The sequence below is a fragment of the uncultured Jannaschia sp. genome (assembly GCF_947494025.1).
GTDB lineage: Bacteria > Pseudomonadota > Alphaproteobacteria > Rhodobacterales > Rhodobacteraceae > Jannaschia.
Map to the genome: position 1 here is coordinate 1 of NZ_CANLTQ010000007.1, position 56,468 is coordinate 56,468.

Genomic DNA, 56,468 nt, shown 5'->3' on the forward strand with positions numbered 1-56,468 from the left:
GATAGTGTCCATTATCTCATAGTGGACACTATCGATGCTCAGCGGACGACGTCAGGGCAGCGAGCCCGGACGCTTACGTTCAATCTCCGTTGGCGTGGATATCGTTCGAAACGCGCGTTTGGGTTTTGGCGGGGTTCGCAGGCAGGCCATTGAAAAGTAATGCCAAAAGTGGACCGAACCGGAACGAACGAGGTTCGCCCAAACTGAGACTGAGGGCCATTCTGAGCACAGCTTCGGCTAGGCGGCGCGTCTATGAGGTTCGGTCGGTTCGCGCAAACCTCTTTGAAAACACGGAAAAATCCGTGCCCGTCAGCGTGGTGTCACCGGTTCGCAATGGGGATTCTGGCGGAGACGAAGGGATTCGAACCCTCGAGACGGTTTCCCGCCTACTCCCTTAGCAGGGGAGCGCCTTCGACCACTCGGCCACGTCTCCGCCGGCGGGTCTAGCAGGGCGCCCCGCCGGGGAACAAGGGCAAAAGCCCCTTTGCGCGACGTTCATGTCAGATCAGCGTCTTCGGATGGAGCACGACGCGCGAGTCGAGCGGCACCCGGTTGTAGAGTTCGATCATCTGGTCGTTCACCAGACGGGCGCATCCGTTCGAAACCGCGGTGCCGATCGTGCCCGGGGCGTTCGTGCCGTGAATGCGAAGGAACGTATCGCCGCGACCGGGTTCGAACAGATAAAGCGCGCGGGCGCCAAGCGGGTTGTCGGGACCGCCGGGCATCCCGTCCTCGAACTGCTTGTAGGAATCGGGGTCGCGCGCGATCATTTCCTGCGTCGGTGTCCAGCTCGGCCATTCCTTCTTGGCGCCGACATAGAACACGCCCGATTCGTAGAGGCCGGGACGCCCGATCCCGCACATGTAGCGCATCGCCCGACCGCCGGGCATGGTCCAGTAGAGCATGAACGTGTCCGGCACGACATGCAGCTCGTTCGGGGGAACGTCGTCGCGGATGCGAACCTCGACAGGCAGGAAGTCGGGACGGATCGACTGGGCCACCGCCCCGCGACCGAACAAGGCAAGCGCGGCGCTGCCCGCGAGCAGATGACGTCTGTGCATGAATGACTCCTTGGCAAACCTCGGCTGGCCCCGTTCCCCCCCGGGGCCGGCACCTTCGAAAATGGGCATAGATGGCGTGTCCTAACAAGGACACAATGGCGTGTTTTCGCGCGCGGGGGGGGGCGGCCGGCAGTCGATCAGGTGTTGAAGAGGAAGTGCAGCACGTCGCCGTCCTTGACGACGTAGCCCTTGCCTTCCGCGCGCATCTTGCCGGCCTCCTTGGCCGCCTGTTCGCCGCCGAGCGCGACGAAGTCGTCGTAGGCGATCGTCTCGGCCCGGATGAATCCCTTCTCGAAATCACCGTGGATCACGCCGGCCGCGCGAGGCGCATTGGTCCCCCGACGGATCGTCCAGGCGCGTGCCTCCTTCGGTCCGACGGTGAAATAGGTCTCGAGCGCGAGGAGGTCGTAGCCCGCGCGGATCAGCCGGTCGAGACCGGGCTCCGTCAGCCCCATCTCGGACAGGAACTCTGCGGCTTCCTCGTCGGAAAGCTGCGCGATCTCCTCCTCGATCTGCGCGGAGATGACGACATGCGCCGCGCCCTGCCGCGCGGCCATCTCGGCCACGGCGACCGAATGGGCATTGCCCTCCGCTGCCGATCCCTCGTCGACGTTGCAGACGTAGAGGATCGGCTTCGTGGTCAGCAGCTGCAGCCCCGCCCAGGCGCGGGCGTCGTCCTCGGACACCTCCACGGTGCGGGCGGGCCGGCCGTCCTCCAGCGCGGCGAGCGCGGCCCCCAGCAGGCGCTCCTGCTGAACCGCCTCCTTGTCGCCGCCACGCACCTTCCGGCTCAACCCCTGCAGGCGCTTCTCGATCGATTCCATGTCCGCGATCATCAGCTCGGTCTCAATGACCTCGGCGTCCTCGACCGGGTTCACGCGCCCATCGACATGGGTGACGTCGCCATCCTCGAAGCAGCGCAGAACATGCGCGATGGCATCCGTCTCGCGGATGTTGGCGAGGAACTGGTTGCCGAGGCCTTCGCCCTTGGACGCGCCCTTCACGAGGCCCGCGATGTCGACGAAGGTCATCCGCGTCGGGATCACCTGCTTCGACTGCGCGATCGCGGCGAGCCGGTCGAGCCGTGCGTCGGGCACGGCGACCTCGCCCACGTTCGGCTCGATCGTGCAGAACGGAAAGTTCGCCGCCTGCGCGGCCGCGGTCCGGGTCAGCGCGTTGAAGAGTGTGGACTTGCCCACGTTCGGCAGTCCGACGATGCCCATCCTGAAGCCCATGATCTCATCCTTCGCTGGAACCGGGGCGTCCCATACGCGCAGGCCGGCGAACCGGCAAGGTCAGGCCCGGCGGTTGCGACCCTCGAAGATCACGAACCATGCAAGCAGGATGAACATCGGATGCGTCAGCCCGCCCGAGAAGAACAGGGCCGGAAGCCAGATCACGAAGGTCACGATGCTGAGGATCGGGCGCCCGGCGAGCAGGATCGACAGCGGCGGAAGGAGGATGGCGAGAATGTAATTCATGGATCGCAAATGGGGTCACCAGGTCGCCGCTTCCAGTCCCGCGCTGCGGGATCGGGCACGGGCGGCGAACGGCGCGACGATTGACCCCGCCGCGCAAGTGTCGCAAGCCGTGCCGCGAACAGGGCGGGGGGCCGACATGACGCGCATCGACGACACTTTCGCCCGTCTCCGGGCGGCGAACCGCAAGGCTTTCGTCACCTACATCATGGCCGGCGACCCCGATGCGGAGACGACGAAGCGCATCGCCCGGGGGCTGGGCGCGGCCGGCGTCGACGTGATCGAGCTGGGCCTGCCCTTCACCGACCCGATGGCCGACGGGCCCACGATCCAGCTCGCCGGCCAGCGCGCGCTCGACGGCGGCATGACGCTGGAAGGGACGCTCGACATCGTGCGCGACCTGCGGGCGCATGACGACGCGACGCCGGTGGTCCTGATGGGCTATTACAATCCGATCTATTCCCGGGGCGTCGATCGTTTCCTGGAGGAGGCGCGCGAGGCCGGGGTGGACGGGCTGATCGTCGTGGACCTGCCGCCGGAGGAGGACGACGAGCTCTGCATCCCGGCGCAGCGGGCGGGGCTGAACTTCATCCGGCTTGCCACGCCGACGACGGACGATCGCCGCCTGCCCAAGGTCCTCCAGAACACGTCGGGCTTCGTCTACTACGTGTCGATCACCGGCATTACCGGCGCGGGCTCGGCCAGCGTCGAAAAGGTCGCGCCCGAGGTCGCGCGGATCAAGGCGGCGACCGACCTGCCGGTGATCGTGGGATTCGGCATCAAGACGCCCGAGGCCGCGCGCGACATCGCCGCCGTCGCGGACGGCTGCGTCGTGGGCTCCGCCATCGTGGACCGGATCGGCAAGGGCGACGACGTGGACGCGGTCCTCGACTACGTCCGGGCGCTCGCCGACGGGGCGCATTCGGGCTAGGGCGCCTCGGGCAGCGTCAGCACGTGGTCCACGCTCCAGCCGTGGACGGTGTCATGCGCGCGCAGGATCACGCGCTCCGTCCCGTCCGGGATCGCCACGCCGGAAAGCGACCGGGTGAACGGCTGCTCGTCGTCGTGGGGGTGGAGGAGCTCGCGATGCGCGAGCGGCCCGCCCGTCTCCGTCAGGATCGTCCAGCCGTCGGCGTAGTGATCCCATCCGGCATCGGCGTGCCGGACGGTCACGTCGAAGCGCCACCCGGTCCCGAGACGGACCGCCTCCGCACGTTCGATCACGGGCACGTCGCCAAAGGCCGGACCGGCGAGCAGGACGAGGGGAAGCCACGGGCGCATGGCTCAATCCTCCATCAGGACGCCGCGCGATGTCGAGGCGAATTCGCGCGACAGCACCGTCCAGCCGATCGCGGCCACGGCGAGGAGGAGGGGCAGGGGACCGAGGATCCAGGCGAGCGCCGCGAACGCAAAGTAAACGGAACGGAGCCCGCGATTGAAGTTCACCGCCGCGCGGATGTTGAGCTCCGCCGCCTTCGCGGCCCGCGACAGCGCGTGCGGATCGGTCACGTCGTTCGGAACCGACGCCATCACCACCGCGCAATAGCCGAACAGGCGGTTCGACCAGATGAACTTGAACACCGCGTGAGTGAGAATGAGGGCGACGGCGGCGAGCTTGGTCTGCCAGAACGCGACCGGATGCCCCGTCGCCCCGATCCCCATCACCGTGTCGTCCAGGCGTTCGGCGTTGCCCGCGAGCGCCAGCACGCCCCCGACCGCGATCATCGCGCCCGATGCAAGGAACGTCGTGCCCTGTCTGAGCGAGCCGAGGATGGCGGCGTCGAAGATGCGTGGCTGCCGCGTCAGCATCTCCACCATCCAGGCCCGCCGATAGCCGTTCATCAGGCGGCTGACCGAGACGCGGCGCTCGGGCGGATTCTCGATCACCCAGCCGGCGAGCCCCCACGTGCCGACGAGGACGAGGACGGCGATCGCGTCGAGCGCGGTGAAATGACTGAGAACGTCCGGCATCGCACCGATTCCTAGCAGCGCCGCAGGCGCTTTGCCTCCGGTAATTTTGACGATACCTTGTGTCGGACCGCCGGAGGAGACGCATCATGGAAATGCCGAAGATCGATCCCTTCACGCTTGCCCGTAAGGACGAGCTCGTCCGCGCGCTGCGCACGGTCCTGCCCGAGGACGCGGTGGTGCATGCGGAGACGGAGTTGCGCGCCTACGAATGCGACGCATTGACCGCCTACAAGTGCCCGCCGCTCGCCGTCGTCCTGCCGCGCAGCACGGAGGAGGTCTCGAAGGTCCTGCGCATCTGCCATGACATGAACATACCCGTCGTCCCGCGCGGGGCCGGCACCTCCCTCGCGGGCGGCTCGCTGCCCACCGCCGATTCCGTGATCCTGGGTGTCGCCCGCCTGACCGAGGTGCTGGAGGTCAATTACGACGACCGCTTCGTGCGGGTGCAGACCGGCCGCACGAATCTGTCCGTCACCGGCGCGGTGGAGGCGGACGGGTTCTTCTACGCCCCCGATCCGTCGTCGCAGCTCGCCTGCGCCATCGCGGGCAACATCGCGATGAATTCGGGCGGGGCGCATTGCCTGAAATACGGCGTGACGACCAACAACCTCTTGGGAGTGACGCTGGTGCAGATGGACGGCACCGTGGTGGAGATCGGCGGCGCGCATATGGATGCGGGCGGACTCGACCTTCTCGGCGTGGTCTGCGGATCCGAGGGGCAGCTCGGCGTGGTGACCGAGGCCACGCTCCGGGTTCTCCCCAAGCCCGAGGGCGCGCGCCCCGTGTTGATCGCCTTCGACGACAACGAGACGGCGGGCGCCTGCGTGGCCGACATCATCAAGGCGGGCGTCCTGCCGGTCGCGATCGAGTTCATGGACCGCCCGGTGATCCGCGCGACGGAGGCCTTCGCCGGAGCGGGCTACCCGGATGTCGAGGCGCTCCTGATCGTGGAGGTCGAAGGCTCCGAGGCGGAAATCGACGAGCAGCTCGGCCTGATCGAGGAGATCGCGCGCCGGCACGGCCCCGTCGAGCTGCGCCGGTCCACCTCCGACGACGAGAGCGCGCGGATCTGGCTCGGCCGCAAGTCGGCCTTCGGCGCGATGGGGCAGATCAACGATTACATGTGCCTCGACGGCACGATCCCGGTGAGCGAGCTGCCCCGTGTGCTGCGCGGCATCTCCGACCTGTCGGAGCGCTACGGCCTGAAGGTCGGCAACGTCTTCCACGCCGGCGACGGCAACATGCATCCGCTGATCCTGTTCGACGCCAACAAGCCCGGCGACCTCGAGCTCTGCGAGGAGATGGGCGCGGAGATCCTGAAGCTCTGCGTCGAGGTGGGCGGCTGCCTGACCGGCGAGCACGGCGTGGGCGTCGAGAAGCGCGACCTGATGGGCCACCAGTTCACGGCGGACGACATGGAGGCGCAGATGCGGGTGAAGGACGTGTTCGACCCGAAATGGCTGCTGAACCCGGCCAAGGTCTTCCCCCTCGCCACCACCGCGGAGCGTCGCGCCTGATGCGTAGGACGGAGCCTCCGGCGGGGATATTCGGGACGCAAAGACGGATGGACCGGTGCTGAAACCCGAAAGCGAGGCCGATCTGGCCGAGATCGTGCGCGGCGCGAACGGGCCGCTGGCCGTTCGCGGCGGGGCCACACGCCACGTGCCGGCCTTGGGCGAGGCGCTGACGACGACCGGGCTGTCGGGGATCACGCTCTACGAGCCGGGCGCGCTGACGCTTGTCGCCCGCGCCGGGACGCCGGTGGCGGAGGTCGAGGCGGCGCTGGAGGCGGAGGGGCAGCGCCTGCCGTTCGAGCCGATGGACCATCGCGGACTTCTCGGGACCGGGGGGACGCCGACCGTCGGCGGGGCGGTGGCGCTCAACGTATCGGGCCCGCGGCGGGTGACTGTCGGCGCCTGCCGGGACTCGCTGATCGGAGTGCGCTTCGTCGACGGCGAGGGCCGGGTGGTCAAGAACGGGGGGCGGGTGATGAAGAACGTGACGGGCTACGATCTGGTGAAGCTCCTCGCCGGGTCGCGCGGCCGGCTGGGCATCCTGAGCGAGGTGAGCTTCAAAGTGCTGCCGGCCGCCGCGACGCAGGCGACGCTCCGGCTCGACGGGCTGTCGGTCGTGGAGGCGGTGCGCGCGATGGCGGCGGGCCTGACGTCGCCGTTCGAGGTGAACGGCGCGGCGCACGATCCGGCCGGGGGGGCGACATGGCTGCGGATCGAGGGGCTGGAAGGCTCGGTCGATTACCGCGCGGGAGAACTCGCGCGCGTGCTTGCGGCGTTCGGGACGGCGACCCGGCTCGATCCCGAGGCATCGGCGCGGGTCTGGCGCGCGGTGCGCGACGCGACGGCGATGGCGGGGCCGGGCGATGTCTGGCGCATCCACGCGCGGCCCAGTGCCGGGCCGGGGCTCGTCGCCCGGGCCGGGGCGGAGGCAGTGCTGATCGACTGGGGCGGGGGGCTGATCTGGGTCCGTTTGCCCGAGGGAACGGATCTGCGCGCCCGGCTCGGATCGTTCGACGGGCATGCGACGCGGGTGCGCGGCGGGCTGGATTTGCCGCCCGAGACGCCGCCGGTCGCGGTGCTGACGGCCGGCCTGCGCGCGAAGTTCGACCCGAGGGGCGTTTTCGCCGGGGCGGGGGGCTGAGATGCAAACGACGTTCACGCCCGAGCAGCTCGCCGATCCGGACACGAAGCGATCCAACGAGATCCTGCGCGCCTGCGTCCATTGCGGGTTCTGCACCGCGACCTGCCCGACCTATCAGGTGCTGGGCGACGAGCTCGATTCCCCGCGCGGCCGGATCTACCTCATCAAGGACATGCTGGAGAGCGGGCGCGACGCGGATGCCAAGACGGTCAAGCATATCGACCGCTGCCTTTCCTGCCTCGCCTGCATGACGACCTGTCCTTCGGGCGTGCATTACATGCATCTCGTCGATCATGCCCGCGCGCATATCGAACGGACCTACAGGCGCCCCCCCGTGGACCGGTTGCTGCGCTGGACGCTGGCGCGGATCCTGCCCTATCCGGGGCGGTTCCGGCTGGCGCTTCTGGGGGCGAAGATCGGACGGCCGTTTGCCTGGCTGATGCCGGATGCGCGCCTCAGGGCGATGATCGCGATGGCGCCGAGGACGATCCCGCCGGTCAGCCGCAACGACGATCCGCAGACCTTTCCCGCGCGCGACAGGAAGATGCGCGTGGCGCTGATGACCGGCTGCGCCCAGAAGGCGCTCAACACCGACATCAACGACGCGACGATCCGCCTCCTGACCCGGCTCGGCGCGGAGGTCGTGGTGGCGAAGGGCGCCGGCTGCTGCGGGGCGCTCACGCACCACATGGGCAAGGCGGACGAGAGCCACGGCTTCGCCGCGCGCAACATCGAGGCCTGGAGCGCCGAGATGGCGGGGGCGGGGCTCGACGCGATCGTCGTCAACACGTCGGGCTGCGGTACCACGATCAAGGATTACGGCCACATGTTCCGCAACGATCCGCTTGCGGACAAGGCCGCGAAGGTCAGCGCGCTGGCGAAGGACGTGTCCGAAGTGCTGCTCGACCTCCTGCCGGCGGATCACCCGTTCGAGACGCCGCTCCGTCCGGCCCGCGACGGGGTCGGCGGCATCCCGACCGAGCACGTCCCCACGGCCGAGGGGCAGGGGCCGCTCCGCGTGGCCTACCACGCCGCCTGCTCGCTCCAGCACGGTCAGCAGATCAAGGCGGCGCCGAAGGAGCTTCTGAAGCGGGCCGGGTTCACCGTGGTCGAGCCGGCCGACGCGCATCTGTGCTGCGGAAGCGCCGGGACCTACAACCTGATGCAGCCCGAGATCGCGAACGAGCTGAAGCGGCGCAAGGTCGCGACGCTGGAGGCGCGCGACCCGGACGTGATCGCGGCCGGCAATATCGGCTGCATGATGCAGATCGGTGGCGGCACGCCGGTCCCGGTCGTCCACACGGTTGAGTTGCTGGATTGGGCGACGGGCGGGCCGGTCCCGCCGGTCCTTGCCGCGAAGGCGCCGCCGCGACGCGACCCGGTGCCGGACCTGACCGGCTGACCCGGGGAACGCTCCATAGCGGCGCGCGCACCCTTGTTGCCGGACTGTTTCGTGCGAAGGGTGCCCGGATCGAGGGAATCGCGGTTCGATTCCGAACGGTCGCTCGTCCCGTCCGGGGGACGCGCGCCCGCAGGTATGCCGTCGTGACCGGCCTTTCGGGACTGCTGCTGGCCGCGACGCTGCTTCTGGTCACGGCGCTTTCCGCGTCGGCCGACACGAGGCTGCGCGTGCTGGACACCACCGAGGCGCAGAGCGGCTGGGAAGCGGTCGGCCGGTTGATCTTTCGGCCGGGCGGCTTCTGCACCGGCGCGCTGATCGCGCCGGAGCTCGTCCTCACGGCGGCGCATTGCCTCTACAATCCGCGAAGCGGGCGACGTTTCGCGCCGGGGGAGATCGAGTTTCAGGCCGGCTTCCGGCATGGTCGGGCCGCCGCGTACCGGAAGGTGCGACGGGTCGTCCTGCATCCCGATTACGATTTCGCCGACAGCGACAAGCTCGACCGCGCCGGCCGGGATCTCGCGCTCCTGCAGCTCGACCGGGCCGTTCGGCTGAACAATGTCGAGCCTTTCGCGACCCGCAAGTTCGCTCAATGGGGCGAGGTCGTGCAGGTCGTCAGCTACGGCGCGCATCGGGCCGACGCGCCTTTGCTGGAGGAGGGCTGCACGATCCTGTCGCGCGTGGGCGTCATGCTGGTGCTCGACTGTTCCGTCGAGTTCGGCTCCTCCGGCGCGCCGGTCTTCGTCGATGCCGGCGGCGAGGTGCGGATCCTCGGGATCATCTCCGGAATGGCGGAATGGAAGGGACGGGAGATCTCGCTCGCCGTGTCGATGGGGGCCGACCTCGAGAAGCTACTGGCAAGGATACGCGGCTAGGGACGTGGCCCGCCCAGGTCCGTGCGGGAAGCCCGAACGCGCCCGAGCACGCTTGACGACGCCGGACACCGCGCCACCATTCCCGGACATGTCGCTTCGAACCTGTGCCGCGATCCTCTGCTGTGTCGCCAGTCCGGCGCTCGCCGCCTGTCCGCCCAACCCGGATATCGCGGAGGACATCGACCGCCTGCTCGACGCCGTGCAGGCGGCCGACGATGCGGAGGCTGCCCGGCGGATCGCCAGCGAGATGTGGACCTTCTGGGCCAAGGCGCCGGACGATCGGGCCCAGCAATTGCTCGATGACGGGATGGCACGACGGGCGGCCTTCGATCTTGCCGGCGCCGTCGCGGCGTTCGACGGCCTGATCGCCTACTGCCCGGACTACGCGGAGGGCTACAATCAGCGCGCCTTCGCGAACTTCATCCGCGAGGACTACGCGGCCGCGCTGCCCGACCTCGAACGAGCCATCACCCTGCGCCCGAGGCACGTCGCGGCGATCGCCGGCAAGGGCCTGACTCTGATCCGGATGGGTCGTATCCGCGAGGGTCAGGACACGATCCGCGCGGCCCTCGCCTTCAATCCCTGGTTGAGCGAACGGCAATATCTGCTGCTCGAGCCCAAGGGGATCGACCTCTGAGCTTGTCATCGAACCCGCGATTCGCGTAACTCCGTGGCGCGCGGACGAAGGGGCGGCGACGCGTTCCGAAGATCCGGCACCCTGTGCGCGATGCGCCGAGGCGTCGCGCGGCGGCAGGGGCGGCCGGAACTCGGGACAGCTGCCTCGCGCGCCGAGCGGGCGTGGTGGAATGGTAGACACATGGCACTTAAAATGCCTGGGCCGGAAGGCCGTGCCGGTTCGAGTCCGGCCGCCCGCACCATCGGACGCCATGCGACGGCCCCGATGGCGAAGCAGCCCGACCTGACATCGGCGCGGCCCGTGCCGTTCGATGAAAGGTCGGGCCCGGTCTGACGACGCGGCGGCCGGATCATCCAGCCGACATTTCGTGTTTGCGGGCTATACCGCAAACGCATCGGTCGACCGCGCGGAATGGCGCCGCACACGACGGGCCCGGGGAACCGCATCACGCAGGGGCCGTTCTCTCGTAGACGACACGGCGCAGGAGGCAAATTGCCCCACATCCTCTGCTTCAACGCCGGATCGTCCAGCCTGTCCTTTGTGGCCTACAGAAGACAGGGGGACACGTTCGTCCACGCATTCGACGGCGGTGTCGACCTGTCGGCCGGGGATGTCGTCCTGTTCCGCCCCGCGGACGGTCCCGAGCGTCGCCTTTCCGTGCCCGACACGTCGGACTTTCCGGCCATCGCCTGCCGCGTCCTCGACGCGGTCGAGCGGCAGTTGCAGGCACCGCCCGTGGTCGCGCATCGGATCGTCCATGGCGGCGACAGACGCGCGGCCGTGACGGAGCTGACCCAAGACGAGATGATGGCGCTCGACGCCCTCGCGCCGCTCGCGCCGATCCATCAGCCGGCGGGGCTCGGTCCGGCACGGGCGATCGCGGCGGCCCGCCCCGATCTGCCGCAGGTCGCCGTGTTCGACACCGCCTTCCACGCCACCCTGCCGGACGTCGCGCGGCGCCTGCCGCTGCCCGAAACGGATGCCACCGCCGGCCTCCGGCGCTTCGGCTTCCACGGGTTGTCCTACGCCTGGACGGCGCGCCACATGCGCGAGGTCGCCCCGGATCGGCGGCGCATCGTCGCGCTGCACCTGTCGGGCGGGGCGAGCGCCTGCGCGATCCGCGACGGGCAGAGCGTCGACACGACGATGGGCGCGACGCCGCTCGACGGGTTGATGATGGGCGCGCGGTCCGGCGCGCTCGACCCGGGGCTCATCCTCGTGTTGATGCAGGATCGCGGCCTGTCGGCGGAGGCGGTGGCGGAGATGCTTTGGCACCAAAGCGGCCTCGCCGGCGTGTCGGGGATCAGCAACGACACCCGCGATCTCCTCCCGTCCGGGGCGCCGGAGGCCGAAGCGGCGCTCGCGCTGTTCTGCCGACGCGCGGCGAAGGGCGCGGCCGGGATGGCGGTAAGCCTCGGCGGTCTCGACGCGCTCGTTTTCACCGGCGGCATGGGAGCGGAGCAGCCGGTGATCCGGGCCCGTATCTGCGCCGATCTGGAGTTTCTGGGGGTCCGGCTCGACGCAAGTTCGAATGCGCGCAACGAGGAGCGGATCTCGCCCCCGGACGCATCGGTCGAGATCCGAGCCTTCGCCGAACGGGAGGAATGGATCATGGCCCTCGAAACCTCCAAATTGCTCGGGGCCATCGCATGATCGACGAGCTGGAGCGCATCGACGCGTGGTGGCGGGCCGCGAACTATCTGTCGGCGGCGCAGATCTACCTGATGGACAACCCGTTGCTCGACCGGCCGCTTGAACCCGGAGACATCAAGCCACGCCTTCTCGGGCATTGGGGGACCTCGCCGGGGCTCAACTTCGTGCAGGCGCACCTGAACCGCGCGATCCGCGCCCGCGGCCTCGATCTCCTGTTCATCGCCGGGCCGGGCCACGGCGCGCCGGCGGTGCTGGCCAATGCCTGGCTCGACGGGAGCTATTCGGAGCTCTATCCCGAGGTGTCGCAGGACGCGGCGGGGATGCGGCGCCTGTTCCGCCAGTTCTCCTTCCCCGGCGGCGTGCCAAGCCATGCTTCGCCGCCCACGCCCGGCTCCATCCATGAGGGGGGCGAGCTGGGCTACAGCCTCGCCCATGCGACCGGCGCGGCCTTCGACAATCCCGGCCTGACCGTGGCCTGCGTGATCGGCGACGGGGAGGCGGAGACGGGCGCGCTCGCGACGAGCTGGCATTCGCACCGGTTCCTCGATCCGAGGCGCGACGGGGCCGTGCTGCCGATCCTGCACCTGAACGGCTACCGGATCGCGGCGCCGACGATCCTCGGACGGATGTCGGACGACGATCTGCACGCGATGTTCACGGGGCTGGGCTGGGCGCCGCGGATCGTGTCCGGCGACGATCCGGCGCGGATGCACGCCGCGATGGCGACGACGCTCGACGACGTGCTCGATGCGCAGGCGGCGCGCCGCGAGGCGGCCGACACGGCCCATCCCCCGATGATCCTGCTTCGCACCCCGAAGGGCTGGACCGGACCGGCGGAGGTGGACGGCGTCCCGGTCGAGGGGACCTTCCGCGCGCATCAGGTGCCCCTGAAGGGCGTGCGCGACGATCCCGAACACCGCGCGCAGCTCGAGCGCTGGCTGCGGAGCTACGACCCGGCCGCGCTGTTCCCGGACGGCGTGCCCTCGGACACGATCCGCGCGCTCGCCCCCGAGGGGAAGCGCCGGATCGGAGCGAACCCACATGCCGATGGCGGACGGCTCCTGCGGCCGCTCGATCTCCCCGATCCGGCGGATTACGCGCTGCGCTTCGATGCGCCGGGCAGCCTGACCGCCGGCGCGACCCACCGGCTCGGCGAATGGCTGGGCGAGATCATGCGTCGGAACCCGGACACCTTCCGCCTTTTCGGGCCCGACGAGACCGGGTCCAACAAGCTCGACGCCGTGTTCGACGTGACCGACCGCATGGCGAGCGGCGCGGTCCGCGACGCGGATGTCGACGTCGCGCCGGACGGCCGCGTGATGGAAGTGCTGAGCGAACATCTCTGCCAGGGCTGGCTGGAGGGTTACGTCCTGACCGGACGGCACGGGCTCTTCAACAGCTACGAGGCTTTCATCCACATCGTCTCGTCGATGGCGAACCAGCACATCAAGTGGCTGCGCGGCGCGAAGGAGACGGGCTGGCGCGCGCCGCTGGCCTCGCTGAACTACCTCTTGTCGAGCCATGTCTGGCGGCAGGACCACAACGGTTTCAGCCATCAGGATCCGGGCTTTCTCGACCATCTTGCCACCAAGGGGGCGGATCTGGTCGGCCTCTACCTGCCGCCCGACGCCAACACGCTCCTCCACGTCGCCGACAAGGTCCTGCGGAGCCGCGACAAGGTGAACGTGGTCGTCGCCGGCAAGCAGGAGGAGCCGCAATGGCTCGCCGTCGACGCCGCCCGCGATCATGTCGCGGCGGGGTTCGGCGTCTGGGACTGGGCGGCCGACGACCCCGATCCGGAGGTGGTGATGGCCGCCGCGGGCGACGTGCCCACGATCGAGATGCTGGCCGCGATCGCGCTCTTGCGCGCGCACCTGCCCGACCTGCGGCTCAGGGCCGTCAACGTGGTCGACCTGATGGCGCTCCAGCCCGCGCCGCGGAACCCGGACGGCGCGTCCGAGGCCCGGTTCGACGCCTGCTTTACTCGCGACCGCCCGGTCGTCTTCGCGTTCCACGGCTATCCCGGCCTTGTCCACGAGTTGACCTACCGCCGCGCCGGGCATGCCGGTTTCCACGTTCACGGCTACGGCGAGAAGGGCACCACCACGACGCCCTTCGACATGGCCGTGCTGAACGGCATCGACCGCTTCACGCTCGCGCGGGACGCCGCGGCGCGGAGCGGGCGCGGCGCGGACGAGACGGCTGAGCTCGAGCGGGTCTGCCGCGACCGGCTGGCGGCGCATCACGACTACATCCGCGAACACGGCGAGGACATGCCCGAAATCCGCGACTGGCGCTGGAGCACCTGACCTCTTGCCCCCATTCGACAGCACCCTGCCGCTCCGCGCCGATCCCTACCGCTTCATCCGCCGCACCTGCGACGCCGTCGGATCGGATGCGTTCGAGACGCGCCTGATGCTCGAGCGGACTCTCTGCCTGACGGGCGTGGAGGCGGCGCGGTTCTTCTACGACCGCGACATCTTCACGCGCGCGGGTGCGGCGCCACGGTTCCTGCGCCGGACCCTGTTCGGGGAGGGCGGGGTGCAGGGGCTCGACGGTGCGGTCCACGAACACCGCAAGGGGCTGTTCCTCGCGCTCATGGGACCGGGGCGCACCGACGCCCTGACCGAACGCGCGGTCGCCGGGATCGCGCGGCGGCTGGAGGAGCCGGGGGAGATCGTCCTTCAGGACGCGTTCGAGCGCATCCTGACCCGCGCGGTCTGCGACTGGGCGGGCGTGCCGCTCGGTCCGCACGAAAAGGGCGAGACGGCGCGCATGCTCTCGCGTCTCTTCGAGCATGCCGGCTCGGTGGATCTGCGCCAGGTCGTCGCGCGGATCGCGCGTCACCGCGCCGATCGCTGGGCGGCGAAACTCGTCGAAGCGGTGCGGGACGGCACCCATTCGCCACCGCGGGGCAACGCGCTCGCCGTCGTGGCGAGCTGGCGCGACACGACCGGCGCGTTGCTGCCTCCAAAGGTCGCGGCGGTGGAGCTTCTCAACATCCTGAGGCCCTTCGTCGCCATCTCGGCCTACCTGACCTTCGCGGCCCACGCGCTCGCGACGCGGCCGGAGGAGAGGGCGGCGCTCCGGTCCGACCCCGACCGCCTCTTCGGCTTCGTGCAGGAGGTGCGGCGCACCTACCCGTTCTTCCCGGCCTTGGTCGCCCGCGCCCGGGTCCGGACCGTGTGGCGTGAACACGCGATACCGGCGGGCCGCCTCGTCGCGTTCGACATCTGGGGCACGAACCGCGACCCGGCCGCGTGGGACGATCCCGACGCGTTCCGCCCCGTGCGGTTCCGCGACTGGCAGGGCGATCCCTTCACGCTGATCCCGCAGGGAGGCGGGGCGCACGCGACGAACCACCGCTGTCCGGGCGAATGGGTGACGGAGGACCTGATGCTGGCGGCCACCCGGACCCTGCTCGACCGGGTCGACTGGTCCGCCTTGCCGCCGCAGGACCTTTCGCTCGACATGCGCGACCTGCCGGGCCTGCCGCGCGACCGCCTGCGCCTTTCGACCTGACGCATCGCGGACGGGCCGCCGCACGGGGTCCGGCACGACGGACGGGCAGGGCGGCGCAATCGGGTGGAGCGCGCGCGATGGTTCGCTATGATCGCGACCGAACCGCGGACGCTTCGTTCCCCGCGCCGCCCGAGGAGACCCGACATGCCGAACCACCTCTTCGACGCGCTGTTCGCCCCGCAGGCGGGACGCGACGATCCGTTCCTGCACCTGCCGGATGGCGGCGCGCTGTCCTGCCGCGATTTCGACGCCCTTTCGGCCCGCCTCGCCAACGCGCTGATCGCGGCGGACCTCCGGCCGGGCGATCGTCTGGCCGCGCAGATCGCCAAGACGCCCGCGGCGCTCGCCCTCTACGCGGCCTGCATCCGGGCGGGGATCGTGTTCCTGCCGCTCAACACCGCCTATACCGATGCCGAACTCGCGTACTTCATCGAGAACAGCGGCGCGCGGATGGTGGTCTGCGACCCGTCGCGCCGCGACGGGATCCGGGCCGTGACGCAGGAGACGGGTCCACGGATCGAGACCGTCGACGCCGACGGGCGCGGCAGCCTTTTGGACGCGGCGGCCGGTTGTCCCGACAGGCAGGACCCCGTGGCCCGCGGCGCGGACGATCTGGCGGCGTTCCTCTATACCTCGGGCACGACGGGCCGATCCAAGGGCGCGATGCTGACCCATGCGAACCTCGTCTCCAACGCCCGCACGCTCGCCGAACACTGGCGCTTCAGCCGGGACGACGTCCTTCTGCACGCGCTGCCGATCTTTCACACCCATGGCCTCTTCGTGGCGACGAACGTCACGCTCGCGGCCGGAGGGTCGATGATCTTTCTGCCGGGCTTCGACCTCGACGCCATCGTCCGGCACCTGCCGCGAGCCACGACGATGATGGGCGTGCCGACCTTCTACACCCGCATGCTCGACGACGACCGGGTGACACGGGATCTGGTCGCGAACATGCGCCTCTTCGTGTCCGGCTCCGCGCCCCTTCTGGCCGAAACGCATGCCGCCTTCGAGGCGCGGACCGGCCACCGCATCCTCGAGCGCTACGGCATGACCGAAACCAACATGATCACCTCGAACCCTTACGAGGGCGAGCGGCGGGCCGGCACGGTCGGATTCCCGCTGCCGGGCGTCGAGATCAGGATCGCCGATCCCGAAACGGGCGCGTCCGTCCCGGAGGGGGAAATCGGACAGATCGAGGTCCGGGGGCCGAACGTGTTCGCCGGCTACTGGCAGATGCCCGAGAAGACCGCCGCCGAGCTGCGCACGGACGGCTTCTTCGTCACCGGCGATCTCGCGAGCCGGGACGCGGACGGCTACGTCTCCATCGTCGGGCGCGGCAAGGACCTCGTGATCTCGGGCGGCTACAACGTCTATCCGAAGGAGATCGAGCTCGTCCTCGACGCGCAGCCGGGCGTGCGCGAATCCGCCGTCATCGGCGTGCCGCATCCCGATCTCGGCGAGACGCCGGTGGGCGTTCTCGTGCCGCGGTGCGACACCGGACCCGACCTCGACCGGATACAGGCGGCGTTGCGGGAAACGCTGGCCGGCTACAAGCGGCCGCGAGCGTTGGTCGTGATCGACGAACTCCCCCGCAACACGATGGGCAAGGTGCAGAAGAACGCCCTCCGGGAGCGCTACCGCGACCTCTTCGCGGACGCACCGGCGCGCCCGGACTGATCGCCCGCGTCCGGATCTGTCGCGTGAAGTCTCCCCCAGGCCGGAGGCCGACGGCTGCGACCTGTCCGGCGCGGCCGTGCCCCGCATCCCCCCCGCCGCGCAACGTTCGTCAATCGGGCGTCGGCGCCTCGGGATGGATCAGGCCTTCGGAACGCAGCGCCTCCCAGAAGGCGGGCGCGACGGCGTGGGTCATCGCGGCAATGTCGTCCACCGCTTCGTCCGGCCGGCCGAGGCCCACCACGACCGCCTGCGCGACGTCGGGCGCGGCCGCGAATTGCAGCGCGGCGGCGAGCATGTCGACGCCGTGGTCAAAGGCGAGCTCCGCGATGCGCCGACGCTTCTCCATCCGGTCCTTCGAGATCACGGTGTTTCCGTCGCCGTAATGGTAGCGATGCACGCCCGCGAGGAAGCCCGCGTTCAGGGCGGAACCGACGACAAAGGCGTTGTCGCGTTCCCGCGCCTTCGGAAAGACGTGCTCGACCGCGTGATCGTGCTCGATCAGGGAATACTGGCTCGCCAGCAGATGCAGGTCGGGATCCGAATCCTCCATCGCCTTCAGGATCGGCTCCGGCCGGTTCACGCCCATGCCCCAGGCCCGGATCACGCCCTGGTCGCGAAGCTCGCAAAGCGTGACGAAGCAGCCCTCCACCGCCTCGGGCCAAAGCGCCTCCCACGGTTGCGGCAGCGCGCCGTTGTCGGGCGACAGGTCGTGGACGAAAACCACGTCGATCCGGTCGAGCCCGGTTCGCTGCAATGTGTCCTCGATGGAGCGCAGCGTGCCGTCGCGGCTGTAGTCGTAGATCTCCGCGTTGGGGGAGGGGGAGAACGGCATCATCTTCCGGTCGCGATGCTCCGGCGAGGCCTTCAGCAGCCGTCCGACCTTGGAGCTCAGCACGAAGCTGTCGCGCGGCTGCTGGTGCAGGAACCGCCCGTAGCGCCGCTCGGCGAGGCCCAGCCCGTAATGCGGCGCGACGTCGAAGTAGCGGATGCCGGCCTGCCACGCCGTCTCGAGGGTCGCCTGGGCCTGATCGTCGGTCGTCAGGCCGAACTCGTTGCCGAGCGCGACGCCCCCCATGCCGAAGGCGTGGGGCAGGGTGTATCTCTCGGTCATGTCGGTATCCGCTCCGTGTCTGCGTCGGGGACGAAACGGCCGCCGGCGGCGTCCCGTTCCGGCCGGTCCGCTCCGCGCCGCCCGCTTCGTCTGCGGGAAGGGCGCGCCGCGTCGTCGCGGCAGGCTGGACACACGGGCGGCGATCGGGGCAGGATGGCTCAAACGGCCGCTGCGGGCGGCCAAGGGCAATCGCGCCCCGCTTCACGCCGGACGACCGGGGTGGCGGGGCTTTTTTCGTTCGGGGGGACGATGACGCTCAGGCTCGGACTGATCTTCTCCACGACAGGCCCCTATGCCGCGCTCGGGCAAAGCGCGCTGGCCGGGGCGCTCGGCGCGGTCGCGACGCTGCGCGCGCAGGGCGTCGGGATCGAGCCGGTGATCCGCGACCCCGGCGGCGACGCCGCGCGCTACGAGGCCGAGACGGCGGCGCTCCTGGAGGACGGGGTGCAGCACATCCTCGGCGCGATCACCTCCTGGAGCCGCAAGGAGATGATCCCGGCGCTGGAACGCGGCGGCGGACTCCTGTGGTATCCTTGTCCCTACGAGGGGTTCGAGAGCAACGACCACGTCGTCTATCTGGGCGCCGCGCCGAACCACCACGTCCTGCCGGCCACGGACTGGATCGCCCGGCAGGGGATGCGCCGCGTCTATCTCGTTGGTTCGAACTACGTCTGGGGGTGGGAAACGCTGCGCCTGGCGCGCGAACGGCTCGAGGCGCTGGGCGTGGGGATCGTGGGGGAGCGGTTCGTGCCGCTCGGCTCCGACCGGCATGATCACGTGCTGGACGAGATCTGCGCGCAGGGCGCCGATTGCGTGATCGACAGCCTGATCGGGCCGCCCAACGCCTCCTTTCTGCGGGGCCTCGCCGCCCGCGATCCGGGGCGCGTCGGACGGGCGGGCCATGTGGTGAGCTTCAACCAGACCGAGGCCGACATCGACGCGCTCGGCCCCGCTGCCGACGGTCTCCTTTCTGCCGGCTCCCTGTTCGAGGGGGATGCGGGCGCGGCGCTGAAGGGGGCGGCGCGGCGGTTCGCGCCGAACGGGCGCGTCTCGGCTTTTCTCGCGAGCGCCTATGCCGCGGTCGAGATCCTCGTCGAAGGCTGCCGCCGCGCCGGAACGGACGCGCCCCGCGCCGTGTTCCGCGCCGCGACCGAACGGTCCGTGGCCACGGCGATGGGGGAGGTCCGGATCGACCCCGTGCTACGCCACGCCGCGATCGCCCCGCGATTGGCGCTGGCGGAGGGCGGGCGCTTCCACGTCATCGAGCGCGCCGCGACGCCCCTGCCGGCCGATCCCTATCTCACCGCGCAGCGCGCACGCGTCCCGCCGCGCCCCGATCTGAGAATCGTGCGATGAGCCCCGCACCGCTGCACAACTTCGCCGGCCGGTCGGCGCTCGTCCTGCACCGCTCGGACGGGCCGGGCCGGAACATCGTCGCGCGCTGCGACCGACTTGCCATCCGGGCGCGGATGCTGCGCGGGGACGTCTCGCCCGAGGACATGGCGGGGATCGACATGGTGATCCTCGACATCGACACCGGTGACGACGGCCAGCTTCCCTGGGGGGCGGGGCAAGCGCCCGTGCCCTTGATCGGCCTCGTCGGCTCGGAAAGTCCCGGCCGGCTGGCTTGGGCGCTTGCGCAGGAGGTGGACGCCTACCTGCCGCTTTCGGCGCTGGGCAACCTGTTCTCGGCCCTGGTGATCGCGCACGAAACCTTCGCGCGAAAGGCCGAGCGCCGCCGCCGCGAGGCGCGGGCCGCCGGGCGGGCGGCCGGGCAGCTTGACGTGATCCGCGCGGTCATGGCGCTCGCGGCGACGGGCGGGGACGAGGCGGTCGCCCTGAAGCAGCTTCGCGCGATGGCGATGGTCGAACGGATCAGCCTGGAAAATGCGGCGCGACGGATCCTCTCGGGAGGCCGCGACGCACGGGCGGGCGGGCGATGAGCGCCGCCGCCGACGCGCCCGTTCGCCGGCCGCGGGGTGTGCTGCGCCAGCTCCTCGGCCGTCCGCGCGCGGCCTTCGGGCTGGCGGTCATCGCGATCATGGTCACGGCCGCGCTTTTCGCGCCGTGGCTCATGCCGCACGACCCCTTCGCGCAGAGCTTCGACGGGCTCGACCTGATGGGCGCGCCGCTGCCGCCCGGGGGGGCCTATCCGCTCGGGACCGACCTGCTGGGCCGCGACCTCGTCTCCCGTCTGATCCTCGGCACGCGGACCTCGCTCATCATCGGCGTGGTGGCGAACGGGATCGCGGTCGTCCTGGGCGCCGGCGTGGGCATCACCGCCGGCTATTTCGGCGGCTGGACGGCGGCGATCCTGATGCGGTTCACCGATCTCATGATGGCGTTCCCGGCGCTCCTCCTCGCCATCGTGCTCGCCGCGATCTTCCAGCCGTCGCTGATGATCGTGGCGCTTGTGATCGCGATGGTGAACTGGGTGCAGATGTCCCGCGTGATCTACACCGAGACGCGCAGCCTCGCGGAGCGGGAGTTCATCCAGGTGCAACGCGCGATCGGTTCCGGCCCCCTGCGCATCCTCGGCCGGCACCTGCTGCCGCACCTGCTGTCGTCGATCATCGTCTTCGGCACGCTCGGGATCTCCACCACCGTGTTGCTCGAGGCGACGCTTTCCTATCTCGGCGTGGGGGTGCAGCCGCCGATGCCGTCCTGGGGCAACATCATCTTCGAGAACCAGACCTATTTCTCGACCGCGCCCTGGCTCGTTTTCTTTCCGGGCCTCCTGATCGTGCTCCTCGCGCTCGCCTTCAACCTCGTCGGGGACGCGCTGCGCGACGTGCTCGACCCGACGCTGAAGGGACGGCACTAATGGGCGCCTACATTCTCCGCCGCCTGTTCGAGAGCGCGCTGATCCTGCTCGGGATCACCTTCGTGACCTTCGTGCTCCTCTATCTCGTGCCCGCCGATCCGGCGCGGCAGATCGCGGGCCGTTCGGCCACGGCGGAAACGGTGGCCAACATCCGCGACCAGCTCGGGCTCAACGATCCGCTTTTCGTGCAATACGGCCGCTATCTCTGGAACCTCGCGCAGGGCGACATGGGCCGTTCCTACCTTCAACGGGCGGAGGTGGCGGACCTGATCGCCGCACGGCTTCCGGCGAGCCTCTTGCTGATGCTGTCGGCCATCGTCACCGAACTCGTCATCGGGCTCACCATCGGCGTGGTCGCGGCGCTCCGCCGCAACCGGCCGGTGGACCATTCGCTGATGATCTTTTCCTTCGTGTCGATCTCCGCCCCGCAATTCGTGATCGGCATCCTGCTTCTCTACGTCTTCGCGGTGAAGCTCGCCTGGTTTCCCATCGGCGGCTACGGCACGGCGGCGCATTTCGTGCTGCCGTCGCTGACCCTCGGCCTGCTCGGCGCGGGCTGGTACTCCCGGATGATGCGGTCCTCGATGATCGACGTGCTCGGGCAGGACTTCGTCCGCACCGCCCGCGCCAAGGGGCTGGCGAAGCTCCGCATCGTCACGCGCCACGTCATCCCGAACGCGATCCTGCCCATCATCGCGATGATCGGGATCGACATCGGCCTCTTCATGTCGGGTATCGTCGTCGTCGAGAGCGTGTTCGGATGGCCGGGGATCGGCCAGCTCGCCTGGCAGGCCATCCAGCGCATCGACATCCCCGTCATCATGGGCGTGACGATGGTGTCGGCGGCGGCGATCGTGATCGGCAACCTGCTCGCCGACCTCGCGGCGCCGCTCATCGATCCCCGCATCAAGACCAAATGACCAACAGAGGAGAGACAACATGAAACGTACCCTTCTGACCGGCATCGCGACGGCCGCGCTCACCGCCACGGGCGCGCTCGCGCAGGTGGACCAGAACGCCCCGCAGGGCGGCGAGATGGTCGTCACCTACCAGGACGACGTCGCCACGCTCGACCCCGCCATCGGCTACGACTGGCAGAACTGGTCGATGATCAAGTCGCTCTTCGACGGCCTGACGGGCTACGAGCCGGGCACGACGACGCTGCGCAACGAGCTGGCCGAAAGCCACGAGATCTCCGAGGACGGCCTGACCCACACCTTCACGCTGAAGGACGGGATCGTCTTCCATAACGGTCGCGAGATCACCGCCGAGGATGTGAAGTACTCGCTCGAGCGCGTCACCAACCCCGGGACGCGCTCCCCCGGCGCCGGTTTCTTCTCCATGATCGAGGGCTTCGACGCGTGGAACGCGGGCGAGGGCGAAGGGCTTTCGGGTGTCGAGGTGATCGACGACAAGACGGTCGAGATCACGCTGTCCCGTCCCGACGCCACGTTCGGGCACGTCATGGCGCTGAACTTCGCCTCCATCGTCCCGCGGGAAGCGGTCGAGGAATCCGGCGAGGATTTCGGCCGCGAGCCCGTCGGCTCCGGCGCCTTCCGCCTCGCCGAGTGGACGCCCGGCCAGCAGCTCGTCTTCGAGCGCTTCGAGGATTACCACCGCGAGGGCGTGCCGAAGCTCGATCAGGTGACGTTCAGCATCGGGCTGGATCCGACCGTCGCGCTGCTGCGGCTTCAAAGCGGCGAGACCGACATACCGGGCGACGGCATCCCGCCGGCGCAGTTCCTGCAGGTGATGAACGACCCGGCCCAGTCCGAGCGCGTGGTCGAGGGCGGCCAGCTCCAGACCGGCTATATCACGCTGAACACGCAGATGGCGCCGTTCGACAACGTGGAGGTGCGCAAGGCGGTCAACATGGCGATCAACAAGGATCGCATCGTGCAGATGATCAACAACCGCGCGGTTCCGGCAAACCAGCCGCTCCCGCCCTCCATGCCGGGCTATGCCGAGGATCACGAGGGCTACGCCTACGACCCCGAGGCAGCCCGGCAGATGCTGGCCGATGCGGGCTACCCGGACGGCTTCGAGACCGAGCTTTTCGTGATGAACGTCGATCCGAATCCCCGCATCGCCCAGGCCATCCAGCAGGATCTGTCGGAGATCGGCGTGACCGCCGAGATCCGCTCGCTCGCGCAGGCCAACGTGATCGCGGCCGGCGGCGAGGCGGACCAGGCGCCGATGATCTGGTCGGGCGGCATGGCCTGGATCGCGGACTTCCCGGACCCGTCGAACTTCTACGGCCCGATCCTCGGCTGCGCCGGCGCGGTGCCGGGCGGCTGGAACTGGGCGTGGTACTGCAACGAGGAGATCGACGCGCGCGCGGCCGAAGCCGACGCGATGACCGGCGAGGGGCAGCAGGACGCCCGCGAGGAGGCCTGGCGGCAGATCTACCTCGACATCATGGAGGACGCGCCCTGGGTGCCCGTCTTCAACGAGCAACGCTTCACGCTCCACTCCGAGGGCGTGGGGGGCGACGACGCCCTGTTCGTCGATCCGGTCCACATCCCGGTGAACTACGACTACGTCCATTCGACCGAGGCCCGGTAAGCCCATGTGCAAGCATTGCGACTACACGATCCACGGGCGCCATCACCACGGCTGGGACAATTCGATCCCGCCCGCCGAGACGGTGGCGCCGGGAAGCCGCATCCACTTCCGCTGCCTCGACAGCTCCGGCGGTCAGTTCACGCGGGAAAGCACGACGGCGGACGTCCCGAAGCTCGATTTCGATCTCATCAACCCGGTCACCGGTCCCGTCTTCGTCGACGGGGCCGAGCCGGGGGACGTGCTCAAGATCACGCTGGAGGCGTTCCACCCGTCGGGCTTCGGCTGGACGGCGAACATTCCGGGCTTCGGACTTCTGGCCGACCAGTTCCCCGACCCGCATCTGAAGATCTGGGACTACGACGCGGACAGCCTCGCGCCCGCGCTGTTCTCCGACATCGCGAAGGTGCCGCTCAAGCCCTTCGCGGGAACGATCGGCCTCGCCCCGGCGGAGGCTGGGCACCATTCGGTCGTCCCGCCCCGTCGGATGGGCGGCAACCTCGACATCCGCGACCTCGCCGCGGGGACCACGCTCTACCTGCCGGTGGAAGTGGCGGGCGCGCTGTTCTCCATCGGCGACACCCACGCGGCGCAGGGCGACGGCGAGGTCTGCGGCACCGCGATCGAAAGCCCGATGGACGTGGAGGTGACGCTCGACCTCATCAAGCAGGAGCGACTCGCCAATCCGCGCTTCACCACGCCGGGCCCGGTCACGCGTCATCTCGACGCGAAGGGCTACGAGGCGACGACGGGCGTCGGGCCGGACCTGATGGCGGGCGCGCGGAACGCGGTCTCGGCAATGGTCGACCTTCTGTCGAAGGAGCACGGCTTCTCGGCGGAGGACGCCTACCTGCTCTGCTCCGTCGCGGGCGACCTGCGGATCTCGGAGATCGTCGACATGCCGAACTGGATCGTGTCCTTCTACTTCCCCCGCATCGTCCTCGAATGAGCGGGGCCGACGACACCGGACGGGGCGGTCGCCGCCCCGTCCTTTCGGTCCGTGACCTTTCGGTGCAGGTCGCGACCGAGGCGGGCGCAAAGACCGTCCTCGACGGCCTGTCCTTCGACATCGCGGCGGGTGAGACACTGGCGCTCGCCGGGGAGAGCGGGTCGGGCAAGTCGATGACGGCGCTGGCGATCATGGGCCTGCTGCCGAAGCCCATGGCCCGGATCGCGGGCGGCTCCATCCGGCTGGGCAAGACGGAGCTCACCACGCTCGACGAGACCGACTACCGCCGCATCCGCTCGGCCCGGATCGCGATGATCTTTCAGGAGCCGATGACCTCGCTCAACCCGCTCATGCGCGTCGAGCGGCAGCTTTGCGAGGTCCTGCTCGAACACGGCGTCTGTTCCCGCCGGGAGGCGCCCGGCCGGGCGCTGCGATTGCTGCGGGACGTCCGACTGACCGAGCCGGAGCGGCGGTTGAGGCAATATCCGCACGAATTGTCGGGCGGCATGCGGCAGCGGGTGATGATCGCGATGGCGCTGGCCTGCGAGCCGGAGATCCTGATCGCCGACGAACCGACGACCGCGCTCGACGTGACGGTGCAGGCGGAGATCCTCGACCTCATCCGCACACTCCAGCGCGAGCACGGCACGGCGGTGCTCATGATCACCCACGACATGGGCGTGGTGGCCGAGATGGCCGACCGGGTCGTCGTCTTGCGCGCGGGGCGCGAGGAGGAGCAGGCGCCGGTCCGCGACCTCTTCGCGGCGCCGCGCACCGATTACGCCCGCACGCTCCTCGCCGCCGTGCCCCGCCTCGGCACCGCGCCCGCGCGCCCCGAGCGAGGGGAGGCGCGGCGGGTCGTGGAGGTGGACGACCTCTCTGTTCGCTTCGACCTGGCGGGTGGCCTGCTCAACCGGACGGTGGCGCGCGTCCACGCGGTGGAGGGCGTGTCCTTCCACATCCGCGCGGGCGAGACGCTGGCGCTGGTGGGTGAGTCGGGCTGCGGCAAGTCCACCATCGGCAAGGCGCTTCTGGGCCTTGTCCCGTGGGACGGGTCGATCCGCGTCGACGGGGCGGAGACGCGCGGCCGTTCGCGCGCGGCCATGCGGCCGGTGCTGCGCGACATCCAGATGGTGTTTCAGGATCCCGGCGCCTCGCTCGATGCGCGGATGCCGGTGGGCGCGCAGGTGACAGAGCCGATGCGCGTCCACGGTCTTGCCACCGGGTCCGAGCTGCGCGACCGGGCGGAATGGCTGTTCCGCAGGGTCGGCCTCTCGTCCGACATGCTGCGCCGCTACCCGCACGAATTCTCCGGGGGGCAGCGGCAGCGGATCTGCATCGCCCGCGCGTTGAGCCTTCAGCCCAAGGTCATCGTCGCCGACGAGAGCGTCTCCGCCCTCGACGTGAGCGTGCAGGCGCAGGTGCTCGACCTGCTGCGCGAACTTCAGGAGGCGGACGGGCTGTCCTATCTCTTCGTCAGCCACGACATGGCGGTGGTGGAGCAGGTGGCCGACCGGGTCATGGTCATGCGGCTGGGCCAGGTGATGGAGGAGGGGCCGCGGGACGCCGTTCTGCGCGACCCCCGCCATCCCTATACGCAGCGCCTTCTCGCCGCCGTGCCGGTGCCCGACCCGACGCGGCGCCGCGCGCCGATGCCCGACGCGTCCGGCGTCGAAGCGGCCAGCCCGATCTTTCCCGTGGGTGCCGGCCCCGCCCGCGTCGCGCTGGAGGAGGCGGGGCTCGGCCACCGCGTCGCCCGTCCGGCGTGACCCCGCTCGACGAGACGTTCCCCCGCGCGCTGGACGCCTTGCTGTCCGGGGCGACGACATTGTGGCTGTTCGAGGACGGGGCCACCCGCGCGGCGGCGGAGCGGAGCGCGGCAGAGGCCGGGCGCGCGGTCCGCATCCGCTCGGCCTACAAGACGCTGCTCCACGACGTGCTGGAGGACGGGGTGCTCGACGGGGCGCGGCGGGCGGTGATCCGGTATCCCGTCCTGCCGGGCGTGGCAGCCGACAGGTTCCGGCTGGAATGCTACCCGCTCCACGCTCTGGTGCCGGATTGCGAGATCGCGTTCGTGCCCGATCCGCAGGACGGCCCGGGCCTTCCCGTCTACACAGTGGAGACGGAGGACGCGCGCCACAGCGTGCCGGTCCCGGTGCGCCGGCGGGCGGGGGCGGACGGGCGGACGGTGCTCGGCGCCTGCGGCTGGGCCGCACGGGGCGACGAAGGCATGCCGCTCGAAACCGAATACGAGGCGATCTTCGAGCGAGCCTGCGCGGCGATGCGTGCGCTGCCGCCGGACCCGGCGGCGCCCGACGGCCCGTTCTTTCCGCGCCTCGATGTCGAGGTCACACTGCCAGTGGCGGACATGGTCCTGCCGGTCGGGCACGAGCGCATCTCGCTCGCGGAGGCGATGCACGAGGAAATCTACTTCGCCGGGCTCGAGATATTCCGTCAGCGGCTGGGCCTGCCGCCGGGCGAGCGGAGCGTGCGCTGCGGCCAGATAGTCCCCCGCGTCGTCATCGGCGACGTGCCGCGCCTGCAGATGCGCCTGAACGCGCCGGAGATCGAGCCGCCCGCGCCGGCTTGCCCAGAGCCGCCCGACCTCGGCACGGTCTCCCATTGGCTGAGCCCGGCGGAGATCGCGGGCCATCTCGACCGGATCGGCGGCGTCCCCTTCGCAGGTCGCTCGCGACAGGGCCGGGCCATCCCGGGCCGGTTCGTGAAAGGCACGGGCCGCGCCGCGCTGGCGATCTCCGGCGGGCAGCATGCCAACGAGAGCACGGGCATCGTCGGCGCCCTGCGCGCCGCACGCGACCTCGCCGCCGAGGGCCGCGCGAGCTTCACCGTCACGCCGCTCGAGAACCCCGACGGCTACGCCGTGTTCCGCGCGCTTTGCCGCGACCGGCCGCACGACATGCATCACGCCGCCCGCTACACGGCGAGCGGCGCCGATCTGGGACATGCCCGGGACTGTCCGGAACGGAACGTCCGCGACCGCGCGCGGGCGCATCTGTCGGCGGAGGTCCATCTGAATTTGCACGGCTACCCGAGTCACGAATGGACCCGCCCGCTTTCGGGCTACATCCCCGAGGGATTCGCGGGCTGGACGGTCCCGAAGGGCTTTTTCCTGATCCTGCGCCACGCGCCGGAGGCGGCGGCGCTCGGCCGATTGGTGCTCGACGCGGCGCTCGACGCGCTTGCCGCCTGCCCGGAAATCGCGGCGCAGAACCGCCGCATGTTGTCGCTCTACGACCGTTACGTCTCGGAACGTGCGTTCCGGGTCCATGCGGGCTGCGTCCCCTATGTGACCGGCGTCGAGGAAGGGGCGGACTATCCTGTGACGCTGATCACCGAGGCGCCCGACGAGACGGTCGACGGCGCGGCCTTCCGCCTCGCGCAGGCGGCCCATGCCCGGGTCGTCTCTGCCGTGGCAGCGGTGATCGGCTGAAGCGTCCGCGTGCGCTCCGACCCGGAGTTGCAGCAGGATAAAGCCGGGATCCCGCTCAAGAGGGCGGCGGGGACTGTCCGGCCCAGCGGAAAGGATGCGGGGCGGCGTATCGCGTCACGGCCGAACGCGAAGCCGGCGGCGTTGTCCGCCGGCCGGAGATATCGATCCGCGCCTGCGGTCCTCGACCTAGTCCGCGCGGGGCGGGACCAGCGGGGCGTCGCTCGCGGCCGGCGGCAGGAGATTCTCGGACGGCAACGACGGCGTCGCGTCTTCGGTCTCGGGCGGGGTCAGATCCACCACCGAGCCGCCCGTCGCGTTCGAGGCCGCGATGATCGTCAGCGCGATGGAGGTGGCAAGGAACGAGATGGCAAGCGCCCAGGTCAGCTTGGTCATCGCCGTCGCCGCCTGCCGGCCGCTCATCACGCCGCCGGAGCCGCCCATGCCGAGCCCGCCCCCTTCGGAACGCTGCAGCAGCACGATGCCGATCAGGCACACCGCGAGGATCAGGTGGATGACGAGGACGACGTTTTCCATGCGGGGGCCGGCTCCGGTCTCTGGGTCGGCGGCTACCTATTGGGTCCGCGCCCGTGCCGCAAGTCCCGGAGGCTTCCCTCGCCGGGGACGCTGCGCTAGGGGGACGCGGCTTGAACGCGCGATGCGGGGAACCTGATGGCGAATGTGGTGGTGGTCGGCGCCCAGTGGGGCGACGAGGGCAAGGGCAAGATCGTCGACTGGCTGAGCGAGCGGGCCGACGTCATCGCGCGATTCCAGGGTGGACACAATGCCGGGCACACGCTGGTCGTGGACGGCGAGGTCTACAAGCTGTCGCTCCTGCCTTCGGGCATCGTGCGGGGCGGCAAGCTCTCCGTGATCGGCAATGGCGTGGTGCTCGACCCCTGGCACCTGAAGCAGGAGATCGAGGGCCTGCGCGGGCAGGGGGTGGAGATCACGCCCGAAACGCTGATGATCGCCGAGAACACGCCGCTCATCCTGCCGATCCACGGCGAACTCGACCGCGCGCGGGAAAGCGCGAACGCGGTCGCGCGGATCGGCACCACGGGCCGCGGCATCGGGCCGGCCTACGAGGACAAGGTCGGACGCCGCGCCATCCGCGTGGCCGATCTTGCCGATGACGCGACGCTGGAGGCCCGGGTGGACCGCGCGCTCGTGCACCACGATGCGCTGCGCCGCGGGCTCGGGATGGAGCCGGTGGACCGCGACGGGCTCCTCGCCGCGCTGCGCGAGATCGCGCCGACCGTGCTGGAATACGCCGCGCCGGTCTGGAAGGTGCTCGACGGGAACCGTCGCGCCGGCAAGCGCATTCTCTTCGAGGGGGCGCAGGGCGCGCTGCTCGACATCGATTTCGGCACCTATCCCTTTGTCACCTCCTCCAACGTCATTGCGGGGCAGGCGTCCACGGGGACCGGAATCGGCCCGGGGGCGATCGACTTCGTCCTGGGCATCGTCAAGGCCTACACGACCCGGGTGGGCGAGGGGCCGTTCCCGGCCGAACTCCACGACGCGGACGGGCAGCGCCTGGGCGAGCGCGGACGCGAGTTCGGCACGGTGACGGGCCGCAAGCGCCGCTGCGGCTGGTTCGACGCGGTGCTGGTGCGCCAGACCTGCACGACCTCCGGCGTGAACGGTATCGCGCTCACCAAGCTCGACGTGCTCGACGGGTTCGAAACGCTGCGGATTTGCGTGGGCTACGAGCTGGACGGGGAGACGCTCGACCATCTGCCCTTCGCGGCCGACGCGCAGGCCCGCTGCAAGCCGATCTGGGAGGAGATGCCGGGCTGGTCGCAATCGACGGAAGGGGCGCGGAGCTGGGCGGACCTGCCGGCGGAGGCGATCAAGTACGTGCGGCGGGTGGAGGAGTTGATCCAGTGCCCCGTCGCCCTTCTTTCGACCTCGCCGGAGCGTGAGGACACGATCCTCGTCACCGACCCGTTCGAGGACTAGGTTCCCGGCATGGCTCTCGCACACCGGACCCGAAAGCGCCTGTCGCTCCTGATCCTCGTGGTGGGACTGCCGCTCTACATCTTCGTGGTCGTGGGCGTGCTCGGCCTGATCTACGACCGCTTCGGCCAGCCGCCGATCCTGCTGGAGCTGGCGATCTACGTCGTGCTGGGCGTGGCGGCGTTCCTGCCGCTCAAGCCCATCTTCCTCGGCACCAGCCGCGCGGATCCCGACGCGCCGCCGGAGGAGTGACGTCCGGGCGGCGCGGACAGGGTCTCGTCCCACGCCCGGGCGGACGTCGCACGCGCCATCGGCCGCGACGGGGACGGGGACGGGTCAGGTTTTGCTGGAAGCGGGCAAAGGCCTTTCCGGCCATTCGGCCGGCGGGCGGGTCGCGTCCGGCGCCGTCGTCCCCCGACCCGCGACGTCAATCCTCGCTGCGTCCGCGCGGGTCTGTCGCCGCGTAAAGGCCGCGCGCGACCTTGACGATGCGGCCTTCGCGCAGGAGCGATCCGAAGGCGCGCAGGCCTTCCTCCCGCCCGATCTCCCCGAAGGCTTCCGCCGCGATATGCAGGAGACGGGGGCGCGAGAAGCGGTCCTGACCCAGCATCTCCGACGCGAAGATCGCGGCGGCGGCGAGGATCTCGGGCAGCCTCGCCGCGCCGGTCTCCAGCGCGAAGCTCTCGAAGTCGAGCGGCTCGGACGGGTCCGGCCGATCCCCCTCGATCCGCTGCCCCGACGCGAGGATGAGCGGGCTCGTGCCGTCCTCGCCGCCCGCGCGCGGCCGCACGTTGGAGGCGAGGTCGGCACGGTAGGCTCCGGTCTCGTCGTCCGGGCGGGACGGTGCCGTCGTGTCCGCCCGCTTTGCGGCGACGGCGGCCCTGAGATGCGAGATGCTGGCGTGGCGGCTTCTGGCGTCGTCCTCGGTCAGGCGGCTGTCCGTCGCGGCGAACAGGCGTTCCGCCTCCGGATCCCCGAGATCGGCCTTCGCTGAGCGGGAGGTCCGGGGGGGAGCCCCGGGCCGGTCGGTCGCCGGATCCGGCGGCGCGCCGACCTCGATCGTGTCGTCGGCTTCCGCGCGTTCCTCGTCGGCCTGCCAGAAATGCCAGGCGCCCTCGTCCCAGATCTCCTCCTCCCAGGCGTGGTCCCCGGCCTCGAGCGGGCCGTAGGGCAACTTCGCGTCGGCGACCGGCCCGGCGGGCGCCGGATCGGGGATGTCGGCGTCCGACGGAGAATCCGGCTCGTCTTCGCGCGTCTCTGCTGCGGGGTCCGTCGGCGTGCCCGCGTCCGGCGGTTCGCCGTCCCCGGGAGGCGCCGGGTCCGCGACGGGCTCCGTGACGAGCCGTCCGGTCGCCCCGTGCGGCGCGGCCGGGGCCGGCGGGGACGGCGCGGCGCCGAAATGGCGGTCCTGCGCGGCGAGGTCGCGGAACTGCGCGGCGATCTCCGACAGCGCGCCGACCGGATCGTCGAAGCCCTCCAGCGTACAGGAAAAGGCCCCGTAGGACACGGTCAGCTTTTTCGTAGGCGGGGACATCTCTGCGGCCACTTCCTTCCCGGCGGGGAATCTGTGTTTCTCTCCCTTGGACATGAACCGGGGAATTCAGTCAAATGGCGTCCCCTTCGGGGCCATTTGACGATGACGAGGCCAGATTTTGACACGATCCGAGCGCGAGGGGGACATGGAGGCGGGGGCGATGACGACCTTCGTGGGCGGCGCGCCCGTCGAGGCCGCGACGCTTCGCGCCGCGCTCGCCCGGGCGCCGCGGCTCGTCGCGGTCGACGGGGGCGCGGACATGCTGCGCGCCGCGGGCCTCGTGCCCGAGGCGGTGATCGGCGATCTCGATTCGATCTCGCCCGCCGCGCGCGACCACTTCGCCGACCGGCTCCGGCACGTCGCGGAGCAGGACAGCACCGATTTCGCCAAGGCGGTACGCAGCTTTCCCGGCCCGGCCATCGCCGTCGGCTTCCTCGGTGCCCGGGTCGACCACTTCCTCGCCTGCCTGACGGAACTGGCGCGGAGCGGAACCGATTGCGTCCTGCTGGGCGAAATGGATTGCGTCTGCATCGCCCCGCCCGAGGCGGTGCTGGACCTCGCCCCCGGCACGCGCGTCTCGCTCTGGCCGCTGGAGCCGGCGACGGGGCGCAGCGCCGGGCTCGAATGGCCCATCGACGGTCTCGGCCTCGCACCGGCCGTCCGCGCGGGCACGTCGAACCGGGCTACCGGGCGCGTCACGCTGTCGCTTTCGGGCGGGCCGGTGGCGCTGATCCTGCCGGCGGAGGCGCTCGACGCGATGCTCGCGGCGCGGAAAATGGGGCCTCGCGGCGCGGCACCCCCCTCGCTATAAGGCTGTCGGACAGAACCCGGACAGACCAAGGAGCCGCGCATGCCAGCCGATCTCGATCCGTCCGACATGGCAAAGGCCGTCGCCGCGCGCCGCGCGCTCGACTACGTGCAGGACGGCATGCGGATCGGACTCGGCACCGGCTCCACGGCCAACTTCATGATTCGCGGGCTGGGCGAGATGATCCGCCGCGACGGGCTGCGGGTGACAGGCGTGCCGACCTCCGGGCGGACGGCGAAGCTCGCGGCGGAATGCGGCGTTCCGCTCGCCACGCTGGACGAGCTGCGCTGGCTCGACCTGACCATCGACGGCGCCGACGAGTTCGACGGCGACCTGCATCTTATCAAGGGCGGCGGCGGTGCGCTGCTGCAGGAAAAGATCGTGGCCACCGCGTCGGACATGATGGTCGTCATCGCCGACGCGGCCAAGAAGGTGGAGCATCTGGGCGGCTTTCCACTGCCGGTGGAGGTCATCCCGTTCGGCTGGCAGACCACGAAGGGCCTGATCGAGGAGAGCCTGATCGGCGCCGACGTGAACGGCCGGACCGTCACCCTCCGGCAGGGCGACGACGCGCCGTTCCGCACCGACGAGGGGAACCTGATCCTCGATTTGCACCTGCGGCGGATCGGCAACCCCAACCAGCTCGCGCTGGTCCTCAACCAGATCCCCGGGGTGGTGGAGAACGGCCTGTTCCTCGACATCTGCGACGTGGTCGTGATCGGTGCCGCCGACGGCACGATCGAGCTGCATGACAGCCTCGCCGGCACGATCCTGCGGGACCGCATCGACCTTGCGCAGGACGACAACATCTTCCGCGACTAGACGGCCCGTGCGCCGCCGGCCCGGGCCCCGATCCGCGAAAGGATTGCTCATGGATTTCGACTACGACCTCTTCGTCATCGGCGGCGGCTCCGGCGGGGTCCGCGCGGCCCGGCTGACGGCGCAGGACGGCCACCGCGTCGGGCTCGCCGAGTCGAGCCGGATGGGGGGCACCTGCGTGATCCGGGGCTGCGTGCCCAAGAAGCTCATGGTCTATGCCAGCGAATATCCGGAGGCGATCGCCCTGGCGCGCGAATACGGCTGGGACGCCAGCTCCGGCGCGTTCGACTGGATGCGGTTCCGCGACGGACTGCACGCGGAGCTCGATCGGCTCGAGGGGGTCTACCGCCGCAATCTCGACGCCGCCGGAGTGGAGATCTTCGACCAGCGCGCCGTGCTCGACGACCCGCATACGGTGCGGCTCGCCGACGGCACGACGAAGACCGCGCGGCACATCCTCGTCGCGACCGGCGGGCGACCCTACCGGCCGGAGATGACGAATGCCGACGCGGGTATCGTGTCTGACGACGTGTTCCATCTGGACGCGGTGCCGCAGAAGATGCTGGTCGTCGGAGCCGGCTATATCGGCTGCGAGTTCGCCTGCATTTTCCACGGGCTCGGCGCCGAGGTCAGCATGTTCGTCCGCGGCGCGCAGATCCTGCGCGGCTTCGACGAGGAGGCGCGCGGCCATGTCGCCGACGCCATGCAGCAGCGCGGCATCCGCATCCATACGGGATGCGCGCCCATGCAGGTCGAGCGGCGCGACGGCCGCATCCACGTGAAGGGGTCGAACGGGCACGAGGAGGCGTTCGATTGCCTGCTCTGGGCCACGGGCCGGCGCCCCAACACGGAAGGGATGGGGCTCGAGGCGCTCGGCGTGGGGATCGACCGCAAGGGCACGGTCGCCGTGGACGAATACGGCCAGACCGCCGTGCCCTCGATCTTCGCTCTGGGCGACGCGATCGGTCGGATGGAACTGACGCCCGTGGCGATCCGCGAGGCGGCGGCGTTCCACAGGACCGTGTTCCGCGGCGAGAAGACGGCGATGGATTACGACCTCGTCGCCACCGCCACCTTCACCCAGCCCGAGATGGGCAGCGTCGGCATGACGGAGGAGGAGGCCGAGGCGGCGGAGCCGACGCTGGTCTACGCCACATCCTTCAGGCCCATGCAGCAGGCCTTCGCGGGCGGAGAGGAGCGCGTCCTCTTCAAGCTCCTCGTCAGTCGGGATACGGACCGGATCCTCGGGGCCCATATCGTCGGGCCGCAGGCGGGCGAGATGATCCAGATCGTCGCGATCGCGCTCAAGATGGGGGCGACCAAGGCCGACTTCGACCGGACCTGCGCGGTGCACCCGACGATGGCCGAGGAGATGGTGACCATGCGCGAGCCCGTCCGCACATTGTCTTGAGGTTCTGCGGCCAGCCCGCACACTTTCTTGAATCGGGGTGGCCAAGGCCCGATCTAGCGTGGAGAAGCACCGCGGACGCGAAATACGCGGAACAACGATCTGAGAGGGACGATCCTGATGGCAGGTAGCGGAGGCCCCTGGGGCGGTGGCGGCAATTCGGGCGGAGGCGACAATCGGCCGCCGGAACGTCCGAACGGCGGGCGGAGGTCCCCGGGCCGCGGGTCGCAAGGCGTTCCCGAGATGGACCAGCTCTTGAAGAAGGGCCAGGACCAGCTCCGCGTCCTGATGGGCGGGCGCGGCAACGGGCCGAACAAATCGGGCGGGCCGGGTGGCGGCCTGCCGATCAACCGCGCGACCATCGGCATCGGGATCGCGATCCTCGTAGTGATCTGGCTGGTCCTGTCGGTCTATCGCGTCCAGCCCGATCAGCGCTCGGTCGAGCTGTTCCTGGGCGATTTCTCCGGCATCGGTGAGCCGGGCCTGAACTTCGCGCCCTGGCCCGTGGTGACGAAGGAGGTGCTTTCGGTCACGGCCGAACGCACGGTCGCCATCGGCGAGAATCGCGGCGACCGGGCCGAGCAGGGCCTGATGCTGACGGGCGACGAGAACATCGTCGACATCGACTTCGAGGTGGTCTGGAACATCAACGACCCGGCCGAATACCTCTTCAACCTTCGCGACCCCGAGCAGACGATCCGCGCGGTGAGCGAATCCGCCATGCGCGAGATCGTGGCGCAGTCGCAGCTGGCGCCGATCCTCAACCGCGACCGCGGCGTCATCGCGGACCGTCTGCGCGAGCTCATCCAGTCGACGCTCGACAGCTACAATTCCGGCGTCCAGATCCTCCGTGTGAACTTCAACCGCGCCGACCCGCCCGAGCAGGTGATCGACGCCTTCCGCGAGGTGCAGGCCGCCGAGCAGCAGCGCGAGCGGCTCCAGTCGGAGGCCGACCGCTACGCCAACCAGGTGCTTGCCGGGGCGCGCGGCGAGGCGGCACAGCTTCTCGAGGAGGCGGAGGGCTACCGCGCCCGCGTCGTCAACGAGGCCGAGGGTGAGGCGAGCCGCTTCACCGCAGTTCTGCAGGAATACGTCAACGCGCCCGAAGTGACGCGCAAGCGCCTCTATCTCGAGACGATGGAGCAGGTGCTGGGCGACGTCGACAAGATCATCGTCGACGGCGGCGTCACCGGCGGCGCCGGGGGGCAGGGCGTCGTGCCCTACCTGCCGCTCAACGAACTGCGCGGTGGCCGCACCACCCAAGGAGGAACGAACTGATGAACCGCTCTATCTGGCTTCTTCCCGTCGCGGTCGTCGTGCTCGCGCTGATCTTCTCGTCGATCTATGTGGTCGACGAGCGGCAGAAGGCGCTGGTCCTGCAGTTCGGCCGCGTGGTCGACGTCAAGACCGAGCCGGGCCTGTCGTTCAAGATCCCGCTCATCCAGGACGTGGCCTATTACGACGACCGCATCCTGTCGCGGGACTTCCCGCCGATCGAGGTCACGCCGAGCGACGACCGCCGCCTCGTCGTGGACGCCTTTGCCCGCTACCGCATCGCCGACCTGCGCCAGTTCCGGGAGGCGAACCCCGCCGCCGGGATCGAGCAGGCGGAATCACGGCTCGACGGGATCATCAGCTCGCAGCTGCGCGCCGTGCTGGGCTCGGTCTCCTCCGACGAGATTTTGTCGGAGGACCGCGCGACCCTGATGCAGGAAATCGCGCAGAACGTCCGCTCGAGGGCCGCCAATCTCGGCCTGCAGATCATCGACGTCCGGCTCAAGCGCACCGACCTGCCGTCGCAGAACCTCGACGCGACCTTTGCGCGGATGCGGGCGGAGCGCGAGCGCGAGGCCGCCGACGAGGTCGCCCGCGGCGAGGAAGCGGCACAGCGCATCCGCGCGCAGGCCGACCGCACCGTGATCGAGCTGACCTCCGAGGCGCAGCGCGAAGCCGAGATCGCCCGGGGCGAGGCCGATGCCCGCCGCAACGCGATCTTCGCGAGCGCGTTCTCGAGCGATCCCGAGTTCTTCGAGTTCTACCGTTCGCTGACCGCCTATACGCGCGCCCTGCAGGGCAGCAACTCGACGCTCGTCCTGTCGCCGGATTCGGAGTTCTTCGACTACCTGAAGACCGACCGTCGGCCTGATTCCGCGGGCACGCCCACGGCGCGGGTGCAGCCCGCGAACCCGCCGGGCAACGTGGCCGAGGGCGACGACGCGGACCTTTCACCCGAGGCGATTACCGACGACACCCCGCCGTCGGACGACGCGGGGACGCAGGACCAGCCGGACATCGAGACGCCGGCCGCGGGGAGCGTCGCCCCGGACGCCGCCGGTGACGGAAGCCAGGTCGAGGCGGAGCTCGAGACCGATGTGGAAATCGTGCCGGCTGAATGACCCGACGGGTCCGAAGGACGGTGGAACGGGCGCGCAAGCGCCCGTTTCGCGTTCGGGCTTCGCGTCTTGTGCCCCGGCCACGATGCGCGAGCGTCACACCCATGTGAAGCTTCGTGCGTTGAACCCGACCGGTGTGATATGAACATGGCGAGCACCGAACAGGCGGCGCCGGCGCCGCGAACTGGTATCTCAGGAGGATCATCTTGACGACCGACATCACCATTCCGCGGCCCGTCGGCGACGCGTTCCGCGCCCTGCAGGCCGCCGTCCTCGGCGTCGCGCTCATTGTCGCGACCCCGCTGGCCGCCACGGCGCAGACACGGCCCGACACCTTCGCCGACCTCGTGGATCAGGTCTCCGAATCCGTGGTCAACATCACCACGAACACCACGATCGCCTCCGCCGAGAGCGGACCGAACTCGGGCAACCCGCTCGAGGACTTCTTCGAGGAGTTCCGCAACCGCCGCCCCGACGGGCTCGAGCCGCCGGTCCCGCCGCGGTCGCGTCGCGGCAGCGCCCTCGGGTCCGGCTTCGTGATCTCCGAGGACGGCTACATCGTCACCAACAACCACGTCATCGAGAACGCCGACGAGATCACGATCGAGTTCTACTCGGGCGAGGAGCTCGACGCCGAGCTGATCGGCACCGACCCGAACACCGACATCGCGCTCCTCAAGGTCGAGACGCCGGAGCCGATGGAGTTCGTTCCCTTCGGCGACAGCGACGCGATGCGGACCGGCGACTGGGTCATGGCGATGGGCAACCCGCTGGGGCAGGGCTTTTCCGTCTCCGCCGGCATCGTCTCCGCCCGCGAACGTGAGCTGCAGGGCGCCTACGACGACTACATCCAGACCGACGCGGCCATCAACCGCGGCAATTCCGGCGGCCCGCTCTTCAACATGAACGGCGAGGTCATCGGGGTGAACACCGCGATCCTGTCGCCCACCGGCGGTTCCATCGGCATCGGTTTCGCCATGTCCTCGAACGTCGTGACCCGCGTGATCGAGCAGCTGCAGGAATACGGCGAGACCCGTCGCGGCTGGCTCGGCGTGCGCATCCAGGACGTCGACGAGGAGCTGGCCGACGCGCTCGGGCTCGAGACGGCGCGCGGCGCCCTCGTCACCGACGTGCCGGACGGCCCGGCCAAGGATGCCGGCATCGAGGCGCGCGACGTGATCGTGTCCTTCGACGGCACGGAAATCGACTCCACCCGCCAGCTCGTCCGCACCGTCGGCAACGCGCCGGTCGACAAGGCCGTCCGCGTCACCGTCTTCCGTGACGGCGAGACGCAAACGTTGCTTGTGACGCTTGGCCGTCGCGAGGAGGCGGAGCGCGCCGTTCCGGCGTCCATGAATCCGGACGATCCCGCGGAGACGACGACTCTGGGTCTGACGGTCTCCGCCCTGACCGACGAGGTCCGTGCCGAGCTGGGCCTCGGCGAGGACGCACAGGGAATCGTCGTGACCGACGTCGCGGAGGACAGCGCCGCCTTCGAGAAGGGGATCGCCGCCGGCGACCTGATCGAGCAGGCCGGGCAGGTCGACGTCACGACCGTCAGCGAGTTCGAGGACCGGATCGAGGAGGCGCGGGACGCCGGGCAGAAGACTTTCCTGCTGCTCGTCCGCCGGGGCGCCGACGCGCGCTTTGTCGCGATCCCGCTCGAGGATGAATGATCCGCGTCTTCTGACGTGGTGACGACACGGGAACGGGCGCCCCGCGGGCGCCCGTTTTCACATCCGTTGCCAGAGCCAGGCGCCGGCGACGATCACGGCGATCAGCGCCGGCTGGTGGACGAGGTAGATCGGAAGCGCGTGCCGCCCCGGCCAGGCCAGCGCCCGCGCCACCCGCCCGGGCCGCGCCGGGCCCCATCGGAACAGCGCCACCCCGCCCGCCTGCCCGAAGGCGAGCCCGGCGAGGAACGGCGCGAGCCACGGCACCATCGGCTCGTAATCCATCATCGGCGGCACGCCGGTTCCGAGCCCGCTCCAGAGCCAGAACGTCCCGTCGAAGGCCGGACCGCGCAGCGACGGCAGGGCGAAGAGCACCAGCAAGGCGGCCAGCGCCGTGCCCCAGGCCGGCACCCGCAGAAACGGCAGGGCCAGCACGCTTGACAGCGCGATGGAATGGAGGATGCCGAACCGCACCCAGGCCTCTGGTACGGCGATCCGTGTCGCGAGCGAGATCGCCGCCGCCGCGCCCGCCACCTGTGCCAGCCGCACGAGGTAGGAGCGGCGGCGAAACGCCCGCCCGTGCGCGAGCCAGAGCGAGAACCCCGCGAGGAACACGAAGGTCGAGGCGATGGCACGCGCCGAAAGGTTCCAAAGCTCGCCGAAGGTCGTCCCCGGCGGCACGAGGCCCAGCACCTCGAAATCGCGTCCGAAGTGAAACGCCGCCATCGCGACGATCGCCAGCGACCGCAGCCAGTCCACCGCGATCAGGCGGCCGGAGGGGGGCGCCGCGCTCACGCCCCGTCCCGCCGACGGGCCCGTCGTGTCGTCGTGTCGCACCCGACCGGGCCGGACGCGCGGGGGCGTGTCCGTATCGGCGATGGAGGGGCAGAGGATGGGATCGGCAGGGGCATGGCACCGGGTTTCGGGAGGGGGCCGCGCGGGGCCGCATCCAGCACTCCTAGCCAAGAGGCGGAGGCCGGGAAACCGTGCGTCCGCCCTCTGTTGCACGCCGGTCACCCGGCGGCTAACCCATGCCCGAACCGGTCCAGGAGTTTCCATGCCCAAGATCACCTATATCGAGCACGGCGGCAAAGAGCATGTCGTGGACGTCCCCGTTGGCCTTACCGTGATGGAAGGCGCCCGCGACAACGGCATCCCCGGCATCGAGGCCGATTGCGGCGGCGCCTGCGCCTGCTCCACCTGCCACGTCTACGTCGCGAAGGACTGGGCCGAAAAGCTGCCCCCCGTAGATCCGATGGAGGAGGACATGCTCGACTTCGCCTTCGAGCCCGATCCCGAACGCTCGCGCCTGACCTGCCAGCTCAAGGTGACGGAAGCGCTCGACGGGCTAGTGGTGCAGATGCCCGCGAAGCAGATCTGACGCCTCACCGACGTCGCCCCGCCACGTCCCACGCCACCGCGAGCGCGAGGCAGCCGCCCGCGATGGCCCAGTTCTTGACGAAGATGGTCATCTGCCACGGATCGTCGGGAAGGAAGTGGAACAGGCTGGTGACGCCGCAATAGGCCGCGAGCGACAACGCCACCGGCGTGACGAAGCGCCCCGCGACGAGGCAAAGCGCCGACGCGGCGCCGTAGGCCAGCGCCACCCAGACGAGCCAGACGGGCAGGTTTCGCCCCGCGAGGAGGCCCTCGACCGACCCGGGGTCGAGCGCCTTCTGCACAGCGCCCCCCGCGAAGAGAGCGGCGATCAGAAGGCGCGCGATCAGGAGCGCCGGCGCGTGCCAGCGGGCGCGGCGGCGACTCACAGCGCGCGCCACCCGATATCCCGCCGGCAGAACCCGTCCACCCAATCGATCCGGTCCACCGCGGCATAGGCCCGATCCCGCGCCGTCCGAAGCGTCTCGCCCCGCGCGGTGACGCCCAGCACCCGGCCGCCCGTCGCGACGAGTCGTCCGTCCTGCATCGCCGTGCCGGCATGGAACACCGTGGTCCCATCGTCGGGCGCCACCGCGTCGAGCCCGCCGATCGCGCCGCCCTTCGCGTAGGGCCCCGGATAGCCCTCCGCCGCCATCACGACGCAGAGCGCGTGATCGTCGGCCCAGCGGACGCGTGCCTCGCCCAGCCGTCCTTCCGCGCAGGCCAGCATCAGGTCGAGCGCCTGTCCGCCCAGCCGCATCATCAGGCACTGGCATTCCGGGTCGCCGAAGCGGACGTTGTATTCCACGAGGCTCGGCCGGCCCTCCGCGATCATCAGGCCGACGAACAGGACGCCCCGCATCGGCGTGCCGCGCCGCGCCATCTCCGCCATGGTCGGCCGCACGATCTCGTCGAGGGCCCGGCGCTCGACCTCCGGCGTCATCACGGGGGCGGGGGAATAGGCGCCCATCCCGCCCGTGTTCGGCCCGGTATCGCCCTCGCCGACGCGCTTGTGGTCCTGCGCCGAGCCGAGGGACAGGACATCCTCGCCATCGACGAGGCAGAAGAACGACGCTTCCTCGCCCTGGAGGAACGCCTCGATCACCACCTCTGCCGTCCCATGCGCGCCGTCGAAGATGTCGGCGAGCGCCGCCTCCGCCGCCTCCCGCGTTTCCGCCACGGTGACGCCCTTGCCGGCGGCGAGCCCGTCGGCCTTCACCACGACCGGGAGCGGATGGTCGGCCACGTAGGCCCGGGCGGCGTCGGGGTCGTCGAATCGCGCATGGGCGGCGGTCGGCGCGCCCACGGCCGCGCAGATCTCCTTGGTGAAGGCCTTCGACGCCTCGAGCCGGGCCGCGGCGACGGACGGTCCCAGGACCGTCAGCCCGGCGTCGCGGAGCGTGTCGGCCACGCCCAGGACGAGCGGTGCCTCGGGCCCCACGATCACGAAGTCGATGCTTTCCTCGCAGGCCCATTCCGCCACCGCCGCGCCGTCGAGGATGTCGAGCGCTGCGCATTCCGCGAGCTCCGCGATGCCGGCATTGCCCGGCGCCACGACCAGACGGTCGCATTTCGGGTTCTGCAGCACCGCCCAGGCCAGCGCGTGCTCCCGTCCGCCGGAGCCGAGGATGAGAATGTTCATGGCCGCCGCCTCCTGTCGTGTCGCCGGCGGTGTAGGGGGCCGGGCGGACCCGGACAAGGCTGGCCCGCGGCAGGCCCGCGCGGTAGGAGCGGGGCATGGACGATCTGATCGACGGCCCCGAGCCGCAACCCCGCCGGAACGAGGCCGAATACACCGTCTCCGAGATCTCGGGCGCGGTGAAACGGACGCTGGAGGACGCGTTCGGCCGCATCCGCGTGCGCGGCGAGATCGGGCGCATCTTCCGCGCCCGCTCGGGCCATCTCTACTACGACATCAAGGACGACCGGAACGTGCTGGCCTGCACGACATGGAAGGGCCAGATCGCGCAGCTCTCCGTCGAGCCCGAGGAGGGGATGGAGGTGATCGTCACCGGCCGGCTGTCGGGCTTCGGGGCGCAGTCGAAATACAACCTCAACGTCGACGCGATGGAAGTGGCGGGCGCCGGCGCGCTGATGGCGATGCTGGAGAAGCGGCGTCTGGCGCTGGCGGCGGAGGGTCTGTTCGACGCGTCGCGCAAGCGCGACCTGCCGCGGCTGCCGAATGTGATCGGGGTCGTCACCTCGCCGCAGGGGGCGGTGATCCGCGACATCCTGCATCGCTTGAGGGAGCGGTTCCCGCGCCATGTGCTGATCTGGCCCGTGGCGGTGCAGGGCCGCGCCTGCGCGCCGGAGGTGGCGGCGGCGATCCGCGGCTTCAACGCGCTCGCCCCCGGCGGGCCGATCCCGCGGCCGGACCTCATCATCGTCGCGCGCGGCGGCGGCTCCATCGAGGATCTGTGGGGCTTCAACGAGGAGGTCGTGGTCCGCGCCGCCGCCGGGAGCGCGATTCCACTGATTTCCGCTGTGGGGCACGAAACCGACACGACGCTGATCGACCACGCGGCCGACCGACGCGCGCCGACGCCCACGGCGGCCGCCGAGATCGCCGTGCCCGTCCGGCTTGACCTTTTGGCGACGGTGGCCGATCTGGGCGCACGACAGGCGCGCTGCGCCCGTGCCGGCGTGGAGGCAAGGCGGCAGCGCTGGCGCGACTTGTCCCGCGCCATGCCGCGGCGCGAGACGCTGCTCTCGGGCGCACGGCAGCGGCTCGACCTCGCCTCCGACCGCCTGCCCACGGCACTCCGGGGGCGGACGGCGCGCGCGCGGGTCGCGCTGTCCCGGCTGGAGGGACGCATCACGCCCGGCGCGCTCGCCGCCCGGACGGCGACCGAGCGGCGGCGGCTCGAACAACTCGTGCAGCGCCTTGACGCGGCCCTGCCTCGGGCGCGGACCCGGGCGGCGCAGGACCTCGCCCGGCAGGCCGCCCGCCTTTCGCCCGAGCCGCTCCGCCGCCGTCTCGTCGCGGAAGGCTGCCGGGCCGACAACGCCGCCGCCCGCCTTCGCCCGCTGATCCGGGGAATCGCGGGTCGGGCGGAGGAGCGATTGGCCGGGCTCGAACGGCTGCGTCTCTCGCTTGGCTACGAGCGCACGCTGGAACGCGGCTTCGCGGTTGTCTGGGCGGCCGGTTCGGTCGTGACCGATGCCCCGGAGGCACGCCGGGCCGGCCAGGTGCAGATCCAGTTCGCCGGCGGGGCACGGGTGGAGGCGATCACCGGCACCGTTCCGCCGCGCGGCAGGGACAAACCCAAGCCGCCCGATCAGGGCTCGCTCTTTTGACGTCTTTGCGTCCGAAATATCCCGGGTGAGGGCCGCAGACCCGAGGGCGGCGCCCTTGCGGCCCTTTCAGACCCCGAGATCCGGCAGCGGACAGTCGAGCGGCTCGCTCCCGATCTCCCGGGTGACGAGGTCGGAAGCGGCGGGATCGTCCGCCAGCCTCGCGCGAAACCGCCCGTCGGTCCCTTCGAGAAAGGACCAGCATTGCGGTTCCGGACTGGTGTCGTAGACGAAGCAGATCTCGCCCGCCCGGTTCGCGAACCAGATGCCGCGCTGGCACTGGCCGCTCTCGAACGCCCAGATCACGCGCTTGTCCTCGAAATACTGCTCCGCGCCGAAGGCCGACCCGTCGCGATCGAAGCGCAGGGTCTTGCCCGTCACCATCCGCGCGAATTCGTCGGCGGAGACGACGCGCTGGGCGAGGGCCGGCATGGCGGTCGCGCAGAGGAGAAACAGGCAGAGGACGGGGATCGGACGCATGGCTGGTTTCCTTCTTCGGGGCGAGTCTTTCCGCTTCCGTCGCGGCTGTCCATCCCGCCCGCCGCGACATGGTAACCGCCCGGGCCATCCACAGACCTTAGTCGCGTCCGTCTTGCATCGGCGCGCGCGGGCATCGCAATAAGCCATTGCGGGGTCGCGAACGCGCGCCGCCGCCGGACCGGCCCGCTCCGGGGCCGCGTCGAACCAGGGGAAGGGCGAGCGATGCTGGACGACAAGCAGAAGGGTGTCTGGAAGTCCGGCCGCGGCCGGGGGCGCGCCACGCCGAAAGGACGGCAATACGACGACACGGCACTGGACGAGGTGCTGGCGCTTCTGGGCGACCGTCCGCGCCGGCGCGACCTGCTGATCGAGTTCCTGCACCTTATCCAGGACGAATACGGCCATCAGAGCGCAGCCCACCTGCGGGCGCTGGCCGAGGAAATGCGCCTGTCGATGGCGGAGGTCTGGGAGGTCGCGACCTTCTACGCCCATTTCGATCCGCGACGGGAGGACGATCCGGTTCCGCCCGCGCTCACCATCCGCGTTTGCGACTCGCTGTCCTGCGAGCTCGCGGGTTCGGAGGCGCTGATCGCCGCGCTGGAAGCCGGCCACGATCCGGCGGAGGTGCGCGTCCTGCGGGCGCCCTGCATGGGCCGTTGCGACACCGCGCCGGTGCTGGAGATCGGCCACCGCCACGTCGACCATGCCACGCCGGAGGCGGCGCGGGAGGTGATCGCGGCCGGCGACTTCCATCCGGTCGTATCCGGTTACGAGGGATTCGACGCCTACCACGCGGCCGGCGGCTACGACACGCTGACCCGGCTCCGCCGGGAGGGCGACTGGGAGGCGGTCCAGGCGAAAATCGGAGAAAGCGGGTTGCGCGGCCTTGGCGGCGCGGGCTTCCCCTCCGGCAGGAAGTGGGGCTTCGTGCGCGCCAATCCGGGTCCGCGATACATGGCCGTGAACGGCGACGAGGGCGAGCCCGGCACGTTCAAGGACCGTTGGTATCTGGAGCGGACGCCACACCTGTTCCTCGAGGGCATGCTGATCGCCGCCTGGGCCGTGGAGGCGGAACAGGTCTTTCTTTACATGCGCGACGAATACCCGGCCGTTCTGCGGATCCTGCACACGGAGATCGCCGCGCTGGAGGCGGCGGGGATGGTCGCGCCGGGCTTCGTCGACCTTCGCCGCGGCGCGGGCGCCTATATCTGCGGCGAGGAATCGGCGATGATCGAGTCGATCGAGGGCAAGCGCGGCCTTCCGCGACACCGCCCGCCCTACGTCGCGCAGCACGGCGTTTTCGGGCGACCCACGCTCGTGCACAACGTCGAGACCTGCCACTGGATCGCGCGGATCTGCCGCGAGGGGCCGGAGGTTCTTTCCGCGCACGAGCGGAACGGGCGGAAGGGCTTGCGAAGCTACTCCGTCTCGGGCCGCGTCGCCGATCCGGGCGTGCACGTCCTGCCCGCGGGCTCTACCATCCGCGACGTGATCGCGGCGGCGGGCGGCATGGCCGAGGGTCACGAGTTCAAGGCCTATCAGCCGGGCGGGCCTTCCTCGGGCCTTCTGCCCGCCACGCTCGACGACGTGCCGCTCGATTTCGACACGCTGCAGCCGCACGGCTCCTTCATCGGCTCGGCGGCGGTGGTCGTCCTGTCGGACCGGGACCGTGCGCGCGATGCCGCGCTCAACATGCTGCGCTTCTTCGAGGCGGAGAGCTGCGGGCAATGCACGCCCTGCCGCGTCGGCTGCGAAAAGGCGGTGAAGTTGATGCAGGCCGACCGCTGGGACGCCGCGCTGCTCGAGGACGTCGCGCAGGCCATGGTCGACGCCTCGATCTGCGGTCTGGGGCAGGCGGCGCCGAACCCGATCCGGCTGGTGATGAAGCATTTCCCCGAGGAGGTGGGCGCCACCGGATCGGAGCCCGACCACGAGAATTACGGCACGGAACAGGCGCTCGACGGCTGACGCCTCCGCTGCACGGCGCGGGAAGGGGCGGGTTCGGCGGCGGGCACGGACGGGCCTTTCCTGTCCGCCGGTCGGCATGACGCCGCGCCGGACGTCCGGCCCCGGCCGGTCCCGACGCGTGGAAACCGCCTTCCCCCGCGGAGCACCGGTGAGGGCCGGTGTCCGGGTAGGGAAGGGGTGGGGGTTGTGAGAGTGTCCCGCCGCCTGACCCCGAGGGAGAAAGGTCGGCAGCGGGAGCACTGCACGGAGCAAACCTTGGCGCACGGGCCTAAGTCTACGTCGCCCAATTTGAGCCCCAATGGTTAAGAAGTTCCTAACAGGAGTATCATGGATTAGTTTATTCGCGGTAAACGCGGAAAACGCGGGACAATTCAGCGAACGCTGCTCCGCCGTTAACCTCTCGTTGGCCTTCGCGATGGGCGAATCGGTCCGATTCGCGCCGGGCGTGGAGCCGAAACAGGTGTCGAGGGTGGCAACGAAAGCCTCCGGGGGTGCGAGCCCCGCGCCGGACAGCCGGGGCCTCACGGTCTTTCGCCATGCCGCCGGGCATATTAGGTGAAACGGGAAAAGGGGGCCTGAATGTCGTTCTTCAAGAAGCTCAAGGATCGTCTCACCCGGTCATCGTCCAAGCTGGAAGAGGGCCTGGACGCGATCGTGGAGGAGGGTGCCGAAACGGAGGCGCCCGATCCCGAGGCCGCGTCCGGGCCCGAAGCCGCTGCGCGGGAACCCGAGCCGCAGGCCGCGCCGCGTCCGGTGCCCGTCGCTCCGGCGCTCGACATCGCGCCGCTGCCGAGCCCCGGCGCCCCGGTCCCGCCCGCGACATCCGAGCCCGAGGCCGAGCCGGCCCCCGGCGCTCCGGCGAAGCGCGGCCTCCTCGACCGTCTCATGGGCCGGACCGCGCCCGTCGCGCCGCGCCGCGTGCTCGATGACGAGATGCTCGAACAGCTCGAGGAGCTTCTGATCGCCGCCGACATGGGCGTGGACACGGCCCTGCGGGTGACCGCGAACCTTGCCGAGGGGCGGATGGGCCGACGGGTCTCCACCGAGGAGATCAAGCGCCTGCTGGCCACGGAGATCGCCCGCGTGATGGAGCCGGTCGCCACCCCGATGCCGCTTTTTCCGAAGCGGCCGCAGGTGGTGCTCGTCGTGGGCGTCAACGGCTCCGGCAAGACCACGACGATCGGCAAGCTCGCCTCGCAGTTCCGCGCCGCCGGAAAGTCCGTCGTGATCGCCGCGGGCGACACGTTCCGCGCCGCCGCCGTGGAGCAGCTGCAGGTCTGGGGCGACCGCGCCGGCGTGCCGGTGATGACCGCGCCCGAGGGCTCGGACCCGGCGTCGCTCGCCTTCGACGCGATGGGCCGCGCCGAGGCGGACGGGGCGGACCTCCTGCTTATCGACACGGCGGGACGGCTGCAGAACCGCGCCGACCTGATGGAGGAACTTTCCAAGATCGTGCGCGTGATCCGCAAGAAGGACGAGAGCGCCCCGCACAATACGCTTCTGGTGCTCGACGCGACGACGGGGCAGAACGCGCTCAATCAGGTCGAGGTGTTCCGGAAGCTCGCGCAGGTTTCGGGGCTCGTGATGACGAAGCTCGACGGGACCGCCAAGGGCGGCGTTCTGGTCGCGCTCGCCGACCGGTTCGGTCTGCCGATCCACGCGATTGGCGTGGGCGAGCAGATCGACGACCTCGACGCCTTCGACCCCGAGGAGTTCGCGGCCGCGCTGGTCGGCCTCGACGCCTGAGTGGCGACGCAGGATCGCGATTCCGGCTTTCGCCCGCGATCCCGATAGGACAGGTTCCGCCCGGTCGGAGGGGCCGCCCGACGTGACGCCGGGCGGCCGATCGGATGCCCCCGACTTCAGGTCTCGCGATCCCGGTCCTCCTCCTCCTGACGGGAATGCTTCGGCGAAAAGCACCGCTCGACCCAACCCAGGAGGACGACCACGAAGATCACGATCCCGCTCGCCATGATCGCCAGAACGGCCTGTCCCGCGCCGCAGGCCATGCCGATCGCGCCGGCGAGCCAGAGCGACGCGCCCGTGGTGATGTTGCGGACACGGCCGCGCGAGGTGAAGATGATCCCGGCCGCGAGGAACGCCACGCCGGCGGTCACCGCCTCGATCAGGCGCAGCGGATCGATCCTCAGCTCCGTCTCGCGGCCATAGTCGAGGCTCGAGAGCTCCTGCCCGATGATGATGAAGATGCAGGCCGCGACGCCGACGAGGATATGCGTGCGCAGCCCGGCGGGACGGCGCGTCATCTCGCGCTCGAACCCGACCGCACCGCACAGGATCGCGGCGAGCAGAAGCCGGGCGGCCGAAACGCCGAAGGGCACGACGGTGAAGCCGCTGTTCAGGTCCGACAGGAATGTGTCCAGCATCGCGCGGCCCTCGTTCGACGGGAAACCTCCGGGTTTTAGCGGCCTGTCGGCCCCTTGCCCAGCCCGCCCGACAGGTAGAGAGGAGGCGCGACCGGCACGACACGGACAGGGTGATGCGCGACTGGATCCATGCCATCGAGGGCACGCCGGCCGGCCACGACGCGGCGCTCCTCCTCGCGCTCGCGGCGGCGTTCCTTCATGCGCTCTTCGGTGCGCTGCAGAAGGGCGGGACCTACGATCCCTGGACCTCGCGCACGGTCATGGACGTCGCGATCTTCTGCATGGCGACCCCGGTCGCGCTGTTCGTCGTGCCCTGGCCACCGGCGGAGCTGTGGTGGGTGCTTGCCGGGATGATCGCGATCCAGACGACCTACAAGCTCCTGCAGGGCGCGACCTACGAGCGGGGGGCCTACACGGTCGTCTATCCGGTGGTGCGCGGGACCGGACCGCTCTTCACCGTGCTGGGAGCGGGCCTGATCTTCGGCGAGCATTTCACCCCGGTCCAGTGGGGCGGCGTGGGCATCCTCCTCGTGGGCCTGTTCGGCCTGTCGGCCTACAACATGGCCAAGATCACGGTGAACCGCGCGACGCTGGTGCCCGCGCTCTGGCTCGCGGTCGTGACGGGGCTGATGGTGGCGGTCTACACGACGTGGAACGCCTTCGGCATTCGCGCGATGGCCGATCCGTTCACCTTTCTCGCGTGGTTCTTCATGCTGACCTCGTGGGACTTCCCCCTGATCGCGGCGGTGCGCGGCAAGTGGCGATGGCCGGAGCCGCCGCTCGTGCGGCTCGGGGCGGTGGGCGGCGTGGTCGCGCTCGGCTCCTTCGGGTCGATCATGCTGGCCACCCGGCTCGACAACGTGGGCGAAGCGGCAATCCTGCGCGAGACCTCCACCGTCTTCGCGGCGCTTCTGGGCTGGCTCCTCCTCGGTGAAGCCGTCGGTCCCCGCCGTCTGGTCCTCATCTGCCTCATCGCTCTCGGCGCCGTGGTGGTGGAGTTCGGGTGAGGGCCGCCCGGAGATCGATCCGAGGGATCGGGTTCAGGTCCGTCCAACGCCGGCTTTTCCCCATGCCCGGTCCTCGCCGCCCGCGCCGAACGACGAGGCCGGCCGACCTCCCGACTGTCCCCGCAGATTTGCATCGGGTGCGCGACCCGCTGTCCCCGTCGCGTCCGCGTGACGCCCGCGTTCGCGCAGGCTGGACCCCGCCCCGCGCATTCCCTATTCCCGCCGCACCCGACAGGAGATCCCCATGTCCGACAGACCCGAACGCACCGTGCCCGGATGGGTCAAGACCGCGCTGGAGCTCGGCCCGGTCGTGCTGTTCTTTCTGGGATACCTTTACCTGAAGGACGAGACCTACGCGTTCGGCGGGACCGAATACGAGGGCTTCATCGTCATCACCGCGCTGTTCGTCCCGCTGGTGCTCGCCTCGACGGCGGCGCTCTGGTGGCTCACGGGCCGGCTGAGCCAGATGCAGCTCGTCACGGCGGTCCTCGTGACGGTGTTCGGCGGGCTGTCGGTCTGGCTCAACGACGAGCGGTTCTTCAAGATGAAGCCCACGCTGATCTACGCGCTCTTCGCGGCGGTGCTGTTCTTCGGCGTCTGGCGCGGGCGCAGCTATCTGGCGATGGTGCTGTCGGAGGCGCTGCCGCTCGACCATGCGGGTTGGATGATCCTGACGCGGCGGATGGCCTGGTTCTTCGTGGGCCTCGCCGTCGCCAACGAGGTGATCTGGCGCGGGATGTCGACGGAGACGTGGGTGAACTTCAAGACCTTCGGCCTGCCGCTGGCGATGTTCGCGTTCTTCTTCGCGCAGGCGCGGCTGATGAAGGCGCACGGGCTTGAAGACAAGGGCTGAGACCGGATCCGCAGTCCCGCGCGGTTGGATCCGCCCGGCGGGACGCCGGGCAACCCCCGATCGTCCCCACGGGGACCGCCGCGGAGGGCCCGACCGGGGTTCGGACCCGGTGTCCGCGCGCTCAGGACTTCCCGTCGGGCTTGTTCGTCAGCGTCTTGCCGGAAGTCCGCTTCGGCTTCGCGACGCCACGGCCGCGCTGACCGCCCTTGCGGAGGCTGATGGAGCTGTCGGCGCGCAGCCGCGCGGTCCGCTCCGCCTTGGTCTCCTTGGGGGCGTCGGTCGCGCCGGGGCGGCGGTCGGAGCGCGCCCCGGCGCCGGGCTTCGCGCCCTCCGCACCGCCGGGCTTGCCGTAGGGCTTTCCGCCGCCGGTCCGCGCGGCCCGGTCCGAGCGGGGTCCGCGCGGATCGTCGCCCTCGGTCCTGCGCGCGCCTGCGGGCTTGCTGTTGCGGGGCCGGTCCCCGCTCTCGCCTTTGCGGGGCCGGTCCCCGCTCTCGCCGTCGCGGGGCGGGCGGTCGCCGAAGGTCCGGCGGGGCTTGCCATCGTCCCGGTCGCGCCCACCGGTGCGGGGCCTGTCGGACTTGCCGGGATCGCTCCGCGAGCGGTCGGGCCCGGCCCCCTCGGCGCGGGGCTTGCCGCCGCGCGGTCCCGGTTTGCCGCGCGGCTTGTCGCCGTCCCGGCCGGGACGGTCGCCGCGCGGGCGGCTGCCTTCGCCGTCGTTGCGCGTGACCGGCGGCTTGCCGGTATGCGGTCGGTCGGGCCGGCCCGCGCGTTCGGCGCGTTTCTCCGCATCGGGTTCCGTGCCCTTGCGGTGGCCGCCCTTCGGCTTCGTCCCGCCCGGCTTGCCGCGTCCGTGATCGACCAGCCGGTCGCCCGCGCTGCGCGGCTTGCGCGGCTTTCCGCCCTTGTCGTCCTCCGCCATGGATATTCCTTTCCGGCCATCGGCCAGTTCGCCTTCGAACGTGCCCCCGAGCTGCTCGCGCAGGATGCGGGGCTTTACTTCCTCGACCGCGCCCGGCTCCAGATTGCCCAACTGGAACGGTCCGTAGCTCACCCGGATCAGGCGGTTGACGTAAAGCCCCACGGCCGCCATTGCGCGCCGCACCTCGCGGTTGCGTCCCTCGCGCAGGGCGACGGTCAGCCAGGCATTCGCACCCTGCTGCCGGTCCAGCGCGACCTGCATCGGCGCGAAGAAGTCGCCCTCGACCTCGATGCCCGCGCGCAGCCGCTCCAGCGCGGCCTCCTCCGCCGTGCCGTTCACCCGCACGCGGTAGCGTCGGAGCCAGCCGGTCGCGGGCAGCTCCAGCTTCCGCTTCAGCGCCCCGTCGTTGGTCAGCAGCAGCAGCCCCTCGGAATTGAGGTCGAGCCGCCCGACCGAGAGCACCCGGCCAAGCTCGGCGGGCAGCGTCTCGAACACCGTCTCACGGCCCTTTTCGTCGCGCTCCGAGGTCACGAGGCCGGCGGGCTTGTGATAAAGCCAGAGCCGCGCGCCCTCGGCCTGCGGCAGCGGCGCGTCGTCCACCGTCACGCGGTCGCCCGCGGTCACGTTGTGGGCGACGTTCGACACGGTGCGGCCGTTCACCTTCACGCGCAGTTCCTCGACCATGCGCTCGGCGTCGCGGCGGGAGGCGAGGCCCGCGCGGGCGATCACTTTGGCGATGCGGTCTCCGGGGCGGTCGGTCTGGTGCGGGTCATCGGTCATGATTCGGGACGTAGCGCGCGGGGCGGGCCGGGGGAAGCGGCTTGCGCGGTCGGTCCGGGACCGGCAGGAGCGGGCCCATGTTCCGGTCCTTCATGCCCCAGGCGCTCGAGGAGGCCCGCGCCGCCGCGCGGCGGGGCGAGGTGCCGGTCGGTGCGGTCGTCACGCGCGGGGCGGCGGTGCTGGCGCGCGCGGGCAACCGGACGCGGGAGTTGGCCGACCCGACGGCCCATGCGGAGATGCTGGCGATCCGCGCCGCCTGCGCCGCGCTCGGGCAGGAGCGGCTCGCGGACTGCGCGATCTGGGTGACGCTGGAGCCCTGCGCGATGTGCGCGCAGGCCATCGCCCATGCCCGGCTCGCGCGGCTGCATTTCGGCGCGGCGGACCCAAAATCGGGCGGCGTGCTGCACGGGGCGCGCGTCTTCGCGCATCCGCAGACCCATCACGTTCCGGAGGTGCAGGACGGGCTCGTGGCCGAGGAATGTGCGGCGCTGCTCCGCGATTTTTTCCTCAGCCGCCGCTGAACCGCGTGCGCCAGGCGGGGAGGGATCCGTCGCCGGCGAGATACACCCCCCGCGCGATGGCGCGGGCGAGGCAGGCGGCGGCGGCGTGTCCGAGCCGCAGCGCGTCCCAGACCGGATCGGCGAGGGGTCGCGCCCCGGTCGCGGCGGCGAAGACGAGGTCGCCGTCCATCGGCGTGTGACTCGGCACGATGGCGCGGGCCATGCCGTCATGCGCGGCCACCGCCATTCGCGTCGCCTGCGCCTGCGTGAGCGCGGCGTCGGTGGCGACGATGGCGATGGTGGTGGACTGGCCCGGCGCCCGGTCTCCGTAGGGCTCCCACCCGGGGTCGAGCGCGGCGGGACCGCGCCCGCCGAACTCGTCCGCCATTTCCCAAGGGCTCGCATGGAACCGGCCCGCGTCGTCGCAGACCCGCCCGAGCGCGTTCACCGCGACCAGCGCGCCGACTGTCACGCCGCTGTCCAGCACGCACGAGGCCGAGCCGAGCCCGCCGGCGAGGTCCATCGTGGTCGCACCGTATCCCGCACCGGCCGTGCCGAGCGCGAAGTCCTCGCCCGCCGCCTCCAGCGCCGCGCGGCCGAGCGCGCCGTAGGGATTCGCGGTCCAGCCCTTGTCGCCGCCGTTCAGCAGGTCGAACAGGATCGCCCCCGGCACGATCGGTACGCGCTGGTCGCCCACGGCGAAGCCGCGCCCCATGCCGCGCAACCCGTCCGCCACGCCCGAAGCCGCGTCGAGCCCGAAGGCCGAGCCGCCCGAAAGCACCAGCGCGTCGACCTCCTGCACCAGCTTGTCGGGGGCGAGCAGATCCGTTTCCCGCGTTCCGGGCGCGCCGCCCATGACGTGCACCGCGGCGGTGAACGGACGCGCGCCCAGAAGGACCGTCGCGCCCGAGCGCAGCCTTTCGTCCGCGGCGTTCCCCACGCGCAGGCCCGCCACGTCGGTGATGAGGTTGCGCGGCCCCGGTCTCACGACGCCCCCCTCACGACAGGGCCGCCCGCGTGACGTGACCCGGATGCCGCCCGAGATCGCGCAGCATCGGCGTTTCGGAAAATGTGCCGGTGACGAAGGCGCCGGGCAGGACGAGGATCAGCGCCTCCCCGTCGGCGGCCCGGACCAGTTCGCCCACGAGGGCGTCGTCGAAATAGGCGCGCAGCCGCTTGTGGAGCGGCCCGGCGATCACCTCCACGTGGTCGAGATCGGGCGAAAGCCCCTCCGCCTCCGCCACGTCCAGAAGATGCGCGAAGGCCAGCTGCTGCGAGGCGAAGGCCCCGGCGAGGACGTGGATATCGACCGCGATCCGCATGGCTCAGATGCAGCGCCCGCCATCCACCTCCAGCGCGACGCCGGTCACCATCGACGCCTCGTCGGAGCACAGGAAACAGGCCGCGTTGCCCAGATCCTGCGGGGTGGAGAAGCGGCCGAGCGGAATGGTCGACAGGAACTTCGCGCGCATCTCCGGCGTGTCCTCGCCCATGAAGCTTGCCAGAAGCGGCGTTTCCCCCGCGACGGGGTTCAGCGCGTTGACGCGCACACCTTCGGGGGCGAGCTCCACCGCCATCGCCTTGGTCGCCGTGATCATCCAGCCCTTGGACGCGTTGTACCAGTTGAGCCGGGGCCGGGGGGAGACGCCCGCCGTGGAGGCGACGTTCAGGATCGCCCCCGCGCGCGCGGCCTTCATCACCGGCACGACATGGCGGGCGGAAAGGTAGACCGATTTCGCGTTGACGCGCAGGACGCGGTCGAACTCCTCCTCGGTGACGTCCTCCATCGGCTTCGGCATATGGGTGATGCCCGCGTTGTTCACGAGGATGTCGATGCGGCCCCATTCGTCCATCGCGCGCGCGGTCAGCGCCGCCCAGTCGGCATCCGCCGAGACGTCGATCCGGTGGGCCATGCCCAGCACCGCCTGCGCGACCTCCTCGGCGCCGTCGGCGTTCAGGTCGGCCACCATCACCCGCGCGCCCTCCGCGGCGAACTTCTCGGCGATGCCGCGGCCGAAGCCGGAGGCCGCCCCCGTCACGATCGCCGTCTTGCCTTCGAGCCTCATGGAACTCTCCCTTTTCTTCCCCGTGAACCGCTAGCCTGTCCTGCGCGCGGCCCCAAGAGCCTACGGAAACAAGCAGCGGGCGCGACGCTCGGGCGGGGCGATCCCGCGTTTCGCGCGGCCGGCGTCGCGCCGGTCCTAGCCGTGGTAGGCCGCGACGGTCTTGAGCTGCGAAAAGCCGTAGAGCGCCTCGAATCCCTTCTCGCGGCCGTGGCCGGACTTGCCGACGCCGCCGAAGGGCAGCTCCACCCCGCCGCCCGCGCCGTAATTGTTGAGGAACACCTGACCCGCGCGCAGGTCGCGCGCCATGCGCATCTGCCGGGCGCCGTCGCGGGTCCAGACGCCGGCGACGAGGCCGTAATCGGTGCCGTTGGCGATGGTGCGCGCCTCGGCCTCGTCGACGAAGGGGATGACGACCTGGACGGGGCCGAAGATCTCCGCCTGCGCCAGACGGTGGTCGCCCGAGGCGCCGGTAAGCAGGGTCGGGGCGACGAAATGGCCGTCCGTGCCCTCGATCCGTCCCTCGGCGGCGACCGCGAGCCCGTCGGCGTCGCCGAGGAAGCCGTCCACGATCGCCTTCTGCCGCGCGGAGATGAGCGGGCCGACATCGAGATCGTCCATCGCCGCCCCGACGCGGAGCGCGCGATAGCGCTCGGCCATGCGCGCCACGACCTCGTCGTGGAGGCTCGCATGGACGAGGATGCGGGACGCGGCGGAGCAGGTCTGGCCCGCATTCTGGACGCCGGCATTGACGAGAAAGGGCAGGGCCGCGTCGAGATCGGCGTCGTCGAACACGATCTGGGGCGACTTGCCGCCGAGCTCGAGCGTCACCGGGACGACGTTCCGCGCCGCCGCCGCCTGGATCCTCGCGCCCGTCGCGACCGAGCCGGTGAAGCTGATGTGGTGGATGCCCGGATGGGCGGCGAGCGCCGCACCCGCCTCCGCGCCCAGTCCGGGCACGACGTTGAGCGCGCCGGGCGGCAGGCCCGCCTCCTCCGCCAGACGGGCGAAGGCCAGCGCGGAAAGGCAGGCCTCCTCGGCGGGCTTCAGGACGCAGGCGTTCCCCATGGCGAGCGCCGCGCCGACCGAGCGGCCGATGATCTGCATCGGGTAGTTCCACGGCACGATGTGGCCCGTCACCCCGTGCGGCTGGCGCAGGGTGTAGACGTTGTAGCCGTCGAGATAGGGGATCGTGTCCCCGTGCACCTTGTCGGCCGCGCCGCCGTAGAACTCGAGGTAGCGGGCCAGCGCCACCGCGTCGGCGCGGGCCTGACGGAGCGGCTTGCCCACGTCGAGCGCCTCGAGCACGGCGAGATCGTCCACCCGTGCCTCGACCAGCCGGCCCATCCGCGCGAGGATGCGGCCACGCTCCAGCGCGGGCATCCGGCCCCATTCGCCGGCCAGCGCCGCGTGCGCGGCGGCCACGGCGGCGTCGACCTCGCGCGACTGGCCGCGGGCGATGCGCGCGAGCGGCTCCGTCGTGGAGGGGTTCTCGAGCGTCAGGGTTTCCGAGGCGCGGAGCCAGCGTCCGCCGATCAGCATCTCCTCGGGGTCGAACCAGAGGGGGGCGGGCATGTCCTTCATGATGTCTCCTTCACCCAGGCGTCGGGTATGGCGGGGGCGGCCGCGATAAGCGTCCGGGTATAATCCGATTCCGGCGCGGTGAACACGTCGGCGACGGGGCCTTCCTCGACGAAGCGGCCGGCCTGCATGACGATCACCCGGTCGGCGATGGCGCGCACGACGCTCAGGTCGTGGCCGATGAAAAGGTAGGCGAGCCCGAGCCGCGTCTGCAGGTCGTCCAGCAGCGCCAGAACCTGCGCCCGGACGCGGACGTCGAGGGCGGAGACAGCCTCGTCGAGGACGAGCACCTCCGGCTCCGTGACGAGGGCGCGGGCGATGGCGATGCGCTGACGCTGGCCGCCGGAGAACTCGTGCGGATACTTGTCGAGGTCGCCCGCGCCGAGCCCGACCCGTTCGAGCGTGGCAGCGAGGCGGGCATCCGCATCGCGCGGACGGCCGGTCAGGTGGAAGGGCTCCGCCACGATGCGCCGGACGGTCCAGCGCGGGTCGAAGGATCCGTAGGGGTCCTGAAAGACGACGGACACCTTCGCGCGTTCCCCGCGGGTCATCGCCGTGCCGCCGGGCCGGCCCATCAGCTCGATCGCACCGCCCTGCACCGGTTCCAGCCCGAGAAGCGCGCGGGTCAGGGTGGACTTGCCGCAACCCGACTCGCCCACGAGGCCCAGGCTCTCGCCCCGGTGCAGCGTGAACGACACGCCGTCGACCGCCCGGTGCGCGCCATAGGTCCGCACCACGTCGCGGGCGGCGAGGACGGGATCGGGGGGCACCTTGCGTCGCGCGCGGGCCGGAACGCGCGAGGCGGCGAGGAGATCGCGCGTATAGGGGTCGCGATGGTGGCGG

52 protein-coding genes and 2 tRNA genes (1 of these 54 running past the window's edge) are annotated in these 56,468 nt (G+C 70.6%); 34 read left to right on the plus strand and 20 right to left on the minus strand.

Annotated elements, in window-relative coordinates:
* Positions 1-343: 343 nt before the first annotated feature.
* The 4 genes from Q1B08_RS11050 to Q1B08_RS11065 form a co-directional block, all read right to left on the minus strand.
* Positions 344-433, minus strand: a tRNA-Ser gene (locus Q1B08_RS11050).
* Positions 434-500: 67 nt separating this feature from the next.
* Entirely contained in the window at positions 501-1,061 is a 561-nt protein-coding gene (locus tag Q1B08_RS11055) for a L,D-transpeptidase (protein WP_299818344.1), read from the minus strand.
* A gap of 137 nt (positions 1,062-1,198) precedes the next feature.
* On the minus strand, positions 1,199-2,296 hold the full coding sequence (gene ychF, locus Q1B08_RS11060) for a redox-regulated ATPase YchF (RefSeq protein ID WP_299818347.1): 1,098 nt from the start codon (positions 2,294-2,296) through the stop codon (positions 1,199-1,201).
* 60 nt (positions 2,297-2,356) lie between these two features.
* Positions 2,357-2,542, minus strand: a complete 186-nt coding sequence (locus tag Q1B08_RS11065; protein ID WP_299818349.1) for a hypothetical protein — start codon at positions 2,540-2,542, stop codon at positions 2,357-2,359.
* A gap of 136 nt (positions 2,543-2,678) precedes the next feature.
* On the opposite strand from Q1B08_RS11065, the gene trpA reads away from it, so the two are divergent.
* Positions 2,679-3,470, plus strand: a complete 792-nt coding sequence (gene trpA / locus Q1B08_RS11070; RefSeq protein WP_299818352.1) for a tryptophan synthase subunit alpha — start codon at positions 2,679-2,681, stop codon at positions 3,468-3,470.
* Here trpA and Q1B08_RS11075 read toward each other — a convergent pair.
* Together Q1B08_RS11075 and Q1B08_RS11080 are read right to left on the minus strand one after the other, a co-directional pair.
* On the minus strand, positions 3,467-3,820 hold the full coding sequence (locus Q1B08_RS11075; protein WP_299818355.1) for a hypothetical protein: 354 nt from the start codon (positions 3,818-3,820) through the stop codon (positions 3,467-3,469). The genes trpA and Q1B08_RS11075 overlap by 4 nt on opposite strands.
* Before the next feature lie 3 nt (positions 3,821-3,823).
* Positions 3,824-4,510 carry a DUF599 domain-containing protein gene (locus Q1B08_RS11080; RefSeq protein WP_299818358.1) on the minus strand — a complete coding sequence of 229 codons (687 nt, stop codon included), beginning with the start codon at positions 4,508-4,510 and terminating at the stop codon, positions 3,824-3,826.
* An 86-nt stretch (positions 4,511-4,596) separates the two neighbouring features.
* Between Q1B08_RS11080 and Q1B08_RS11085 the strand changes: the two genes are divergently transcribed.
* The 10 genes from Q1B08_RS11085 to Q1B08_RS11130 all read left to right on the plus strand — a co-directional run bounded on the left by Q1B08_RS11085 (position 4,597) and on the right by Q1B08_RS11130 (position 16,928).
* Complete coding sequence (locus tag Q1B08_RS11085; RefSeq protein ID WP_299818361.1) at positions 4,597-6,027, plus strand: FAD-linked oxidase C-terminal domain-containing protein; 1,431 nt, start codon at positions 4,597-4,599, stop codon at positions 6,025-6,027.
* A gap of 58 nt (positions 6,028-6,085) precedes the next feature.
* Positions 6,086-7,165, plus strand: coding sequence for an FAD-binding protein (locus Q1B08_RS11090; protein ID WP_299818717.1), 1,080 nt, complete (start codon positions 6,086-6,088; stop codon positions 7,163-7,165).
* 1 nt (position 7,166) lies between these two features.
* On the plus strand, positions 7,167-8,567 hold the full coding sequence (glcF, locus tag Q1B08_RS11095) for a glycolate oxidase subunit GlcF (protein WP_299818364.1): 1,401 nt from the start codon (positions 7,167-7,169) through the stop codon (positions 8,565-8,567).
* Positions 8,568-8,710: 143 nt separating this feature from the next.
* Complete coding sequence (locus tag Q1B08_RS11100) at positions 8,711-9,439, plus strand: S1 family peptidase (protein ID WP_299818366.1); 729 nt, start codon at positions 8,711-8,713, stop codon at positions 9,437-9,439.
* 52 nt (positions 9,440-9,491) lie between these two features.
* Entirely contained in the window at positions 9,492-10,076 is a 585-nt protein-coding gene (locus tag Q1B08_RS11105) for a hypothetical protein (RefSeq protein ID WP_299818369.1), read from the plus strand.
* Positions 10,077-10,231: 155 nt separating this feature from the next.
* Positions 10,232-10,317, plus strand: a tRNA-Leu gene (locus Q1B08_RS11110).
* Positions 10,318-10,568: 251 nt separating this feature from the next.
* Positions 10,569-11,729, plus strand: a complete 1,161-nt coding sequence (locus Q1B08_RS11115; RefSeq protein ID WP_299818373.1) for an acetate kinase — start codon at positions 10,569-10,571, stop codon at positions 11,727-11,729.
* Positions 11,726-14,038 (plus strand): phosphoketolase family protein, encoded by a 2,313-nt coding sequence (locus Q1B08_RS11120; protein ID WP_299818376.1) that lies wholly within the window; start codon positions 11,726-11,728, stop codon positions 14,036-14,038. Before Q1B08_RS11115 ends, Q1B08_RS11120 begins: the two co-directional genes overlap by 4 nt.
* A 4-nt stretch (positions 14,039-14,042) precedes the next feature.
* Positions 14,043-15,251 (plus strand): cytochrome P450, encoded by a 1,209-nt coding sequence (locus Q1B08_RS11125; RefSeq protein WP_299818379.1) that lies wholly within the window; start codon positions 14,043-14,045, stop codon positions 15,249-15,251.
* A 144-nt stretch (positions 15,252-15,395) separates the two neighbouring features.
* Positions 15,396-16,928, plus strand: a complete 1,533-nt coding sequence (locus Q1B08_RS11130) for a malonyl-CoA synthase (protein ID WP_299818381.1) — start codon at positions 15,396-15,398, stop codon at positions 16,926-16,928.
* A 109-nt stretch (positions 16,929-17,037) separates the two neighbouring features.
* On the opposite strand, the gene Q1B08_RS11135 is transcribed toward Q1B08_RS11130, so the two are convergent.
* On the minus strand, positions 17,038-18,039 hold the full coding sequence (locus Q1B08_RS11135; RefSeq protein ID WP_299818384.1) for an aldo/keto reductase: 1,002 nt from the start codon (positions 18,037-18,039) through the stop codon (positions 17,038-17,040).
* 249 nt (positions 18,040-18,288) lie between these two features.
* Between Q1B08_RS11135 and Q1B08_RS11140 the strand changes: the two genes are divergently transcribed.
* The 8 genes from Q1B08_RS11140 to Q1B08_RS11175 are packed head-to-tail and all read left to right on the plus strand — an operon-like array spanning position 18,289 to position 27,825.
* A complete protein-coding gene (locus Q1B08_RS11140; protein WP_299818387.1) occupies positions 18,289-19,395 on the plus strand; it encodes a transporter substrate-binding protein in 1,107 nt (368 codons plus the stop codon).
* Positions 19,392-19,982 carry a hypothetical protein gene (locus Q1B08_RS11145; protein WP_299818390.1) on the plus strand — a complete coding sequence of 197 codons (591 nt, stop codon included), beginning with the start codon at positions 19,392-19,394 and terminating at the stop codon, positions 19,980-19,982. Before Q1B08_RS11140 ends, Q1B08_RS11145 begins: the two co-directional genes overlap by 4 nt.
* Positions 19,979-20,863 carry an ABC transporter permease gene (locus Q1B08_RS11150; RefSeq protein ID WP_299818393.1) on the plus strand — a complete coding sequence of 295 codons (885 nt, stop codon included), beginning with the start codon at positions 19,979-19,981 and terminating at the stop codon, positions 20,861-20,863. The genes Q1B08_RS11145 and Q1B08_RS11150 overlap by 4 nt, the downstream gene beginning before the upstream one ends.
* Positions 20,863-21,783 carry an ABC transporter permease gene (locus tag Q1B08_RS11155; protein ID WP_299818395.1) on the plus strand — a complete coding sequence of 307 codons (921 nt, stop codon included), beginning with the start codon at positions 20,863-20,865 and terminating at the stop codon, positions 21,781-21,783. Before Q1B08_RS11150 ends, Q1B08_RS11155 begins: the two co-directional genes overlap by 1 nt.
* Positions 21,784-21,802: 19 nt before the next feature.
* Entirely contained in the window at positions 21,803-23,428 is a 1,626-nt protein-coding gene (locus Q1B08_RS11160) for an ABC transporter substrate-binding protein (RefSeq protein ID WP_299818398.1), read from the plus strand.
* Between the two features lie 4 nt (positions 23,429-23,432).
* Positions 23,433-24,374, plus strand: coding sequence for an acetamidase/formamidase family protein (locus Q1B08_RS11165; protein ID WP_299818401.1), 942 nt, complete (start codon positions 23,433-23,435; stop codon positions 24,372-24,374).
* Positions 24,371-26,143, plus strand: coding sequence for an ABC transporter ATP-binding protein (locus tag Q1B08_RS11170; RefSeq protein ID WP_299818403.1), 1,773 nt, complete (start codon positions 24,371-24,373; stop codon positions 26,141-26,143). The genes Q1B08_RS11165 and Q1B08_RS11170 overlap by 4 nt, the downstream gene beginning before the upstream one ends.
* The gene (locus Q1B08_RS11175) at positions 26,140-27,825 is read left to right on the plus strand and encodes a peptidase M14 (RefSeq protein ID WP_299818406.1); all 1,686 of its coding nucleotides are present in this window, start codon (positions 26,140-26,142) and stop codon (positions 27,823-27,825) included. Before Q1B08_RS11170 ends, Q1B08_RS11175 begins: the two co-directional genes overlap by 4 nt.
* Before the next feature lie 186 nt (positions 27,826-28,011).
* On the opposite strand, the gene secG is transcribed toward Q1B08_RS11175, so the two are convergent.
* Complete coding sequence (gene secG / locus Q1B08_RS11180) at positions 28,012-28,359, minus strand: preprotein translocase subunit SecG (RefSeq protein WP_299818410.1); 348 nt, start codon at positions 28,357-28,359, stop codon at positions 28,012-28,014.
* Between the two features lie 135 nt (positions 28,360-28,494).
* Here secG and Q1B08_RS11185 point away from each other — a divergent pair, with 135 nt between their 5' ends.
* Positions 28,495-29,787, plus strand: coding sequence for an adenylosuccinate synthase (locus Q1B08_RS11185; protein ID WP_299818413.1), 1,293 nt, complete (start codon positions 28,495-28,497; stop codon positions 29,785-29,787).
* 9 nt (positions 29,788-29,796) lie between these two features.
* Positions 29,797-30,036 (plus strand): DUF2842 domain-containing protein, encoded by a 240-nt coding sequence (locus Q1B08_RS11190; protein ID WP_299818416.1) that lies wholly within the window; start codon positions 29,797-29,799, stop codon positions 30,034-30,036.
* A gap of 175 nt (positions 30,037-30,211) precedes the next feature.
* Here Q1B08_RS11190 and Q1B08_RS11195 read toward each other — a convergent pair whose 3' ends face one another.
* Positions 30,212-31,318, minus strand: a complete 1,107-nt coding sequence (locus tag Q1B08_RS11195; protein WP_299818419.1) for a hypothetical protein — start codon at positions 31,316-31,318, stop codon at positions 30,212-30,214.
* A gap of 118 nt (positions 31,319-31,436) precedes the next feature.
* Here Q1B08_RS11195 and Q1B08_RS11200 point away from each other — a divergent pair, with 118 nt between their 5' ends.
* The 6 genes from Q1B08_RS11200 to Q1B08_RS11225 all read left to right on the plus strand — a co-directional run bounded on the left by Q1B08_RS11200 (position 31,437) and on the right by Q1B08_RS11225 (position 38,422).
* A complete protein-coding gene (locus Q1B08_RS11200; protein WP_299818422.1) occupies positions 31,437-32,129 on the plus strand; it encodes a thiamine diphosphokinase in 693 nt (230 codons plus the stop codon).
* Between the two features lie 39 nt (positions 32,130-32,168).
* Complete coding sequence (rpiA, locus tag Q1B08_RS11205) at positions 32,169-32,948, plus strand: ribose-5-phosphate isomerase RpiA (RefSeq protein WP_299818425.1); 780 nt, start codon at positions 32,169-32,171, stop codon at positions 32,946-32,948.
* Positions 32,949-32,997: 49 nt separating this feature from the next.
* Positions 32,998-34,356 carry a glutathione-disulfide reductase gene (gorA, locus tag Q1B08_RS11210; RefSeq protein WP_299818428.1) on the plus strand — a complete coding sequence of 453 codons (1,359 nt, stop codon included), beginning with the start codon at positions 32,998-33,000 and terminating at the stop codon, positions 34,354-34,356.
* A gap of 117 nt (positions 34,357-34,473) precedes the next feature.
* Positions 34,474-35,631, plus strand: coding sequence for an FtsH protease activity modulator HflK (hflK, locus tag Q1B08_RS11215; RefSeq protein ID WP_299818431.1), 1,158 nt, complete (start codon positions 34,474-34,476; stop codon positions 35,629-35,631).
* On the plus strand, positions 35,631-36,749 hold the full coding sequence (locus Q1B08_RS11220; protein WP_299818434.1) for a protease modulator HflC: 1,119 nt from the start codon (positions 35,631-35,633) through the stop codon (positions 36,747-36,749). Before hflK ends, Q1B08_RS11220 begins: the two co-directional genes overlap by 1 nt.
* A 203-nt stretch (positions 36,750-36,952) precedes the next feature.
* The gene (locus tag Q1B08_RS11225; protein WP_299818437.1) at positions 36,953-38,422 is read left to right on the plus strand and encodes a Do family serine endopeptidase; all 1,470 of its coding nucleotides are present in this window, start codon (positions 36,953-36,955) and stop codon (positions 38,420-38,422) included.
* Positions 38,423-38,479: 57 nt separating this feature from the next.
* On the opposite strand, the gene Q1B08_RS11230 is transcribed toward Q1B08_RS11225, so the two are convergent.
* Positions 38,480-39,214, minus strand: a complete 735-nt coding sequence (locus Q1B08_RS11230) for a heparan-alpha-glucosaminide N-acetyltransferase (RefSeq protein WP_299818440.1) — start codon at positions 39,212-39,214, stop codon at positions 38,480-38,482.
* 262 nt (positions 39,215-39,476) lie between these two features.
* Here Q1B08_RS11230 and Q1B08_RS11235 point away from each other — a divergent pair, with 262 nt between their 5' ends.
* Positions 39,477-39,800, plus strand: coding sequence for a 2Fe-2S iron-sulfur cluster-binding protein (locus Q1B08_RS11235; RefSeq protein WP_299818443.1), 324 nt, complete (start codon positions 39,477-39,479; stop codon positions 39,798-39,800).
* Positions 39,801-39,804: 4 nt separating this feature from the next.
* On the opposite strand, the gene Q1B08_RS11240 is transcribed toward Q1B08_RS11235, so the two are convergent.
* Together Q1B08_RS11240 and purD are read right to left on the minus strand one after the other, a co-directional pair.
* Positions 39,805-40,185, minus strand: a complete 381-nt coding sequence (locus Q1B08_RS11240; protein WP_299818446.1) for a DoxX family protein — start codon at positions 40,183-40,185, stop codon at positions 39,805-39,807.
* Entirely contained in the window at positions 40,182-41,438 is a 1,257-nt protein-coding gene (purD, locus tag Q1B08_RS11245) for a phosphoribosylamine--glycine ligase (RefSeq protein ID WP_299818448.1), read from the minus strand. Before purD ends, Q1B08_RS11240 begins: the two co-directional genes overlap by 4 nt.
* A 95-nt stretch (positions 41,439-41,533) precedes the next feature.
* Between purD and xseA the strand changes: the two genes are divergently transcribed.
* Positions 41,534-43,093: an exodeoxyribonuclease VII large subunit gene (gene xseA / locus Q1B08_RS11250; RefSeq protein WP_299818451.1), complete on the plus strand. Its 1,560-nt coding sequence runs from the start codon at positions 41,534-41,536 to the stop codon at positions 43,091-43,093.
* Between the two features lie 66 nt (positions 43,094-43,159).
* Here the strand turns inward: xseA and Q1B08_RS11255 are convergent, their stop codons facing one another.
* Positions 43,160-43,570 (minus strand): hypothetical protein, encoded by a 411-nt coding sequence (locus Q1B08_RS11255; protein ID WP_299818454.1) that lies wholly within the window; start codon positions 43,568-43,570, stop codon positions 43,160-43,162.
* Positions 43,571-43,792: 222 nt separating this feature from the next.
* Between Q1B08_RS11255 and Q1B08_RS11260 the strand changes: the two genes are divergently transcribed.
* Together Q1B08_RS11260 and ftsY are read left to right on the plus strand one after the other, a co-directional pair.
* Entirely contained in the window at positions 43,793-45,538 is a 1,746-nt protein-coding gene (locus Q1B08_RS11260) for an NAD(P)H-dependent oxidoreductase subunit E (RefSeq protein ID WP_299818457.1), read from the plus strand.
* Positions 45,539-46,117: 579 nt separating this feature from the next.
* A complete protein-coding gene (ftsY, locus tag Q1B08_RS11265) occupies positions 46,118-47,284 on the plus strand; it encodes a signal recognition particle-docking protein FtsY (protein ID WP_299818461.1) in 1,167 nt (388 codons plus the stop codon).
* Between the two features lie 116 nt (positions 47,285-47,400).
* Here ftsY and Q1B08_RS11270 read toward each other — a convergent pair whose 3' ends face one another.
* Positions 47,401-47,922: an MgtC/SapB family protein gene (locus Q1B08_RS11270; protein WP_299818464.1), complete on the minus strand. Its 522-nt coding sequence runs from the start codon at positions 47,920-47,922 to the stop codon at positions 47,401-47,403.
* A gap of 113 nt (positions 47,923-48,035) precedes the next feature.
* On the opposite strand from Q1B08_RS11270, the gene Q1B08_RS11275 reads away from it, so the two are divergent.
* Together Q1B08_RS11275 and Q1B08_RS11280 are read left to right on the plus strand one after the other, a co-directional pair.
* Positions 48,036-48,929 (plus strand): EamA family transporter, encoded by an 894-nt coding sequence (locus tag Q1B08_RS11275; protein ID WP_299818467.1) that lies wholly within the window; start codon positions 48,036-48,038, stop codon positions 48,927-48,929.
* A 244-nt stretch (positions 48,930-49,173) separates the two neighbouring features.
* Complete coding sequence (locus tag Q1B08_RS11280; protein ID WP_299818470.1) at positions 49,174-49,782, plus strand: inner membrane-spanning protein YciB; 609 nt, start codon at positions 49,174-49,176, stop codon at positions 49,780-49,782.
* Positions 49,783-49,903: 121 nt separating this feature from the next.
* Here Q1B08_RS11280 and Q1B08_RS11285 read toward each other — a convergent pair whose 3' ends face one another.
* Entirely contained in the window at positions 49,904-51,481 is a 1,578-nt protein-coding gene (locus Q1B08_RS11285; RefSeq protein WP_299818473.1) for a pseudouridine synthase, read from the minus strand.
* A gap of 77 nt (positions 51,482-51,558) precedes the next feature.
* Here Q1B08_RS11285 and Q1B08_RS11290 point away from each other — a divergent pair, with 77 nt between their 5' ends.
* Positions 51,559-52,002 carry a nucleoside deaminase gene (locus Q1B08_RS11290; RefSeq protein ID WP_299818476.1) on the plus strand — a complete coding sequence of 148 codons (444 nt, stop codon included), beginning with the start codon at positions 51,559-51,561 and terminating at the stop codon, positions 52,000-52,002.
* On the opposite strand, the gene Q1B08_RS11295 is transcribed toward Q1B08_RS11290, so the two are convergent.
* From Q1B08_RS11295 to Q1B08_RS11315, 5 genes are all read right to left on the minus strand, one after another.
* Positions 51,989-52,969 carry a P1 family peptidase gene (locus Q1B08_RS11295; RefSeq protein WP_299818479.1) on the minus strand — a complete coding sequence of 327 codons (981 nt, stop codon included), beginning with the start codon at positions 52,967-52,969 and terminating at the stop codon, positions 51,989-51,991. The genes Q1B08_RS11290 and Q1B08_RS11295 overlap by 14 nt on opposite strands.
* Positions 52,970-52,979: 10 nt before the next feature.
* The gene (locus Q1B08_RS11300; protein ID WP_299818482.1) at positions 52,980-53,303 is read right to left on the minus strand and encodes a hypothetical protein; all 324 of its coding nucleotides are present in this window, start codon (positions 53,301-53,303) and stop codon (positions 52,980-52,982) included.
* A 3-nt stretch (positions 53,304-53,306) separates the two neighbouring features.
* Complete coding sequence (locus Q1B08_RS11305) at positions 53,307-54,047, minus strand: SDR family oxidoreductase (protein ID WP_299818485.1); 741 nt, start codon at positions 54,045-54,047, stop codon at positions 53,307-53,309.
* A 135-nt stretch (positions 54,048-54,182) separates the two neighbouring features.
* On the minus strand, positions 54,183-55,619 hold the full coding sequence (locus Q1B08_RS11310) for an aldehyde dehydrogenase family protein (protein ID WP_299818720.1): 1,437 nt from the start codon (positions 55,617-55,619) through the stop codon (positions 54,183-54,185).
* Positions 55,620-55,624: 5 nt separating this feature from the next.
* Positions 55,625-56,468: the 3' portion of a dipeptide ABC transporter ATP-binding protein gene (locus Q1B08_RS11315; protein ID WP_299818488.1), read on the minus strand. The gene runs 779 nt beyond the window's last position; the window shows 844 of its 1,623 coding nt (coding positions 780-1,623); its start codon lies off the right edge, out of view; the stop codon is at positions 55,625-55,627.

Excerpts from the sequence above, each read along its gene's own strand:
- Q1B08_RS11280 (WP_299818470.1), top strand. The coding sequence starts at position 49,174 with ATGTCCGACAGACCCGAACGCACCGTGCCCGGATGGGTCAAGACCGCG.
- Q1B08_RS11300 (WP_299818482.1), bottom strand. The coding sequence starts at position 53,303 with ATGCGGATCGCGGTCGATATCCACGTCCTCGCCGGGGCCTTCGCCTCG.
- Q1B08_RS11260 (WP_299818457.1), top strand. The coding sequence starts at position 43,793 with ATGCTGGACGACAAGCAGAAGGGTGTCTGGAAGTCCGGCCGCGGCCGG.
- Q1B08_RS11085 (WP_299818361.1), top strand. The coding sequence starts at position 4,597 with ATGGAAATGCCGAAGATCGATCCCTTCACGCTTGCCCGTAAGGACGAG.
- Q1B08_RS11290 (WP_299818476.1), top strand. The coding sequence starts at position 51,559 with ATGTTCCGGTCCTTCATGCCCCAGGCGCTCGAGGAGGCCCGCGCCGCC.
- secG (WP_299818410.1), bottom strand. The coding sequence starts at position 28,359 with ATGGAAAACGTCGTCCTCGTCATCCACCTGATCCTCGCGGTGTGCCTG.
- Q1B08_RS11150 (WP_299818393.1), top strand. The coding sequence starts at position 19,979 with ATGAGCGCCGCCGCCGACGCGCCCGTTCGCCGGCCGCGGGGTGTGCTG.
- Q1B08_RS11195 (WP_299818419.1), bottom strand. The coding sequence starts at position 31,318 with ATGTCCCCGCCTACGAAAAAGCTGACCGTGTCCTACGGGGCCTTTTCC.
- Q1B08_RS11275 (WP_299818467.1), top strand. The coding sequence starts at position 48,036 with ATGCGCGACTGGATCCATGCCATCGAGGGCACGCCGGCCGGCCACGAC.
- Q1B08_RS11220 (WP_299818434.1), top strand. The coding sequence starts at position 35,631 with ATGAACCGCTCTATCTGGCTTCTTCCCGTCGCGGTCGTCGTGCTCGCG.
- Q1B08_RS11065 (WP_299818349.1), bottom strand. The coding sequence starts at position 2,542 with ATGAATTACATTCTCGCCATCCTCCTTCCGCCGCTGTCGATCCTGCTC.
- Q1B08_RS11190 (WP_299818416.1), top strand. The coding sequence starts at position 29,797 with ATGGCTCTCGCACACCGGACCCGAAAGCGCCTGTCGCTCCTGATCCTC.
- hflK (WP_299818431.1), top strand. The coding sequence starts at position 34,474 with ATGGCAGGTAGCGGAGGCCCCTGGGGCGGTGGCGGCAATTCGGGCGGA.
- Q1B08_RS11165 (WP_299818401.1), top strand. The coding sequence starts at position 23,433 with ATGTGCAAGCATTGCGACTACACGATCCACGGGCGCCATCACCACGGC.
- Q1B08_RS11255 (WP_299818454.1), bottom strand. The coding sequence starts at position 43,570 with ATGCGTCCGATCCCCGTCCTCTGCCTGTTTCTCCTCTGCGCGACCGCC.
- Q1B08_RS11235 (WP_299818443.1), top strand. The coding sequence starts at position 39,477 with ATGCCCAAGATCACCTATATCGAGCACGGCGGCAAAGAGCATGTCGTG.
- glcF (WP_299818364.1), top strand. The coding sequence starts at position 7,167 with ATGCAAACGACGTTCACGCCCGAGCAGCTCGCCGATCCGGACACGAAG.
- Q1B08_RS11120 (WP_299818376.1), top strand. The coding sequence starts at position 11,726 with ATGATCGACGAGCTGGAGCGCATCGACGCGTGGTGGCGGGCCGCGAAC.
- purD (WP_299818448.1), bottom strand. The coding sequence starts at position 41,438 with ATGAACATTCTCATCCTCGGCTCCGGCGGACGGGAGCACGCGCTGGCC.
- Q1B08_RS11185 (WP_299818413.1), top strand. The coding sequence starts at position 28,495 with ATGGCGAATGTGGTGGTGGTCGGCGCCCAGTGGGGCGACGAGGGCAAG.
- Q1B08_RS11170 (WP_299818403.1), top strand. The coding sequence starts at position 24,371 with ATGAGCGGGGCCGACGACACCGGACGGGGCGGTCGCCGCCCCGTCCTT.
- Q1B08_RS11135 (WP_299818384.1), bottom strand. The coding sequence starts at position 18,039 with ATGACCGAGAGATACACCCTGCCCCACGCCTTCGGCATGGGGGGCGTC.
- Q1B08_RS11270 (WP_299818464.1), bottom strand. The coding sequence starts at position 47,922 with ATGCTGGACACATTCCTGTCGGACCTGAACAGCGGCTTCACCGTCGTG.
- Q1B08_RS11075 (WP_299818355.1), bottom strand. The coding sequence starts at position 3,820 with ATGCGCCCGTGGCTTCCCCTCGTCCTGCTCGCCGGTCCGGCCTTTGGC.
- Q1B08_RS11145 (WP_299818390.1), top strand. The coding sequence starts at position 19,392 with ATGAGCCCCGCACCGCTGCACAACTTCGCCGGCCGGTCGGCGCTCGTC.
- Q1B08_RS11160 (WP_299818398.1), top strand. The coding sequence starts at position 21,803 with ATGAAACGTACCCTTCTGACCGGCATCGCGACGGCCGCGCTCACCGCC.
- Q1B08_RS11130 (WP_299818381.1), top strand. The coding sequence starts at position 15,396 with ATGCCGAACCACCTCTTCGACGCGCTGTTCGCCCCGCAGGCGGGACGC.
- ychF (WP_299818347.1), bottom strand. The coding sequence starts at position 2,296 with ATGGGCTTCAGGATGGGCATCGTCGGACTGCCGAACGTGGGCAAGTCC.
- Q1B08_RS11285 (WP_299818473.1), bottom strand. The coding sequence starts at position 51,481 with ATGACCGATGACCCGCACCAGACCGACCGCCCCGGAGACCGCATCGCC.
- trpA (WP_299818352.1), top strand. The coding sequence starts at position 2,679 with ATGACGCGCATCGACGACACTTTCGCCCGTCTCCGGGCGGCGAACCGC.
- Q1B08_RS11080 (WP_299818358.1), bottom strand. The coding sequence starts at position 4,510 with ATGCCGGACGTTCTCAGTCATTTCACCGCGCTCGACGCGATCGCCGTC.
- Q1B08_RS11305 (WP_299818485.1), bottom strand. The coding sequence starts at position 54,047 with ATGAGGCTCGAAGGCAAGACGGCGATCGTGACGGGGGCGGCCTCCGGC.
- Q1B08_RS11155 (WP_299818395.1), top strand. The coding sequence starts at position 20,863 with ATGGGCGCCTACATTCTCCGCCGCCTGTTCGAGAGCGCGCTGATCCTG.
- Q1B08_RS11055 (WP_299818344.1), bottom strand. The coding sequence starts at position 1,061 with ATGCACAGACGTCATCTGCTCGCGGGCAGCGCCGCGCTTGCCTTGTTC.
- rpiA (WP_299818425.1), top strand. The coding sequence starts at position 32,169 with ATGCCAGCCGATCTCGATCCGTCCGACATGGCAAAGGCCGTCGCCGCG.
- xseA (WP_299818451.1), top strand. The coding sequence starts at position 41,534 with ATGGACGATCTGATCGACGGCCCCGAGCCGCAACCCCGCCGGAACGAG.
- ftsY (WP_299818461.1), top strand. The coding sequence starts at position 46,118 with ATGTCGTTCTTCAAGAAGCTCAAGGATCGTCTCACCCGGTCATCGTCC.
- Q1B08_RS11140 (WP_299818387.1), top strand. The coding sequence starts at position 18,289 with ATGACGCTCAGGCTCGGACTGATCTTCTCCACGACAGGCCCCTATGCC.
- Q1B08_RS11310 (WP_299818720.1), bottom strand. The coding sequence starts at position 55,619 with ATGCCCGCCCCCCTCTGGTTCGACCCCGAGGAGATGCTGATCGGCGGA.
- gorA (WP_299818428.1), top strand. The coding sequence starts at position 32,998 with ATGGATTTCGACTACGACCTCTTCGTCATCGGCGGCGGCTCCGGCGGG.